Source organism: Paenibacillus chungangensis (assembly GCF_042675905.1).
Lineage (GTDB): Bacteria > Bacillota > Bacilli > Paenibacillales > Paenibacillaceae > Pristimantibacillus > Pristimantibacillus chungangensis.
Genome location: NZ_JBHTJZ010000035.1, coordinates 57,672 through 107,499, shown reverse-complemented (window position 1 = coordinate 107,499; position 49,828 = coordinate 57,672). Strand labels below are relative to the sequence as shown.

General features: G+C 50.2%; 45 protein-coding genes and 1 riboswitch (1 of these 46 running past the window's edge). Of the genes, 6 read left to right on the top strand and 39 right to left on the bottom strand.

Features of this window, described 5'->3' with window-relative positions; translation table 11 throughout:
* Positions 1-3,650 (bottom strand): RCC1 domain-containing protein (locus tag ACFQ2I_RS18945; protein ID WP_377566994.1); only part of this gene is annotated, 3,650 nt, incomplete at its 3' end.
* A gap of 245 nt (positions 3,651-3,895) precedes the next feature.
* Here ACFQ2I_RS18945 and ACFQ2I_RS18940 point away from each other — a divergent pair.
* Together ACFQ2I_RS18940 and ACFQ2I_RS18935 are read left to right on the top strand one after the other, a co-directional pair.
* Entirely contained in the window at positions 3,896-5,290 is a 1,395-nt protein-coding gene (locus ACFQ2I_RS18940) for a sensor histidine kinase (protein WP_377566992.1), read from the top strand.
* Positions 5,291-5,345: 55 nt separating this feature from the next.
* Positions 5,346-6,038, top strand: coding sequence for a response regulator transcription factor (locus ACFQ2I_RS18935; RefSeq protein WP_377566990.1), 693 nt, complete (start codon positions 5,346-5,348; stop codon positions 6,036-6,038).
* Positions 6,039-6,097: 59 nt separating this feature from the next.
* On the opposite strand, the gene ACFQ2I_RS18930 is transcribed toward ACFQ2I_RS18935, so the two are convergent.
* The 8 genes from ACFQ2I_RS18930 to ACFQ2I_RS18895 form a co-directional block, all read right to left on the bottom strand.
* Positions 6,098-7,351 (bottom strand): ABC transporter permease, encoded by a 1,254-nt coding sequence (locus ACFQ2I_RS18930; protein WP_377566988.1) that lies wholly within the window; start codon positions 7,349-7,351, stop codon positions 6,098-6,100.
* On the bottom strand, positions 7,351-8,100 hold the full coding sequence (locus tag ACFQ2I_RS18925) for an ABC transporter ATP-binding protein (RefSeq protein ID WP_377567006.1): 750 nt from the start codon (positions 8,098-8,100) through the stop codon (positions 7,351-7,353). Before ACFQ2I_RS18925 ends, ACFQ2I_RS18930 begins: the two co-directional genes overlap by 1 nt.
* Before the next feature lie 136 nt (positions 8,101-8,236).
* On the bottom strand, positions 8,237-9,499 hold the full coding sequence (locus ACFQ2I_RS18920) for an S-layer homology domain-containing protein (RefSeq protein ID WP_377566986.1): 1,263 nt from the start codon (positions 9,497-9,499) through the stop codon (positions 8,237-8,239).
* Positions 9,500-9,601: 102 nt separating this feature from the next.
* Positions 9,602-10,972, bottom strand: coding sequence for a DEAD/DEAH box helicase (locus ACFQ2I_RS18915; RefSeq protein ID WP_377566984.1), 1,371 nt, complete (start codon positions 10,970-10,972; stop codon positions 9,602-9,604).
* Between the two features lie 30 nt (positions 10,973-11,002).
* Positions 11,003-11,776, bottom strand: coding sequence for an SDR family NAD(P)-dependent oxidoreductase (locus ACFQ2I_RS18910; protein ID WP_377567004.1), 774 nt, complete (start codon positions 11,774-11,776; stop codon positions 11,003-11,005).
* A gap of 136 nt (positions 11,777-11,912) precedes the next feature.
* Complete coding sequence (locus ACFQ2I_RS18905; RefSeq protein WP_377566982.1) at positions 11,913-12,374, bottom strand: chemotaxis protein CheX; 462 nt, start codon at positions 12,372-12,374, stop codon at positions 11,913-11,915.
* Between the two features lie 173 nt (positions 12,375-12,547).
* Positions 12,548-13,540, bottom strand: a complete 993-nt coding sequence (locus tag ACFQ2I_RS18900; RefSeq protein WP_377566980.1) for an HRDC domain-containing protein — start codon at positions 13,538-13,540, stop codon at positions 12,548-12,550.
* A gap of 162 nt (positions 13,541-13,702) precedes the next feature.
* Entirely contained in the window at positions 13,703-14,782 is a 1,080-nt protein-coding gene (locus tag ACFQ2I_RS18895) for an acyltransferase family protein (RefSeq protein ID WP_377566979.1), read from the bottom strand.
* Between the two features lie 179 nt (positions 14,783-14,961).
* Between ACFQ2I_RS18895 and ACFQ2I_RS18890 the strand changes: the two genes are divergently transcribed.
* Entirely contained in the window at positions 14,962-15,258 is a 297-nt protein-coding gene (locus ACFQ2I_RS18890; protein WP_377566977.1) for a DUF3055 domain-containing protein, read from the top strand.
* A 52-nt stretch (positions 15,259-15,310) separates the two neighbouring features.
* Positions 15,311-15,589 (top strand): hypothetical protein, encoded by a 279-nt coding sequence (locus tag ACFQ2I_RS18885; protein WP_377566975.1) that lies wholly within the window; start codon positions 15,311-15,313, stop codon positions 15,587-15,589.
* Positions 15,590-15,683: 94 nt separating this feature from the next.
* Here the strand turns inward: ACFQ2I_RS18885 and ACFQ2I_RS18880 are convergent, their stop codons facing one another.
* The 8 genes from ACFQ2I_RS18880 to ACFQ2I_RS18845 form a co-directional block, all read right to left on the bottom strand.
* Entirely contained in the window at positions 15,684-17,039 is a 1,356-nt protein-coding gene (locus tag ACFQ2I_RS18880; RefSeq protein ID WP_377566973.1) for a dicarboxylate/amino acid:cation symporter, read from the bottom strand.
* Between the two features lie 214 nt (positions 17,040-17,253).
* A complete protein-coding gene (locus tag ACFQ2I_RS18875) occupies positions 17,254-18,045 on the bottom strand; it encodes a metallophosphoesterase (RefSeq protein ID WP_377566971.1) in 792 nt (263 codons plus the stop codon).
* A 44-nt stretch (positions 18,046-18,089) separates the two neighbouring features.
* Positions 18,090-19,898, bottom strand: coding sequence for an ABC transporter ATP-binding protein (locus ACFQ2I_RS18870; protein ID WP_377566969.1), 1,809 nt, complete (start codon positions 19,896-19,898; stop codon positions 18,090-18,092).
* A gap of 5 nt (positions 19,899-19,903) precedes the next feature.
* Complete coding sequence (locus ACFQ2I_RS18865; RefSeq protein WP_377566967.1) at positions 19,904-20,350, bottom strand: lasso peptide biosynthesis B2 protein; 447 nt, start codon at positions 20,348-20,350, stop codon at positions 19,904-19,906.
* A complete protein-coding gene (locus ACFQ2I_RS18860) occupies positions 20,319-20,636 on the bottom strand; it encodes a lasso peptide biosynthesis PqqD family chaperone (protein ID WP_377566965.1) in 318 nt (105 codons plus the stop codon). The genes ACFQ2I_RS18865 and ACFQ2I_RS18860 overlap by 32 nt, the downstream gene beginning before the upstream one ends.
* Positions 20,637-21,569, bottom strand: coding sequence for an aldolase (locus ACFQ2I_RS18855; RefSeq protein WP_377566963.1), 933 nt, complete (start codon positions 21,567-21,569; stop codon positions 20,637-20,639).
* 113 nt (positions 21,570-21,682) lie between these two features.
* Positions 21,683-21,832 carry a paeninodin family lasso peptide gene (locus ACFQ2I_RS18850; RefSeq protein ID WP_262677981.1) on the bottom strand — a complete coding sequence of 50 codons (150 nt, stop codon included), beginning with the start codon at positions 21,830-21,832 and terminating at the stop codon, positions 21,683-21,685.
* 14 nt (positions 21,833-21,846) lie between these two features.
* On the bottom strand, positions 21,847-23,784 hold the full coding sequence (locus ACFQ2I_RS18845; RefSeq protein WP_377566960.1) for an asparagine synthase-related protein: 1,938 nt from the start codon (positions 23,782-23,784) through the stop codon (positions 21,847-21,849).
* 343 nt (positions 23,785-24,127) lie between these two features.
* Here ACFQ2I_RS18845 and ACFQ2I_RS18840 point away from each other — a divergent pair, with 343 nt between their 5' ends.
* Positions 24,128-24,463: a helix-turn-helix domain-containing protein gene (locus ACFQ2I_RS18840; RefSeq protein ID WP_377566958.1), complete on the top strand. Its 336-nt coding sequence runs from the start codon at positions 24,128-24,130 to the stop codon at positions 24,461-24,463.
* 11 nt (positions 24,464-24,474) lie between these two features.
* On the opposite strand, the gene ACFQ2I_RS18835 is transcribed toward ACFQ2I_RS18840, so the two are convergent.
* The 13 genes from ACFQ2I_RS18835 to ACFQ2I_RS18775 form a co-directional block, all read right to left on the bottom strand.
* On the bottom strand, positions 24,475-24,636 hold the full coding sequence (locus tag ACFQ2I_RS18835; RefSeq protein ID WP_377566956.1) for an anti-repressor SinI family protein: 162 nt from the start codon (positions 24,634-24,636) through the stop codon (positions 24,475-24,477).
* A 15-nt stretch (positions 24,637-24,651) separates the two neighbouring features.
* A riboswitch (cyclic di-GMP riboswitch) is annotated at positions 24,652-24,736 on the bottom strand.
* 138 nt (positions 24,737-24,874) lie between these two features.
* A complete protein-coding gene (gene galE / locus ACFQ2I_RS18830) occupies positions 24,875-25,915 on the bottom strand; it encodes a UDP-glucose 4-epimerase GalE (protein WP_377566954.1) in 1,041 nt (346 codons plus the stop codon).
* Between the two features lie 116 nt (positions 25,916-26,031).
* The gene (locus ACFQ2I_RS18825) at positions 26,032-27,087 is read right to left on the bottom strand and encodes a glycosyltransferase family 2 protein (protein ID WP_377566952.1); all 1,056 of its coding nucleotides are present in this window, start codon (positions 27,085-27,087) and stop codon (positions 26,032-26,034) included.
* A gap of 78 nt (positions 27,088-27,165) precedes the next feature.
* Complete coding sequence (locus tag ACFQ2I_RS18820) at positions 27,166-29,484, bottom strand: right-handed parallel beta-helix repeat-containing protein (RefSeq protein WP_377566950.1); 2,319 nt, start codon at positions 29,482-29,484, stop codon at positions 27,166-27,168.
* 83 nt (positions 29,485-29,567) lie between these two features.
* Positions 29,568-31,133, bottom strand: coding sequence for a lipopolysaccharide biosynthesis protein (locus ACFQ2I_RS18815; RefSeq protein WP_377566948.1), 1,566 nt, complete (start codon positions 31,131-31,133; stop codon positions 29,568-29,570).
* A 9-nt stretch (positions 31,134-31,142) separates the two neighbouring features.
* On the bottom strand, positions 31,143-31,700 hold the full coding sequence (locus ACFQ2I_RS18810; protein ID WP_377566946.1) for an acyltransferase: 558 nt from the start codon (positions 31,698-31,700) through the stop codon (positions 31,143-31,145).
* A 32-nt stretch (positions 31,701-31,732) separates the two neighbouring features.
* The gene (locus tag ACFQ2I_RS18805; RefSeq protein WP_377566944.1) at positions 31,733-32,905 is read right to left on the bottom strand and encodes a glycoside hydrolase family 88 protein; all 1,173 of its coding nucleotides are present in this window, start codon (positions 32,903-32,905) and stop codon (positions 31,733-31,735) included.
* 39 nt (positions 32,906-32,944) lie between these two features.
* Positions 32,945-34,129 (bottom strand): glycosyltransferase, encoded by a 1,185-nt coding sequence (locus ACFQ2I_RS18800; protein ID WP_377566942.1) that lies wholly within the window; start codon positions 34,127-34,129, stop codon positions 32,945-32,947.
* A gap of 1 nt (position 34,130) precedes the next feature.
* Positions 34,131-35,339: a glycosyltransferase gene (locus ACFQ2I_RS18795; RefSeq protein ID WP_377566940.1), complete on the bottom strand. Its 1,209-nt coding sequence runs from the start codon at positions 35,337-35,339 to the stop codon at positions 34,131-34,133.
* Positions 35,340-35,350: 11 nt separating this feature from the next.
* Positions 35,351-36,508, bottom strand: coding sequence for a polysaccharide pyruvyl transferase family protein (locus ACFQ2I_RS18790; protein ID WP_377566938.1), 1,158 nt, complete (start codon positions 36,506-36,508; stop codon positions 35,351-35,353).
* Positions 36,505-37,557 carry a glycosyltransferase family 2 protein gene (locus tag ACFQ2I_RS18785; protein ID WP_377566936.1) on the bottom strand — a complete coding sequence of 351 codons (1,053 nt, stop codon included), beginning with the start codon at positions 37,555-37,557 and terminating at the stop codon, positions 36,505-36,507. Before ACFQ2I_RS18785 ends, ACFQ2I_RS18790 begins: the two co-directional genes overlap by 4 nt.
* The gene (locus ACFQ2I_RS18780; protein ID WP_377566934.1) at positions 37,547-38,776 is read right to left on the bottom strand and encodes a glycosyltransferase; all 1,230 of its coding nucleotides are present in this window, start codon (positions 38,774-38,776) and stop codon (positions 37,547-37,549) included. Before ACFQ2I_RS18780 ends, ACFQ2I_RS18785 begins: the two co-directional genes overlap by 11 nt.
* 30 nt (positions 38,777-38,806) lie before the next feature.
* Positions 38,807-39,988, bottom strand: coding sequence for a nucleotidyltransferase domain-containing protein (locus ACFQ2I_RS18775; RefSeq protein WP_377566932.1), 1,182 nt, complete (start codon positions 39,986-39,988; stop codon positions 38,807-38,809).
* A 173-nt stretch (positions 39,989-40,161) separates the two neighbouring features.
* Here ACFQ2I_RS18775 and ACFQ2I_RS18770 point away from each other — a divergent pair, with 173 nt between their 5' ends.
* Positions 40,162-40,818 (top strand): acetyltransferase, encoded by a 657-nt coding sequence (locus ACFQ2I_RS18770; RefSeq protein WP_377566930.1) that lies wholly within the window; start codon positions 40,162-40,164, stop codon positions 40,816-40,818.
* On the opposite strand, the gene ACFQ2I_RS18765 is transcribed toward ACFQ2I_RS18770, so the two are convergent.
* The 9 genes in view from ACFQ2I_RS18765 to ACFQ2I_RS18725 are tightly spaced (at most 21 nt apart) and all read right to left on the bottom strand, a layout consistent with a single transcriptional unit that may run on beyond the window.
* Positions 40,819-42,015, bottom strand: coding sequence for a DegT/DnrJ/EryC1/StrS family aminotransferase (locus ACFQ2I_RS18765; RefSeq protein ID WP_377567002.1), 1,197 nt, complete (start codon positions 42,013-42,015; stop codon positions 40,819-40,821).
* A gap of 16 nt (positions 42,016-42,031) precedes the next feature.
* Positions 42,032-42,637 carry a sugar transferase gene (locus ACFQ2I_RS18760; RefSeq protein WP_377567000.1) on the bottom strand — a complete coding sequence of 202 codons (606 nt, stop codon included), beginning with the start codon at positions 42,635-42,637 and terminating at the stop codon, positions 42,032-42,034.
* Positions 42,638-42,651: 14 nt separating this feature from the next.
* Positions 42,652-43,398 (bottom strand): glycosyltransferase family 32 protein, encoded by a 747-nt coding sequence (locus ACFQ2I_RS18755; protein WP_377566928.1) that lies wholly within the window; start codon positions 43,396-43,398, stop codon positions 42,652-42,654.
* Between the two features lie 19 nt (positions 43,399-43,417).
* Positions 43,418-44,491: an EpsG family protein gene (locus ACFQ2I_RS18750; protein WP_377566926.1), complete on the bottom strand. Its 1,074-nt coding sequence runs from the start codon at positions 44,489-44,491 to the stop codon at positions 43,418-43,420.
* Positions 44,472-45,395 (bottom strand): glycosyltransferase family 2 protein, encoded by a 924-nt coding sequence (locus tag ACFQ2I_RS18745; protein WP_377566924.1) that lies wholly within the window; start codon positions 45,393-45,395, stop codon positions 44,472-44,474. Before ACFQ2I_RS18745 ends, ACFQ2I_RS18750 begins: the two co-directional genes overlap by 20 nt.
* Entirely contained in the window at positions 45,361-46,509 is a 1,149-nt protein-coding gene (locus ACFQ2I_RS18740) for a glycosyltransferase family 1 protein (protein WP_377566922.1), read from the bottom strand. Before ACFQ2I_RS18740 ends, ACFQ2I_RS18745 begins: the two co-directional genes overlap by 35 nt.
* Positions 46,497-47,663, bottom strand: a complete 1,167-nt coding sequence (locus tag ACFQ2I_RS18735; protein ID WP_377566920.1) for a glycosyltransferase family 4 protein — start codon at positions 47,661-47,663, stop codon at positions 46,497-46,499. Before ACFQ2I_RS18735 ends, ACFQ2I_RS18740 begins: the two co-directional genes overlap by 13 nt.
* A 13-nt stretch (positions 47,664-47,676) precedes the next feature.
* Positions 47,677-48,558: a UTP--glucose-1-phosphate uridylyltransferase GalU gene (galU, locus tag ACFQ2I_RS18730; protein ID WP_377566918.1), complete on the bottom strand. Its 882-nt coding sequence runs from the start codon at positions 48,556-48,558 to the stop codon at positions 47,677-47,679.
* 21 nt (positions 48,559-48,579) lie between these two features.
* A protein-coding gene (locus tag ACFQ2I_RS18725; RefSeq protein ID WP_377566916.1) for a polysaccharide biosynthesis protein crosses the window boundary here: on the bottom strand, positions 48,580-49,828 show its 3' portion. The gene runs 572 nt beyond the window's last position; only the last 1,249 of its 1,821 coding nucleotides appear in the window; its start codon lies beyond the right edge, outside the window; the stop codon is at positions 48,580-48,582.

Here is a 49,828-nt window from a genome sequence, read left to right as displayed (position 1 = left end):
CTCTGCGTCCATACATACTGCAGACTGGACGGATCGACGCCGCTCCCATCATCGCTGACAGTTACAGCAGTGGAAGCCGATGTGGCATAGGTTTCATTCCCGTTCATATTAAAGACGACCTCGGGTGCGCTGTTGTCCATACGGAAGCGATGCGACCCGGCCTGTACCTCATTGCCCGCTATGTCCTTCGCTTGCACTTGTAAATACCAGTCGCCGTCCACGCCGTTCAGCGACAGGGTGTCTCCGCTTGCGAAGCCGCTCCATGCCGCACCCCCGTCCGGTGTGCTTGCGCTCTGCGTCCATACATATTGCAGACTGGACGGATCCATGCCACTTCCATTCTCGCTGACGGTTACGACAGTGGAAGCCGATGTGGCATACGTTTCATTCCCGTTCGTGCCCAAATGTACGACCGGTACGGTTGTATCCACCCGGACTACGTAGGATGCCGTCAGCACATTGTCCGCACTGTCTACCGTTTTCACATCCAACGTGTGTTGGCCTTCACTGCTGAACGCAATCGGCGCGGCATAGGGCTGCCAGGACGATCCTCCATCCAGGGAATAGGTTGTGGAGAGTACATCCACTCCATCTGTCGTCTGGTTCGTATACACGCTTGCCGTCACACTTTGATTCACCCAATCGCCATCGTTATATTCGCTGCCGTTGTCCAGCTTCAAGGCGACATCAAGCTCCAATCCGCTGCGAGTGATATTGATCAAGCGGGTCGGTGAGCTTATATTGCCGACCTTATCCATTGCCCTCACCATCAACGTATGTGCACCTTCGGCTGTGAAGGAAAGCGGAGCGCTGTAAGGTTCCCACATGCTGCCGTTATCCAGCGAATACTGCAGACTGTCGAGTCCGCTCAGCCCGTCCGAGGCGCTTATGCTGGCCGTCACATTCTGATTCGTCCAGCTTCCGCTTGTATAAGCAGAACCATCCTGCTTCTGCAGCTCGATCTCTACCGCAGGAGCCATGTTGTCCAGACGGAAGCGGTTCGATCCGGCAGCCACATCATTGCCCGCTTCATCGGCAGCCCGGATGTGCAAGTACCAGTCGCCGTTTGCACCACTATGCGATAAAGTGTCCCCGCTTGAGAAGCCGGTCCATGCTGCACCGCCGTCTGGCGTACTGGAGCTTTGCGTCCAGACAGCCTGCAGGCTGTCCGAATCGACGCCGCTCTCGCCATCGCTAACAGTGACAGTCGTCGAAGCTGATGGCGCATACGTCTCATTCCCGTCCGTGCCATAGCTGACCACAGGAGTATTGTTGTCCAGACGGAAGCGGTTCGATCCGGCATTGACAACATGGCCCACTTCATCAGCAGCCTTGATATGTAAATACCAATCGCCACTCACACCGCTGCGCGATAAAGCATCCCCGTTAGAGAAGCTTGCCCATGCGGCGCCGCCGTCCGGCGTACTGAAGCTTTGTGTCCATATATATTGCAGGCTGTCCGGATCGACGCCGCTCTCGTCATCGCTCACGGTAACGGTGGTCGAAGCAGATGCCGCATAACTCTCACTTCCGTTGGTGCCCAAGCTGACGGAAGGCGCTGTTGCATCCTTCATAACGGTTAGGGTGTATGTCTTTCCGTTCAGGAAGTATGGCTCCACATGCGCTTGAATGACAGTGGAGTCTCCTGTCAATGGAACATGAACTGCCGATCCGCTTGTCTCATAAGTCCCGTTGATCTGAAGTTCGGCATATTGGGGACTCGCCAGCGTCGCCGTTACATTCACGTTCGCGACCGAGGGGTTGACGTATCCCGTATAACTGGTGACATTGGGATGGAAGTTCGGGCTAATCATACCTGCATCGACGTTCATATTATTTAAATTCATATTGCCAGGGATCTGGGCTTGACCATAGCTCCCATCCCCCCATGCCACGATGCTGCCGTCCGCCTTTAATGCCAAGGAATGGTATCCTCCAGCAGCAATCGCTACGACACCACTCTTTGCTGTAGTCGGAACGGTCGTTTGCCCGTAATTGTTACTACCCCAAGCGATGACACTTCCATCCCACTTCAACGCTAAGGAATGCTCGAATCCAGCAGCAATCGCTACGACCCCGCTCTGCGCTGCAGACGGGACGTCCGTTACAGCAAATCTATTGTCGCCCCACGCAACCACACTGCCATCCGATTTTAATACTAAAGAATGGATTGGTCCGGCCGCAATGGATACCACGCCGCTCTGTGCTGCAGTCGGAGCAGTCGCTTGGCCATTAACATTATAACCCCATCCCACCACACTGCCGTCCGACTTTAATGCCAAAGTATGATTGCCTTGAGACGCAATCGCTTTGACGCCGCTTTGCGCTGCGGGCGGGACTGTCGCTTGACCTGCATTGTTGATCCCCCACGCGATGACACTACCATCCGTCTTTAACGCCACAGAATGGTTAGTTCCTGCCACAATCGACGCCACACCGCTCTGCGCTGCGACTGGAATCGTCGTTTTTCCATGCTCTGAATCCCCCCATGCAATGACACTGCCATCCGACTTTAACGCCACAGTATGATTGTAACCAGAACCAATCGATACCACGCCGCTTTGCGCTGCCGGCGGGATGTTCGTTTGGCCCCTATCATTCCTCCCCCATGCGACGACACCTCCGTCCGACTTCAAGGCTACGGAATGGTTATAACCAGCAGCGATTCCTCTTGCTTTTACTGGCTTCGATATTTGTGCCGGGACATTTAGTTGACCATAGCCATTCATTCCCCAGGCCACTACATTGCCGTCTGCCTTTAACGCCATAATATGATTGAATCCACCGGCAACCGCCACGACGCCGCTCTGCGCATCAACAGGGACAGTCGTCCAATCAAAATTATAATATTTTCCCCAGACTACGACAGAGCCGTCCTCCTTTAATACGATGGAGTAACTACTTTCTGCTCCAACTGCGACAACACCGTTTTGCGCATTGGTAGGGACACTCGCTTGACCAAAATTATTATCTCCCCACGCTACAACGGAGCCATCCGTCTTCAACGCCAAGCTATGGTAGAGCCCAGCGACAATCGCCACAACACCATTTTGCGCCGCGGTCGGGACGCCCGTCTGTTCAAATGCATTGTCGCCCCACGCGACAACACTGCCATCTGCCTTTAACGCCAAGGAATGATTGAATCCTGCCGAAATCGCCACAACACCGCTTTGCGCATTGGCAGGGACAGTCGCTTGACCGTAAAGATTATTGCCCCAGGCAACAACACTGCCGTCCGACTTCAAAGCCAGCGCATGTTTGCGTCCGGCCGCAAAGGCCACGACGCCGCTCTGTGCAGCGGCAGGGATATTCAATTGACCGCTATCATTTCTTCCCCAGGCGACGACGGAGCCGTCCGATTTTAACGCCAAGGAATAGTATTCGCCAGCCGCAATGGCCACTACGCCGTTCTCCGCAGCGGCGGGAACATTGGCTTGCCCGTGGTTGTTAGATCCCCACGCTGCAACGGAGCCATCCGCCTTCAACGCCAAGGAATGATGACCTCCGCCCGCAATGGCCACGACGCCTCGTGAACCTGATGCTGATTGTGCCGCTGCTGCGGTAGGCTGCCATCCGGGCAGTTCGATCACGCTTATTACTAGTATAAGGACCAGGATCATAGACACTCTGCTTTGAACTCTTCTTTTCACCTTTCGCGCTCCTCTTCCTCTTCATTTCATAGCTTCTATACGACTCGCAATGTAGAATTGGCTATGATGCTTGCTTATTCTCGCATATTTGCCGCCATGTATTCTTAAAGGATTCTTAAAATTTCTCTTTTCTCATTTGGATAAAGTATTCAATCTTGTAAGGATTGTTGTACTATAGTACAAACACGTTTCTTCAGAGGACATGAATAGGCGGTTATCACTTTTTTGGAGGCTACAGCGAAATTATGAAACTCTCTTTGAAATTATGGCTGTACTTTATTGTCAGCAGCGCCGCAGCTATTGTGTTGGCCGTCACGCTTGCTCTCACCTTAGGACAAATATTGCAGCCCGGCCATACCTATGAAACATTAAAAGCAATGGCAAACGAAATGATCTTAGAGGTCAATCAAAACGGGGGAAAGGAGGCAACGCTCATTGAAGTCACGGAGGTCTATCAATCCCAGCACCCTTCATTTGTTTTTGAGTGGCTCCATACTGACGGTGCGATTGTATATGCCTCGGACGGTCGAACGCAGGCATACAGCCCTTCCGAGCTCATCCATCTGCTAGCTAACGAATCGGACACCTATTGGGACCTGGAACACCCCGTCAGTATGATGTATCCGGCCGACATTTCGGGGCACAACTACTATTTGTATATTGAGATCCCCCCGGAAGCCATGAGGGAATCACAAATGCTTTTATATTTCCGTTCATGGACGTCTCTTCTCTCTCTGTTCATTCCCTTTCTCGTATTTATCATTACGCCGTATTTCTTTACCTATCATTTCTTTCATGCTTTGCGCAAACGGTTAAAAGGGATAAATGAAGCCCTGTCTGGCATGTCGATAGATCGCCGCCGTGAAATCCATGACGACCATAACGATGAAATCGGTCAACTCGCCCATCATTTCAATGCGATGTCGAAGCGGATTCGTGAGCAAGTCGCACAGATTCAAGATCAGGAAACCAAGCGAAAAACGTTGATTTCCAACTTATCTCATGATCTGCGGACGCCTCTCACAAATATTCTTGGTTACGCGCAAGCCATACAGAGAGGCATATATAAAAACGAAGACGAGTTGCAAGCCCATGCCGCTATTATCCTAAGCCGCTCGCAATACATAGAAAAACTGATTAACGCGTTGTTTCAAGTGTCGCAATACGATCTACATGGCGTACAAATTCAGAAAAGCCCTACCCAATTAGCTGGAATGTTAAGAAAAGTTCTGGCAGAATACATCGCGGTGCTGGAGTCAAAGGGCATCGAAATGGATATTTCAATTCCGGAAATAAGCATGACCTTGATGGCTGATGTTAACTTACTGGAACGTGCGATGCGCAACTTGATCGATAACGCGATAAAATACGGAGCAGCTGGAAATTATCTGAGAGTGGAGTACAAGGAGACGGAAGAGGGGGTATCCCTATCTGTCATCGATCGCGGACAAGGCGTTCCCCCAGAACAGCAGCCGTTTCTCTTTGACCGATTCTATCAGGGCAGTCAGAATCGAAGCAGCGAGGGCTTCGGCATTGGATTATCCATTGTTAAGGAAATCGCTCATGCCCATGGTGGAGAGGTGTCCCTGTACAGCGTACCCGGCAAGGAAACGCGCTTCACGGTGACATTGCCCCGGTGATATAATAGTTACATTAAAAAAGTAGGCGTGTCGCTATCACGAGGAGGTAACCCACTTGACTGATTCCCGAATCCTTATCGTAGATGACGACCCGGACATTCGTCATTTAATAGGCATTCACTTGCAAGAAGAAAGCATGCCTTATGCAGAGGCAAGTAGCGGAGAGGAAGCGTTGCAATTGCTGCAGCGGGAATCCTTTGATTTAATTATATTGGATCTGATGATGGATGACACGGATGGCTTGCAAGCTCTGCAGCATATCCGATCTTCCCATAACCACACCCCTGTCATTGTTGTGAGCGCTTTAAGCGAAACGGAGAAAAAAATCAAAACGCTTGGCTTGGGAGCGGACGATTATGTGACCAAACCATTCATCCCCAGCGAGCTCGTTGCCCGGGTGCTGGCCAATATTCGGCGAAGTCGAAGTCCACTGACCACGGTAACTGCCAATCGCCTTCAATTCGGGCCTATTATTCTTCATTTAGACTCGCTATCGATGGAAAAAGAAGGGGAGAAATTCCAGCTCACGCAAACAGAATGCGACTTGCTATCGGTATTTATGCGTAAGCCCGGTCATACGTTCACGAAAGACGAGCTGTATCAAGCCGTCTGGAATCATGATCAATATGACCCTAATAGTCTTAGCGTATATATCAATTTCCTGCGAAAAAAAATCGAAGATAATCCGAAGATGCCCTCATACATTCAGACGATACGCGGAATCGGATATCGATTTACAGAGAGTTGATCAAGGAAGGGGCTGTCCTTCGCGATGAACAGGACCGCCCTTCCCTATATTCGACTTTCTTATGCGTCCTCATCCAGTTCCTTCTCCATTCTGCCCCGAAGCCGCGATGGTCGCCACACGCCAACATACAGCAATGCAGCTGCGAGAGCGGCAACAGCGGGGAGCGCTAAGTCTCGAATGAAGAGCGTTATCCCGCAAGGCAGCCAGAGCAAGATCACTCCCGTCAAGCTCGCCCATCTGTCAACTGACATGACTCCATCCATGTGTTGGCGTTCAGGCAGCGGATAGATCTGCTTCCATACCGTATAGCGATGGCTATGCCTCAGACTGCCGAGCTGCACACAATAGAACAGCGTGAACAACAGATAAGCCAGTACCGCACCCCATCCTTGGCCGTACCCTTCTCCCGCAGCCCAGAATACGACTATTCCACCCAGCAGAAGCAAGCGGACAAGAATTCCGCCTATCTCCGTGCGGAACAGAGTAGCCGCATATAAATATTGGAATGTACGCGACCTGCTGAAGCTTATTGTCGGCAGCAGCCATGCCAGATAGCTCCTGCGCTTGATGCGTGAAGACACTACTGGCACATCGATGAACATACTGAAGAACAGCCCAATCCGTCTTCGCGTATTCGCCTCTTCTTCAATGAATCGCTCCCAGGGCAGCTTCTGCGCATTGGGAAGCCGATACAGAAGCGCCATGATGGCAAGAGCAAGTATGCCTGTCCCAGATGCTATCCACCAGCTATAGCTTAACGCTACCCACAACACAGCGGCAGTCAGCAGCCATCTAAGCAAGCGATACGCCGTACGCTGAGAGCTCCAGTTCAACTGGCGCTCTCTCCAAGCTCCAGCGGCATTAACCAGCTTCAGAGCAATTGCGGTCAGCACCAGGATGGCCGCTTCGCCCTCATGAATGCCTTGACGATAAATCGGCATATACAAGAGAAGCACAACTGCCGCAACGGAGAAGCTCAATCTTGCTGAACGAAGCAGCGAGTCCCGCAAGTATATGCCCATCTCATGCTCTTTCGGCATCAGATAGACCGTATCCGCCGGACGAAGCAAGGTACGCAGCGGGCTCCAGCACAATACCGGTGTCAGAACGGCAACACCTGTCGTTGCAATAGGGAAATTAGAGGGCAGATCGCTAATCAACTTCCCATAGCCGATTGCCGACACGATAAATACCAGCGACAGGAAGCCAGGAAAGCCGCTTTGTCCCATATAGCGAATATAAGGCATGATCTCTCGGCGGAAGGCAGCAGCCCGATCTCGCCTAATGGACTCTGGCTTCCACGCGGCGGCCATTACGGGGCACCTCCGGCGACCAGTCGATAGAACGCCTCCTCCAGCGTCCCCCTCCCCTTCTCCAATCCGGCAGCCAAGAGCACTTGCTCAAGATTACCGTAAGCCACCACTTCTCCGTGATGAAGCACGACGAACTTGTCGCAATAGGCTTCCACCGTGGATAGAATATGAGAGCTCATCAGAATAGCCGCCCCTTGCGACTTCACTGCTTCAAGCTCGTCCAGCAGCGAGCGTATACCCAGCGGATCAAGCCCAAGGAAAGGCTCATCAATAATGTATAGCGGAGGAGCAGCCAACAATGCGCTCATAATCATCACCTTCTGGCGCATCCCCTTCGACAAGTGGGCAGCGAACGCCTTCCGCTTCGGCTCCATCTGATACCGACGCAGCAGTGACTCCACTCTGCGATCATAATCGCTGTCCTTGACAGCGTAAGCCATGCCGCTTAGTCGCAAATGCTCCTCCACTGTCAATTCGTCATACAAGACTGGAGACTCCGGCACATAAGCGAAAGCCTCCCTGTATCGTTCCGAATTTTCCGCCAGCGTCACCTCAGCCACTCGTACACTTCCGCTCTGCGGAGTCAACAGCCCCAATATGTGCTTGATCGTTGTGCTTTTGCCCGCGCCGTTCAATCCGATCAGACCGACCATCTCGCCCGCTTCCACCTGAAAGCTGACGTCATGCAACACGGGCTTACGGGGATTATATCCCCCTGTTAATCCTGCTACCTGCAGTACACTCACTATCCTTCACCCCGGATCTTCCTATAATAACCACTTTACATCAGCATAAAGGATTCCTCCAAGGATAGCAAAATTACGGGGACCCGAAATGTATAAGAAAACAAGCTGCTCCCCATCAACCGAGGAACAGCTTGTCGCATTAAGACAGAATTTCGATACGATCCACTTTGTTGTCGTCACCGGAGACCTTGACGACTTGGTCCGCCTTCAGCTTGGCAACATCGCCTACAATGACTACGTCATCAGCGATATCGTAGATGACATAATTGGTTTCATTATTCGTTGTCACCTTTAAGGTAAGCTTCTGAAGCTTGGCATTAGAATTAAAGGTTAAGGATTGAATAAGGCCCACTTCCGTAATGTCATCCTCTTCCGCATTTTGCGTCACTTCAATGAAGACGACTTTGCCCTGGTATGTACGCAGGAACACCTTGTCGCCCGCTTGCAGAGCGCTGATCGGCGCTTTCACATCATCTCTGAAAATAAAGACGTTGGCGTCGAACGGCAATGTCAACAGGGTGCCGTCGTTCTTCGTAATTGTCAATGCGCCATTGGTCGGAGCAACTTTCACCTCACCGTATATCGCGCTGGCGTCATGGTCCGGCATCTCGCTGTCAGTACGGTCCAGCAGCGCAGCAAGCTCTGCACGGGTTACCGGCTGGTTCGGACGGAACGTTTTGTTGCCGCGCTTATCTTCATATCCGGTAATGATCCCCTTCTGCAGCGCCAGCGCCACATAGCCGACAGAACCGGCCGGAATTTCATGCGCATCCTTGAAGTCCAACTTCGTATTGTTAAGCGCCTTCGCTTCATCCTCCAGCTTCAACGCCTTAATGAGCAGTATCGTAGACCACAATCTTGTCGCGTTTGCTTCCGGCTTTACTTCGGATTCATTTTCGAAGAACAAGTCATTCTCCAGAGCAACCGCTACATAGCCCACTGCCCATGGATATTTCTTCTCGATTTTATCGGCATCCTTGAACTGCAGCTCTGTGCTCATCTCTTCTGCCGATTCCGCTTGCGCGCGCAGCCCCATCAGACGGACGGCGGCAGTCAGCGTTTCAATGCGGGATATTTTTTGCTTCGGCTTGAATGTACCGTCTTCATAGCCGGTGAATACCCCTTTGGACGCCAAGCGCATAATGTACTCCATCGCCCACTCCAGCTCTTCTTCATCTTCGAAGTGCCATCTTACTTTATATTTGTCATCGTCGTCGTCTTCATCGTCATCGTCGTCATCGTCGTCGTCATAATCTCTTTTATCGTCATACCAGCCTTTCCCTTTGCCACGATCATCGTCATGTCCCTTGCCATGGGCTAATGCCGAAGTGCCTCCGCTCGCCAGCAATACAAGGGCCATTGAACCGATCAGTGTTTTTTTCCATTTGTTTTTTCCTGTCAAAAAAGCCACTCTCCTTTAACGATTGCGGACAAGCCGCATTTTATCCTTCGCCCATAATGTTCGGAGAGATCGGATCGTTTCAAGGGGTGGCCTTAAAAAATATTAAGATTTATCTTGCTGACGTTTCTCCTTCAGCCATTTCGGCGCGCCTTTATTCTTGTCGTCGCGCTTCCTGCTGGATTTCTTCCGGCTCGGAGCCGGTGTCGGCTTCGACCGTTCACTGGCAGTAGTCACGGCTGCTTCGTGAGCTGTGACAGGTGGTCGCGGAGCAGAATCCGGCTGCTTCGTCCGGGATGGCGCTGACGTCTTCGGCTTATAGCGGGTCGCTTCGCTTAATTGCTCCTCCGTCAACAGTTGGCCCCGGAACATCGTCCGCTCTTCAAGGGCGATGCCAAGCTCCTTGCGGAACTTGTTCATAATGAATTTCTCCTGATGCGAGATAATCGTGACAACTGTCCCCGAGCGCCCCATTCTTCCTGTACGTCCCGCGCGATGCACATAATGGTCGGCATCTATAGCTGGATCAAGCTGGAGCACAAGCGGCAACGCTTCGATGTCCAGTCCGCGGGCGGCCACATCTGTCGCAAGCAGCAATTGGCAGCGACCGTCGCGGAACTTGGCCAGCGTCGCAGCTCTGCGCTGCTTATCCGCATCCCCGTAGATCACTTCTGCACTGAAGCCCTCGTACTTCAACTTCGACTCCCAATTGGATATGTCATTCGTATCGTTCAGGAAGAGCAGAGCGGACGAAGGGTTCAACAGACGCAGTAGTCGTCTGACGGTATCGAACTTGTCCCGCTTATCGCACTGCACATAATAGTGCTGAATGCTTTCCGCGACTCGCACGTCCGGTTGAATGCCGATATGGCCCGGGTTCGACATCCAACGCCCCTCGTATCGTGCCATATCCGGCGGGAAGGTCGCTGAGAAGAATGCCATCTGCCGATTCTTCCCCATACTGAACAGCACGGACTCCAGATCTCTGGATGATCCTAGCTGGAATGTCTGATCCGCCTCGTCGATAATAACATGGCGGACGCCTTGCAACTTCAGCTTCTTCACCTTGAGCAGCTCATGTACCCGCCCCGGCGTTCCGATGACCAGCTGCGGTCGGAGCTTCAGCTTCTCAATCTGTCGCTTCATCGCCGCCCCGCCGATTAACTGCTGTACCCGGATACCCAGCGGTTCCGCATACTTTTCCGCTACCCGTACAATCTGCATCGCCAGCTCCTGCGTAGGCGACAGAATTACCGCTCCGATAACATCCGACTTCGGGTCCAGCTGCTGCAGGACGGGAAGCAAGAACGCTAGCGTCTTGCCGCTGCCCGTCTGGGATCGTACAGACAGATCACCGCCTTCTAACAGCGCCGGGATAGCGGCTTGCTGCACTTCTGTCGGTTGACCGATGCCCTCCTCCCGAAGCAGCTGACATAATTTCTCATGAATACCCAGCTCTAACCATGTTTTTCCCATGTATCAATACCCTCTCTTACCCCTATGGAGTTACTTCCGATTCAATATACCGCCGAACAGTCTGTCGGCTAACCGTGGGAATAAGCCGTACAGCTTCATGCCTACGCCCGCCGCCTTGGGCAGGTCCAGCTCGGCTCGCTTCCGCTCCATGACGCGCACGATGCATAACGCTACATAGTCCGGCTTCATCATGAACCACTTTATATTGTTCACATAATGGCCTTCCGGATCAGCCAGCGAAAAAAAATCGGTATCGATCGGCCCCGGATTAACTGCCGATACATGAATGCCCTGCGGCCTCAATTCCATGCGCATCGCATTGGTCAAGCCGAGCACCGCATGCTTGGTGGCGGAGTAGGCGGAAGACTTCGCCGAAGCGAACTTGCCCGCCATGGAAGCGATATTGACAATGTGCCCGCCTCCCTGCCGCTGCATATAGGGCAAGGCCGCCTTCGCGCAGCGCACAATGCCCATATAATTGGTCTCCATCATCGCTTGAAAGCGCTCGACAGGCATATCCTCGAAATTCAAAAACTCACCATAACCGGCGTTGTTCAACAATATATCGATTCTGCCATATCGTTCAATTATCGCTTCGGCTGTCGCCTGAACTTGCCGATCATCTGTGACATCCATCACATAATAACTGCATCGTTCTCCGATCCGGGCTGTATGCTCCCTTAGCTTCTGTTCATTGCGCCCGGTCAATATCGGAATCGCTCCTCGCTGGGCCAACAGCGCAGCCGTCTTCGCGCCGATCCCGCTGGATGCGCCAGTGATCCATACGATTGTTCCGTTCAACATCTCCATCACCCAATCCAAGTGTACTTCATATCTGCCATCATAGCAAAAAAAATCCCCTTGCAGCAGAAACGGAAAAACACGATGAAATCGTGTTCCGTTAAACGCGCCGCAAGGGTTATTGTCACCGCCATTCCAGCTAAGAAGCAACCAGTACTTGAATATCCAATTGACCAATTCCATCCATAATGAGCGGAACCGTCAGCGCCTTCGTTACCGAAAAATTCATAGCGCCGGCAGACTGGATCACTTGAGGAGGGGTAATATCGACCGTGACGCCTTGGTTATACAGGAGCATGCTGGCGTTCCCGCTAATCATATTGCCCAGCTCAGAGATAGCGCTACGTCCCATCTCGTCAATCTCCGAGATCGCATAGCCGCCCATCATCGCCGATACCATCTTCAACGCTACCCCTTCACTTAGCCCGAATACGATGTTTCCGTTCATTTGGCCATTCATACCGATCTGAATCCATATGTGGTTCTCGATGTAAGTGATGTCTTTCATACCTAATTGTCCCGTTGCAGGCCGTATTTGTACGACTTGCTCGATGACAACGATGGCCGACTCCAAAAACGGATTAATATACTCTGCCTTCATTAAGAGGAATCGCTCCTTTTTCGACAAAATTCGCCATTCATTTTATAGCTACCATTATACTTGATACAATAGGACAAGTATACTATTGATATCATTATTCGGCCTTAAGACCTATAAAAAAGTGAATGGCGAAAGTATCAAAAGAAACGTTATTGTCGTAATAAACGCTGTCTTTAAATTGCGGCCCCTTCATGCCGCTGTCGCCGATAGTTCATTCGAATCAAACGCAGACGCTCATATAGCTTGTCCGCCTGCACCTCTCCATTCCCCTCTCCGTATACTTGCTGCATGACAGGCTTCAGATAGCGGTCTCCCAGCAAGGAAAGCGATTCTCGCACGCGCTGCTTCTCTTCCTCCGGAACGGTCAGCAGCTCCCTCTTCAGGAACGGTTCAATGTCATACCCTTCCTGATCCAATTGTTCAATACGCATTATAAGCTCCCTGCGAGGTAGAGATAATTCCTTCTCCAGTTGATCCAGCGTACCGTCGCGATGAAGCATGGAGAGAATTGTCTTGTTCTCTCGATGACGCTCCATCAACGATTGATACTTTTGTTCTTTCTGCTTGAACAGCCATTCGGTGTAGCTGCTGGTATCCAGTTCGTCTGCGACCCAATCCAGAGGGAAGGTTGTGTTCCGCTCAGTTCCGGAAGTAATCGCTAATACAGCTTCTCCGTAAAGCTCGTTTTTGGCTGCCCCCCAACCGGGAATCTGCATCAATTCTTCCTTCGTCTGCGGCACGAAGGCGCTGATCATCCATAGTATGCGGTTGGTCGCAATGATATAGGCGGATTTCCTCTCTGTTGTCGCAGCGGATCGACGCCATTCCCGAAGCTGCTGGAACAATTCATCCTTATAATGTAATTCTCCGTAGCACTGCAGCATCGAACGGAATCCTCCGTTGATGGTTCTGCCATCATCCAGCATGCCGTCTATGATGGGCGTATATCCTTTTCCCATCACTTTGGCCACGCCATGCCGGAATGTCATTAACATCTCCTCCCATGATGTCCCCTCGAACCAAGTAACCGGCTCCTCCTCCTGATCCTTCACTTCCATCCACAGCACCGACCACACGCCTTGCCGTTCGCAGATCGACAGCTGAGCCGTTGTCACGTCATGATCGACTCCTGCCTTCTCGAATGTGTTCAAAAATACGATTTCCATAGCGTAACACACCTTTCTATTCTTAATGTGGCGAATCATGTCAGCAGACGTCAAAAAAGCACCCCTCCCGCAGTGATCTGCAGAAGGGGTGCTTCCCCGACAATCTCTTCCTATGTTCGTTTGTATACATGCTACCACAAAGTGAAAATTATGGCAAGTGGATCATGCATTTATCGCAACGGAAGCCGGAACAGCTTGGCGCTGCTTGCTATCGATCCATTTAAACACGGGGTTGGTGATAGATTTAATGACCAGCGAGGCTGCCACACATAATAAAATTAACCACAGGAAGATCAGCACCGGATGCTTCGGGAAGAAGGTAAGGTCGGGGAATATTGTTTGGTAAAAAAACATATGGGTCAGCCAAATATTTGTCGAGTGCGAGCTGATATAAGCCATCCCCTTCCGCACCGCCGGTCCTTTCTTCAATAATAAATAGAGGCAAATGATAGCGACTGCATTGAGCGGCGCGATGACGGAGGATTCAATCGCCATATGGAACAGAAACAGGAGAACGAATCCAAGCAGACAGACGATTTGGAGATGGGGCAGTTTATGAAGTCTGTTATAGATACGTGAATAGACTTTATATTTGGCGAACAGCGCCCCGACGACAAACGAAAAAACGGAGGTGCCGAACAATACGCCGACATTATTGACATATAAGAGTACGTTATTCTGCCCGATATCGATGATAGCCCAGTACCGCTGCATATGAGAGAACAAATATAGAGCTCCCGCAATGAGAAGCAGCGGAGTATAATGTACCCGCTTTACAATTGCAAGCAGAAGAGGCGAGAACAAAACCATCAGAATATAAATCTGTACAAACCACCAGGCGCCGTTCATATGATTGGATAATCCAAGAAAGTCCATCGCGAGCATGTATGTTTTCACCTGCTCCCATTGCTCCGGACGCACGATGAAAAAAAGCGGTACGAACAGCAGAAATACGATCCAGTAGTTGACGTATAGCTTAAGGATGCGAAACAGATTTTTCCTTACACTTTCACGGAGAGGACGATTGCTCATGACATAGAAAGCATAACCTGTTACAAACAAATAAATGGGGCGGCACGCGTCGCCAAGCAAAGCAAGGTAGTAGACAAGCGGTACACCGTTCCATGCCGGATCCGTAATGTAGAGGTCCCCTACTTCCTTTCTCGCAAACAAATGAAGCAACACCATAAGCAAAATGGCTATCCCTTTCAAGTCCCGGGTATCTTGCTTCGATAATTCCATTTCCTGAATGCCCCCCTGTATTTCATTCGTTATAAAGAACAATAACTCATAAACATATTACTTCTTATTCTTCCTTTCTTCAAGTACAATCTCTTCTATCCCTTTAGCGAACGCCCTTAATTATGTTATAGTGTGAGAAAATCTCTATTGTTCCATGATGAAGAGGAGGGCTGCCAGTCATGCAATTGCAGGATTATGACTTTATGTCGGACACGACAGAGGAGACGACGACACGATTTGTAACGTTCATCACACCCAGTGTAAGCCGATTTGATCTGGCCATTACGACAACTGCACGTTTCTATGGCAAGAAGCTTGTTACAGACCTGCAGACCGGAGTTACGGCTATTATCGGACCTGACGATCTGGCGAAGGAAGGTTATCTGGCCTCGGCTTTCAAGCTGAATGAAGAAGAAGCGCAAGATCTTGCCGGATTTTTGTATCTTGTTGTCGGAGAAGTGAATTTTACAGAATAAACTGGGGAATGTATATATTGAAGCCACTACAGATTCAGGAGGGCGTGAGCCAATGAATTCCTACGTCAATGAGAATCGTCAGAAGGAGACCGATGTTGCTTCGGTCGAGTCACAGCGCAACGATCTGATTCCAGAGGAATTCCCGGAAGGACCTTATGGAGCGGACCTACTTAGCGAATCGCTTGGCAAGAGCTCCCCATGGCGGATAGATCAACGACGCACAGGCCGCTTCGGCTACGAAAATGCAGCTCTGCATGAAGGATTGGATCGTGATTATCCCGGTGAAGACAACTACGGTACGGCCGTACCTGAAGTACAGGACGAACCGTAATATGAGAATTAAGTGGAATAAGCCCCTGCCAGGACTTGAGTGTCCTGGCAGGGGCTTCGTTCGTACTTCACATTCATCCATATCCGGGAATCACTTATACCGGATTGAGCTCCAATTCATCTTCTTCATCACGATTGAAGGACTCGCGGTCGAATTCGCCCTCGGAATCCGCCACCAAGAGTGCCGTCACTGTCGTACCCGTAGCATTCACTGCGGTACGTCCCATATCGATGATGGCTTCCACCGCGACAACTAACGCTATGCCCTCCAGCGGCAAACCGATCGCGGTCAATACGACTGTCGTCGATATGGATGCCGGTCCCGGCACGCCCGCCACACCAATAGAAGAGATGACGCTGACCAGGACGATGAGTATATAATCCGTGAAGCTAAGGGATATGCCGAACACTTCCGCGACGAAGACGGAGACGACTGCCGGCCATACGCCGCCGCAGCCATTGAAGTTCATGGATGCGCCGAGCGGAGCCACGAAGCTGGCGATCTTCGGGGAGACACGAAGCCGCTTGGTGATTACCTCCAGATTAATCGGCAAGGTAGCGAAGCTGCTGCGCGTCGTGAAGGCGACAGCCACGGTAGGATACGCTTTCCTGAAAAACTTGATCGGGTTCACTTTTGCAACGAACGATACTAATCCGCCGAACACGAGAACGAAATGAAGTGCCAACGCGACATAGCTGACAAGAATGAGCATGGCCAGAGGCTCCAGCGTTTCCCAGCCATACTTCGCCGCCATAACTGCAATTAGCGCATACACGCCGTATGGCGTAAAGCGGAGCACGAATTTGACGACCTGATGCATAATTTCCGTCGCGGACGAGACGAACGCCTTGACCGGCTGTACTGCTTCTTGCTTTTTCGCGCCAACCTTCACGATCGCTACGGCGATAAACAGAGCGAATATAAGTACGGGAACCACTCTGCCTTCTGCGGCATCATTGAATAGATTGGACGGCACCTGGTCCAAAATGACCTGGAAGAAGCTCGGCACTTCCCTGGCTACGAAATCCGACGATGGCGCTGCGTCCAATCCGGCGCCAGGATTCATCGATACAGCCACAATCAAGCCGATAACAGCAGCTATACCCGTCGTGCCGAGGAACCAGCCGATCGTCTTCACACTAAGCTTGCGAAGATAGCTCAGATTCGTAATAGATATGATACTGTTGATGACGAGAACGAAAACGAGCGGTATGACAAGCATGCGAATGAAGTTCACATAAATTTTGCCGATCGTGCTTACGCCTTCCGTGTCCAGTTGAAATCCGTTGAAAAGAAGTCCCGCGCCCAACCCGAGCCCCAGTGCAATTAATACCCTCGTACCGAATCCGACCCGCTTCTTCGCGAGGACGTACAGCACCCCCAATATGACTGCGGAGACAAGCAAGGATATCCAGTTCGCTTCCAGTGCGTTGATCAAATTATTATCCATAATACCTTCACCCTTTCTTCCTCTCTAATTAGCATGGCATATCTCTCTTCTATATCTATTGCGCATTCGGGTAGAGTAGAATATATCGCAACATCCCACCTCAACACCTTAATACCCTATAGACTTACTTGGATATAAAACATAATAACAGCACAGCCGACAGAACGTCAATCTTTTTTTCTGCTTAGCTGTGCCTGTATTCCGACATTCATTGTTACAGATCGTGAATCGTTACTTCACTTCTTACGAGAAACCGGGCGTTCACTCCCGCCTGACCGATGCCTTTCGATATATAGAACTTTCCAAGCGCATGCTGATGCACTCCCTTATATATACCGCGATCCGGCAACGGTCCCTTTGACTTCAATTTGAAGAAAAAAGGTATGTTCAGCTGCTTGCCGTGGAAGTGCCCCGCCATCATGTAATGGAACTGCTCGCTCATCGTCAAAATGACATTGGGGTCGTGTGTCATGACGATGACCGGCTTGCCATTCTTCCGCACCACATGCTTGAAGGCTCTAGTCGGGCGACTGTGGCCTGTGCTGCTATTGTCGATGCCCACCAGTTGGAAGCGAGGCAGCTGGATACTTTCGTTGCGCAGTACGGGAATGCCGTTCGCGCGGAACAAGCCGATGATTCGCTTCACCCGAGGAAATTCATAATCATGATTGCCCAGCACCGCATAAGCCGGTATGCCGCATGACGCAATCATCCGCACGTACTGTTCCAATCTAGGGAGATACGCTTCCCGATAGGTATAATCACCGGTCAGCAGTATATAATCCGGCTTCGCATCATGAATGATGCGCTTGAGGGCGGATGGAGATACCCGGAGCATATCCACGTGCAAGTCGCTTATTTGCAGAATACGCAACCCCACGCCTATGTTCGCGCGCACACTCTCAACCTTCACCCATTGGGTCGGCAGGATCAATAACAGATAGATCGCAGCCGCCAGCAGAATAACGCCAATAAAAAAAGCATGAGAGCCCCTCCTTCCCTCCATGTTCAGAGCCCTCATATCAGTATAATGAAATTTTGTTCAATGTGCTATGCGCTCGCTTCGGCTCTCAGCTCCGCTTGCTTCTGCAGCAGTTGGCCGAAGAGGCTGGCGTGATTAGCCGCAAGTTTTGCGAATTCGCCCTCTTCCGCAATTCTCCCTTCCTCCATGACGATAACTTTGTCGGCATTGCGAATCGTGGACAAGCGATGGGCGACGACAATAATGGTCATGTTGCCCTTTAGCCTGTCAATCGCCTCTTGAATGCGAAGTTCGTTCTCAACATCCAGTGCGCTGGTCGCTTCGTCCAGCACCAGAATGGACGGCTTGCGTATAATCGCTCTTGCCAGCACAAGGCGCTGCCGCTCACCACCGGACAACCTTATGCCACGGTCGCCGATGACTGTATCCAGCCCATCAGGCAGCTTTCGCACAAATTCGGCGCATGAAGCGAACTCCAGCGCTTCCCAGATCATCTCGTCCGTCGCTTCCAGATTCAACATCGCAAGATTTTCGCGAATGGATGCGTTGAACAGAAACGGTTCTTGCGGCACATAGCTGATCGCTTGACGGTAGGCGAGCAGATTATGTCTGGCGATGGCCGTTCCATCCACCTCGATATAGCCTTCATCCGGCTGCATGAGACCCATAATAATGTCGATCAGCGTGCTCTTGCCCGCTCCGGAAGCGCCTACGACCGCTGTCATGCCCTTAGCGGGGATATGAAGGCGAATGTCGCGAAGTGTGCAGTTCCCTCTCCCCTTATCGTATCGGAAGGTGATATCCCGGCACACAATGTTCCGCTCCAGCAACATTGGAGCTGCGTCTGCGGATTCGCCACGCAGCCGCTCTGCTGCGTGCAAGCTCTCCTTCTGCATGTTGTACAGCGATTGACATGCGGGAATTTTCGCCGCCAGCTGTTCCAGATTGGATTGAATATCCGTGAATCTGGGCCAGAGTCTGGCGAAGATAATCGTAATAATAAGGAGCGCTATGCCTTGAGTCTGGAAGAATGCGAATCCGGCAAGAATGAAGACGGCGATAAGTCCGGCGGAGGACAGCTTGTACAGCAGCTGCGAATTCATCCGATTCCGAATGTAGGACATCTGCTCCTTGACCATCCCGTCCGTCAGATCGCTTAGCCAAGCCAGACGGGACTGCTCCAGTGTGTTACTCTTAATATCTTTCATCCCGTTAATCTGATCGGATATGCCCGCAAGATATGCCTGGGCGTGCATCGACGTCTGATTGCCCAGTTGTTTGGCCCGCTTAATGAATCGGCCGGAGAATACGCCGAGCAGAAGCCCGCAGCCCAATACGAACAACGTGAGCAGTGGCGATATCCATACTGCGATACAGATCTGAATGACAGTGAAGATAGTGGAGGATACAAGCTGCAGAGACAATTGAACGGCTCCGAGCACCCTGGCCAGCTCAATCGTCATCGTATTCACCAGATCCGTATTTCGCTTGCGCATGAAGAACAACCACTCCGCCTCCAGCAATGACTTGTACGCTTCCAGCCGCAGCTTCTTCGAGAAGGTCTGCTGCAGTCGGATGTTATGAATCATCATCTTTCGATAGACAAGATTCTGAGCAAGCGTAGCCAGCAAATAGATGCCAATGACAATAAACAAAGCATGCAGGGTGGAATAGCCGTCCAGCATGCCGGACAGCTTCTCCAACATGCCTTCCGCAGCACCCGCAGAGACGATTCCGATCAATCCGAGCAGCGGCACCAGCAATAACAAAGACGCGCTTTCCAGCAAGCTGCTGAGCGCCATGCCGAATACATTCACGTACAATGCCGCTCCGGAGGAAGCATGCAGCTTCCTCAAGTAATGCATAATGTACTTCATTCGCTTCACTCTCCAGACGCGCTTGCAAATGACTCAACAACTGTAAAATCCTTCATGACATCCGCACCGCTTATGTACAGCGGACCGCTCCGCAGCCAGGCATGCGCAATGAGATTGCCGTCGTCGTCCTTCGCCGTTCCAAGATAGAGTGTCCCGGGAATCCGTCGCCTCTTCAGCATTCTCATGCCGGCAATTGCCCGGACCAGACATTGGCTGTCCCATGGGGTATATCGGCTCATGATCGCAATTGCCGATGTTATGTGCTTAATCGTACGTATGTGTTCCAAGGGAATCTCCTTATGCGTCTCCTGTCGTTTATATCCCAATGTTCCCGCCACCTTCGCGAATGGACGATATAACTGCAGCTTGGCAGCGGCGAGCATCAGATACGCTTCGGTGAACAGCAGCAAGGTACGAACATCAAGCCTGATTAGTGCTTGCAGCTTCCCCATTAACAAGAACGAGCCCCTCTTTCCTCAGATGGTTCAGGAAATCCAGCACTTGCTGCTCACACTCCGTGCGATTGACCTCGTATTCTCCCAGCAGACGATCCACCAGCTCCGCTATCCCGGTGGATTCGCCAATCATTTCCCATATGGTCCCACCGATACTGCCAAGATTGTAATAATTGCCGTTCTGGATGCTGAGCATAACCTTCTCGCCGCCCATGTCGCTCACAATGTTCTGATCGCATGCCATTATTCGATCGGATAAGGAAAGCTTCTCTGTGCTAATCATTTACACTACCTCCTTGTGAATTGTCTCCAATAATAAGGTTGAAAGCTGCTGCGGGCTTGCTCCCTCCAAGGGGCGATGCAGCCGGTATACGTCAATATGCCCTGTGAAGGAAGATAGCAAGCGGAAATGCCAATCCATCAAGCCCATCCGCTTCAATAGAAACCCGCGAAATGTATGTTGAAGCAGCGTATGGAATCGTTCCAGTCCTTCGACCGGTGAAATCGCTGCGTCATGTTCTGTTTTAACAAGTTCAATAACCCCGGCAAGCGGCAATGGCTGCGAACAGAATCCGTCCGACAACGGCACCGCGAATTTGCGTTCCCGTTCGAATAGCGGCTTCAATCCCTCCGCGCTTCTGCCCAGCATATCGATCGTCTCTTGCCATAGCTTTTGCTGCGGGTAAGCCGGCATAGCCTGCGGCATGCCTTCCGCATTGGTGGTGACGGCGATCAGATCATCGCTAAGCAAAGGGTTCCCTTGCTGGATAAGCACCGAAGATAGTGTCGTCTTGCCTGCTCCGGAATGCCCCACAATAGCGTACGCTCTGCCGTTAATCGCAACGGCGCTTCCATGAAGCGGCAATATGCGCTTCTGCAATAGCGTGATGCCCATGCATGTCCCCAACAGATAGAGCCGAATTTTGTCCATGTCTGCGCCATGGAATGGCGATACGAGAATACACTCTCCTGCTTTCATGCCGAAGATTGCCGTATCCGGCACACGTATAAGGACCGTATCTTCATAGATGGCAACGTATTGACTGCTCCGATTAGCAAGCTGCCAGAGGGGAAGCAGTTGATCGAATACAATAGATACTGATCCGTGCATATGCATGATGCCCTCTTCCAGTAGTGGAAGCTCCGGCATCGGTATTTCACTGTCGATCCTTAATCCGAAGGAATAATACGGCCTTAATCCGTTGGACACAGTCATGGCTTCCACTCCAATGCTTATTGCTGATTTGGATAGGGGGAGCGCCCTTATAGACTGCTATAAGGGCGCCCGACTTCTAAGTATCGGTGAGAAGAAAGAAATGCGCGGCGATACTAGCTGTAGTTGACGACATCGTCTTCATGAGCGTCCGGATCCGGTTGGAACTCGTCAGGCGTTCTAATACCGGGACCAGCCATTGTCATATGAACGTCCAGTACTTCCAACTGAGGTTGCTTCCACGCTTTCTTTGCTTGTGTATGCATAAGATCACCTCCTTTCATGCGTGATTGGCCAGAAATCTGTGAAAAATGTAGCTTCGCATCAGCAGCCGGAATTCCGTGCCGAATATATGATCCGGACGGGGATCGTGCCTGATCGCTTCTAACGAACGAGTAAGCTCGCTTGTGTTCACATAAGGCGACATTCTATCGTCTTGAACCGCCTGCTCCAGCTTTTCCATGACCTCCCGCCAGATTGGCAATATGCGGTGCAGCCCGTCAGCTCCCTGAATTCCTCTGAACTTCTGATTAAGCCGGACATGATCAGGCAAGTAGTCAAGCGTGGATCTCCTGATCAGCGATCGACCATAGCCGTTCTGCACGAATTGATCCTGCGGGACGGACAAGCAGAAGCGGATAACCCGCAGATCGTTCGTCGCGTCGCGATCCCATAAGGAATGACGCAGTGATTGCTTGCAGCCAACCGATCCCGTCGTCGTCCAATAATACAGCTTCTCGAACTGCTTCCGGCGTACATCATAGACATTTTGCCCGGATTGTCCCCAGAAATCGTAGCCGTGCTGCTGAAGCCGTTCGTATACGTTCGTTCGCCGGGCGAATTCGGGATTGATCAGCTTCGGCATAGCTTGGTCCTGCTTGCGGGACAACCACTTGTCGACCAATGGGAATGCCTTCTTCCCGATGGAGTGATAAAGCCTCGCCCTGTTCGCATTCATGTTCGCGCTATATTGTCTGATCTCATGGGCCAGCCGCATCCATCGGAATTGGCGCAGCAATCGTGCCTGATAATCCAGCGCAGGCCCCCAGGAGATCGTCCAGTTGCCTCTGCTTCCGGACAGCAGCGTTCCGACGTTACTCGCTGCAGCTTGCTCATAGATGCCTTTCACCCAATAGGAATTCTCGTAGAACTTGTAGGGCGTCTCTATCATCTCCAGCATATCGTCCACTTCCGACAACGGATTCTTCTCGGCGAAGCTGAAGTATTGATCGTGAATATTACCGACATGCTGCACAGTTGCTTGAATATACTCTCTTTCGTTCGCTACCCGGCTCCGCGGCGTCCAGTCCTGAAATTCGTCAAGCGGCACATAGCTGAACGTATGAAGCCGCTTCTCCTGATTCCTCAGCTCCTTCGCCGCGAAGCTGACGACGGAACCGGAATCCAGACCGCCGCTTAACTTGGCCCCGACTTCCTTATAAGTGCGCAGCTTGGAAGCAATCGCTGTGCTGAATACGTCACGGAACGCTTCTTCGTATTCTTCGTTGCTGCCCAGACGCAGCCTCTCATCGGACACGATCGTGCAGTATCGGTTGAAGCGCAGCTCTCCTTCTCTAATTGTGAAGCTGTGAGCTGGCGGAATCTGTCCGATTCGCTCGTACACTGTCGCATGGACGTCCACGGCCTCCGTCGAGATGGGAATCGCCAGAAATTCCGATATCCATTGCTCATTCAATCTGCGGTCCACTTCAGGAAGCGCCAGCAAAGGCTTGATCGCCGTGCAGAATGCGTAATAAGACGAAGTCCTGGTGACATACAGCGTGCGGTTACCGGAGAAGTCTCTTGCGCCGAACAGCGATGCCGCGCGGCTGTCCCAGATCATGAAGGCGAAGTCGCCGATCAAGTGCTCAGGCGACTTCTCGCCCCACTTCTCGTAAGCCAGCATAATGAGCTTGCTGTCGCTCATCCCTTGTCGGTCCATAGCGGGGACGGCGAGCTTACCGAACAATTCCTCGCGGTTATCAATAATGGCATCTGCCGTTATGGCAAGCCCTCTCTCGCGATCGTAAGCGGGCAGCACTTCACTTAGCGACTCCGGCGTAATCCATTGTCCGTGACAGCCAAGGAAGATGTCGTCTCCCTGCCAAGTATGACGATAATCGGCCCGGTATCGCTTCAGCTCTTCCATGATCGTGTAACCATGAGCAAGCTCATGAGATGCCTGGTTCAAGCTCAAAACAGCTGTAATGGCGCTCATGTAATCCTCCTGAGTGTTCGCGTTAATGAACATTTCTCGGCCGATGCGCTTCATGGTGTAAACCCTTTGTAAATCGGGGCTCTTCCCGTTTAAGCAGCTGCTCGGCCGTTCGTTTTATTCTATCATTTCGTTCGATGTTGTTCTTAATAAAGAACTACGTCTTAATTTACCACCTCTCTACTCCGTTGTCAACCTATTACGGACTACTTTTCTGAATGAATTTTAACCTGCTGCAAATAGGCGGATGAATGGCGATAATGCTTCTTTTTCACTTTCGCATTGTAATAATATTCGTTATAATGAAGAAAACACATGCATCCATGCATAAACGGAGGAGTCAGCCATGATCGGACAACATATACAAGACTTGCGAAAACGAAGGGGACTGTCGTTGACAGAATTGTCATTGCGGGCAGGCGTTGCGAAGTCTTACCTGAGTTCTATTGAAAGGGGAATTCAAAAAAACCCTTCCATTCAATTTCTGGAGAAGATTGGGGAAGTGTTAAACGTATCCGTAGAAGATATTATTAATTTCGGAAACATTGACCAATCAGCCGCTCTGCTTGACAAAGAGTGGGAAGAACTGGTCAAGGAAGCCATGAATTCCGGTGTAAGCAAAGAGCAATTCAAAGACTTCCTGGAATATAACAAATGGAAGCTTCATCAAGAACAAGAGTAGCGCTGTATAGTTTATACAGCGCTTTCCTCCAATCGATTGCGCTTTTCTTCCGTCAGAATGGACAGCGCATTTCGTATCTGGTCCTTGGTCAGCCCTTTTGATCGCGCTAAGAGTATTAACTCCACCCATTCCATATCCAACTGCTGCTGGTTGTCCGAATATATGGCAGTCATTCCCTCTCGTCCCCCGTTCCATTGGGGCGGTTGCACCACTGACTCCATGCGTTGTAAGGTGCCCAGATACTAAACGCACTTCCACGTCTCCCATTCATTTTTTTCAACACCACTTCCCCTATGATAGACCATCCTGAGTAAATATGTTGTCGCTTTATGTCCACAAAACGGCAGAAATTAATTCTAATTTTGTCGAAAATGATTCTTTATTCTTATGCGCGTTCACATCTAGATAGCACTATAGCCTCTCCGCCAATGCAATAGCTCGGTTCCGATAGCCGTCCGGATTCGCAGATTGCCAACGCCAGGAATCTCTGCACATGTCATGAATATCCCGCTCCGCCTTCCAATTTAGTTCACGCTCAGCCTTGCCTGCATCCGAATAGCATTCGCCGCAATCGCCTTCCCTTCTGCCTGTGATGACATAAGGAATAGGTCTGCCCGAAGCTTGCCTGTAAGCTGCGATCATCTCCAGCACGCTATACCCCTGTCCTGTTCCTAAGTTATAACAATGAAGTCCTTGCAGCTCTGTCAGCTTGTGCAGCGCCTTCAAGTGACCTGCGGCAAGATCGACGACATGAATATAATCTCTTACACCTGTCCCATCCTTCGTATCGTAATCGTCTCCGTATACAGATACTTCCTTCAGCTTTCCTACCGCAACTTGTGCGATATAAGGAATAAGATTATTCGGTAGCCCTTCCGGATCTTCACCAATGCGTCCGCTCTTATGCGCGCCTACCGGATTGAAGTATCGCAGAACGGCTATTCGCCAAGCCGAATTCGCCGCAACCATATCTCCCAGCATCTGCTCGATCATCAGCTTCGTACGTCCATAAGGATTAATAGCGCTCAGCGGAGCATGCTCCGTTATCGGCACCTCATCCGGCATGCCATATACAGTGGCCGATGAACTGAATATAAGCCGGTACACTCGGTATTCATCCATCACTTCACAGAGGGTAATCGTGCTGATCATATTCTGATGATAATATTTGAGCGGCACCTGGACCGACTCCCCTACCGCTTTCACTCCTGCGAAATGAATAACCGCTTCAATGGAATGCTCCTCGAATATGCTTCTCAAGCGTTGTTTATCTGTCAAATCCATAATATGGATTGGAAAAGTCCGGCCAGTAATTTCTGCCACACGCACAAGCGCCTCGTAATGACTGTTGGACAAATTGTCCACAACAACAATATCGTGGCCGGCTTCCAGCAATTCGACACAAGTATGGCTTCCAATATAACCCGCTCCACCAGTAACTAATATTGCCATTTCTCTACCTCATTCCTTTGTCGTTCTTTATATAGAACATTGTAACACAGAATTTAACTGTTGTCTTTTATAACGAACATTTTAACAAGTTAAAAATGCCTTCTAGCCACATCACTCTAAACAAGTAGTAAAGACGCGGCCTTCTGCATGAGCTTGCGCGCCATGCTTCTGTGATAAAGCTTACGGCCGAGCTTATGCAAATACCGAACATCACAAGCGTGAACGGCAGCCAGATAGTCCGCCTCGAAGTGACGAATCACCCCTTCATTGCACAACGCCTCCCGTATGCTTTCATGCTGGCAGTGGCGAACAATCTCTTCTTCCATTGCTTTAACACTATATGCGCTTCTCATCACATTCAGCAGGCAGGTCTGCAACGTATTCAGCAGCATGATGCTGACGCCGTCCATCATCAGTTGGCGATTGTCGCAGTAATATTCTTCAATCACTTGCTTCTGAATGCGATAACCGCTTACGATATCATGGAACAGATATGGCATATATCGTTCCGTGAATCCTCCTGTGCGATAATAATATAGCGCTTCGGGAATAACGAGCACAGACTTCGCCTTCAGGAACATCTCCAGATTGTAATAGAGATCATCGCCAAAAAAGTGAATATCGCGCAAGTAGTTTCCGCTGGAGAACAGCATCTCGCGCTTGTACAACTTGCCGAACAGATTGGGCGGGAACGGATGGCCTTGAAGGAAGGCTGGCACCAGACTGGATCTGATTTCATCTTCCAAATAGAGCTTTCGTGTTTGGAAGTACTCGCTCCTGTTCAATCTGTGCGGTCCCCTATAATGAAATGCACGGAAGTTATTGCTGACTGTAATATCACTTTTCGCGCAGACAGCATTGGCATACAGCATCTGAATCATATAAGGGGATATCCAGTCGTCCGCATCCACAAACATGACATAAGGCGATTGAGCGGCCTTCACCCCTTTATCTCTTGCCTTGATGCTGCCCTCTCTATTCGTATGCAGCAGCGTAATGCGAGCATCTTTTTTTTTGAAATACTCGCATATGGTCGAGCTATCATCAGTCGAACCGTCATTTATAAGAATGACCTCGATATCCGCATAGCTGCTATTCACAATCGACTTTAAGCAGCAATTCAACTTTTCGCCAGGATTATAAATCGGTACAATCACACTTACCTGACTCATTTTGCCACCTCAAACTTTTCATTTGTCATCTTCTATGTATTCACCCTTGATATGACATATACCAAGGGTGATCTAAGCTTAATTTTCCAATTCGACGTTATTCAGAAGCTTGAGATAAGGATCTGAACCGGAAACCGTCGTAGCTTTAAGCACCAAGGAAGCTAAAGTGAGGGAATTCTCTTTATTGAGCCAGTATGCGTTTACTTTGGAGCGTTCTAAAAAACTATTCAGCACTACCGCTTTATTATCCGTATTCCCTTTTCCAATAGCTGCATCAAGGAAGGCGCTTCCGATAATTAAAGAATTGCCGTTTAGCTGGACACCTACATTCACGAATTTGCTGTTACGAATATCAATCTGTCGAGTGAAATTCGCACTGTCCAGACCGAGTTCCACGTCTTTGCCCCCGAATACCCCGGTTTTCATTCTCATAAATTCGCTGGAGCTGACACTGCTGGCTTCGAATCTTACAGCCCCTTCTATCAAGGTCAGTCCTTCAATGACATTCGGCCTACCTGCGTACTTGGCGGGAACCATGATCTGCATATCGTAGTTTTTTACTGTGATGTTCTTCATGACAATTCCCGAGGTCAATATATTGAAATTAGGCTGAAGGCTGCTGTCCTCTCTCCAATCCCGCTCCAATAAAATATGGTTCAAGTAACATCTACCGTAATTGTATCTGCTGACATTGAAGTTTCCTTCACCTGCATCCTCAGGCATTACTGGTGGACCGCCAGGCGACTCCGACACTTGGAAGCTGTTCGAAGTGATATTGACGGTATAGTATAACTTATCCACACTTATTCCGCCGGGAAGTCGGCCCACCCACTCCTCGAACACCAGCTTGGCGCCGTTGCCCATTCCGTGAGCGGAAGGCAAAGTGAATACGCCAGTTCCAACATTGACGGCAGGCGTTCCGAAGTAGCCATATATGGCCGAGCCTGAGAACGAAGCGTCTTTCATCTTCACATTTTGTACGACAGCACCTTTCGTATTAGCCAGCTTCAATGTGCCTCCTTGGAACAAAGCCCCGTCTACTACGCTGTCTCCTTCGACGACAAGCAGACTTCCAATGAACGTGTTATCGATGAACTTGACGGATTGCTGCGTAGAATGCGATATAATACCGCCGACATTCCAGCCCTTGAACGTGTTCCCTTGCAGCATAATATAATTGCCATCTGCATTGACGAAGTGTCCTCTTACATTGTTGTAAATATAATTGTCCTGAATGGCGATGCGATAATTCAACTCCAAGCCGTCCGGTTGATCCGGCGTCTGGTATGGGATATTGGATTCGCCAACCATGGATTCGATATCAATTCCGAACATAGGCGGCGTACCATTCCGGAAGTCTGTCGTTACGCCGTCATCTTCATAACCGATGTCGTGTATCTTGTTTCGCAGAATGTGAACATCGTTAGTTGAGCAGATCGAGATGCCTTGTCTACGACAATGGTGAATCAGACAATCGTTAATCTGTAAGTTTCCACCCATCTGCTCCTGCGTGTATAAAGAAGGATCACTGTAATACTGCTCCCAATTCGTAAAGATTCCATCGCCAGTACAGTTAGAAATGTCAACATTTTCAATCTGAATGCGATTGCCTCCGTATATCCCTACGCCATGTCCTCCCTCATGCGTGTAATACATGTTGTCGACCTTCGCTTTAATAGATGCTATCTCTGCGTTCGTCAACGGACTGGACAATTGAATAGCGAATACCATTTTATTGTTCAAGTTGATATCATCAAGGAACCATCCTCTGCCCGTAGGGGCTCCGGGAGCGAATAATCCGTTCGTTCGATAGCCGGCTAGAGTGAAGCGTGAAACCCTGTCGCGATATTGATAGAACTGGTAGCCGGCAGCGTCCACACCATCAATCTCCCATAACCGGAAATGCGATAACAGACCCGGATTGGCGTAACGATCAATGACTTCGCTACGAATCCAGTTTGGATTGTTATTCAATGAGCCGTCGGGGTTAACGCCTCCTCTCATGAAAGCTACTCGCATTTCATATTGATGCGCTTTCTTATCGCCGATAATTTTCCCTCCGGAAAGCTTAACATTGTGAACACCCTTCATATAGATCATATTGTAATTGGGTGATGTGTTGCCTTGAAGGTGTATTTCGGCGTCGGGAGACAATTGAAAGTGGATTCCGCTTTGCATGACAATTCCGGCAGATCTGCTAATATCGCTTGTATCCAGATCAATTAAATACGTGCCTCCCGGCAGCACAATATGATTATATCCTTGCGCTTTTGCCCACAGCAGGGCGTTGTTGATTCCCAATCTTGTCGCTTGCGGCGCAGTACCGTCATTCTTAATTCCGAATTTATTGAGATCTATTATATAAGTGGCATGCTGATCGAAATTTGGAAGCTGCATATCATTCACCTCCGTTTTTCTATCAGTTTATGTAGCTTGTCTTTCGGAGGTTACTTATTTCCGCTGAATACCCCTTCCCGCATTTAAGACTGGTCGGAGACCACGTTTTTTTTTGAAGCGGATTTGAGAGAAACCAGCTTACCTAACATCGTTTTGGCAATATTAAACAAATACTTGAACTCTTCAGATCGATAAAACATACAAATAAATATTAAATTAATAGAAACCGCTGCTACTACCGCTTTGACGATGAGCCAAAGAAAACTGTCATCAGGCAAAGCTAACAAATGCAATACCATATTCACTAAAAATGCAGTCATGAGCGCTATTCCCGTATAATAGCCGTATTTTGCAAAATAAATCAGCAATGATCTTTGAAAAACATTCTTGTACACGAGATAGGGGATGAACCAGAATGGTACGAGTAAAGAACTGATAAGCGTTCCTAGGAAAATCCCCACAATGCCCATTGTATAAACAAATAGGATGGAAATTGATAAATTGATAGCAGCTTGAATAACAGGAGCGAATCGGTCTTCGTGAAAAATTCCCGAAGTAGTTTTAATTGTCGTAATTGTGTTCCGCATGCCTCTTTCGTAAAAAGTGATCACAAGCAGTAATAATACCCACTTGTCCATCACAAATTGATTACCAATCCACACCTTAATTAGCGGCTCTACAAATAGATACAGCATTATCGCAAGGAAAGCATAAAGCAAAAAATTTACCAACATCGATACTTGAAAAATACTATACACTTTTTCCCTTGATTCTTGGGCAACCAAATTCCCAATACTATGATACAGATTTGAGAAAATCTGATTGGAAAAATTTCTGCATAGTTCGATGAGTAATTTATAATTTGAATATAATCCTACTGCGACAACACTAATGAACGATGATATAAGCACACTGTCAACGCCAAAAATGAAATAATTTCCAATGTTTTGGAGCAAGATTGCTTTCATGTTTTTTATAAATTGCGCTTTCGTTGCATCATCTAGTTTGTAATTCGTCCCTTCATTTAAAAAGGGATATTTGCGATCAACCAATCGAGCAAGAATATATGACGTAGCTAAAGAAATAGCGGCTTCTGCAATCAAGTATAATATGTAGTTTTCCGTATAATGCAATATTGCAAGTCTGATTCCGGTCGACAATACAGCGGAAATCGTAAAGCCAAGAGTAATCACATAGTTCTTTTGGTTAACGTTCAGAAAAGAATGCTTATAGACAAACAGATAAGGAAGTGCAGTATGCATTAGAAAAATCAAATAAATCATGTGCAAATGATCCACACTGGTGTCTTTTACAAACAGATGAAGAAAAGGCATTAGCGCCAAGCCTATGAGAAGAATCACGGCGGCAATAATCCAATAAGCTTTCCTATACAAATTCATCAATGCGATGATCCGCGGCCTGTCATCTTTTGCAACGGGCTTATACAAGCTGTAAATAATGCTGGAGCCAATTCCGGATTCGGCTATCGCTAGCATAGCTAGAATACTTGTAAACAAAGCATTAATCCCAAGATATTCAATACCGAGTATATGGATAAACACAGTTCGTGTCAGGAAGCTAAGTCCGGCTATAATAATCTGGTTTCCCAAGCCTGCAGTAATATTGAGCAACGAACTCTTTACTCTCATGGTTAACTCCTATCTAACAAAACCTGATTTGCCTAACAGCTCCCTCATCATCGTTTCACGCTTTTGAGCTGATATTCGCCCCGACAACGTATAAGATTCGTCATAACATTTACTGCTATCCATTAATTGTTGAAGTTTACTCTTCTGTTCAGTTACGCTTCTGATTGGAATGGCTGGTATTCCGCTCACCACCATTTCTGACTCCACCGTTTTGGTAACCACACTCCCTGCGGCGACGATGGCTCCCTTGCCGATTGTTACTCCAGGCATAATGATTGCTCGAGCGCCTATAAAGACATCATCTTCGATAATGACGGTACCTATTCTTGTGTAGCCGATCAAACTCTTGCTGCTTGTATCGTGCGTAAGAATATAAGCTTCCGGCGCAATTGTAACGCGATTACCTATTTCAATTAACCAGCAATGGGAATAATCGAATATAACTCCTGGCTGAATGGAGCAGTCTCTACCGATCTTCATCCCTAGCTTAACGTAATCCTCCAGCCAAATTTCTTCCAGCAACACTTTTCTTGCACGGGCGCGAATAAAATGAAAAATACGTTTCATTCCTACACCGCCTTTTTCGAATGCTTAATTACTTACATCTTATCTTCCATGCACAAGCGAATAGCAAAGCCCTGCGTAAACGGAAGAATGGAGAAGTGCGTGGAATAAACGCCGATATCCTTCGTATCTCCCTGCGAGAAATCGATCACTCCGTTGCGCCTGGTTACTCCCATCAGATAGACGGAAGCGCGCTCTGCTCCCTCTACACAGACTTCAGCAATGTCCCCGATACGACCCGCTTGCGTCAAGAACCAGCCCAATATCGCCGTCGCGGAAGAATCCGGCCGCGACTCCGCTCTGTTCACCGACCAATTCCAGCAGCCGGAAGGCTGCTGGAAGCGCAATACTGCCTGGGCGAACCGTGTCATCATCCCCTCCAGCTGCTTCTTCTCTTCCATATGGTCGGGAAGTTCATTCCATGCGTCGGCAAGGCCGATTGCGAACCACCCTAGCCCGCGCCCCCATCCGTACAGTCCTGCCGGCATGCCATCCTCCAGATGATAAGCATGGCTCGGTATGTACTGTTTATCTAGCATGCCGAACCTCTCATAGTGCTCCAACTGCTTTAACGCCAGCTGTATACATTCCGAATGCTTGAACTGAACGCCATAAGCTACAAGAAATGGGCAAATAAATCCGATCGTATCCACATAGCGATAGTCTTTCATCGCTTTACGATATTGTACAGTGCCATCCGAACCTATGTGATCGCGGATGAGATGCCATATCTCATCGAGTGCCGGCTTGCAGCGATAAGCGTAGCTTTTGCCCAGCTTCAATATGGCGTATGCCAGAATACCAGCGTCTACCTGCTTAGGAGACTCCCTCCATTGCCCTTCTTCCGTGAACTTGTCGCTTATATATTGCTCGATCACTGCTTTATGCCCTCTGTCGTACTCGCTGCTAGCTGAGCTTGCAAGCCCGAGCAGCAGTGCGGCTTCCTGCCAATGCTGAATCGTTCGGCTCGCATACTGTCCGCGCAACATATCTATGACGATTAGTCTAGTATGATCCGTCTTCCGGATTGTCGGTGTCCGCTTAAGCCACTTCGCTCCCACCTCCGTAATCATATTCTGCCACTGCTCGCGAGTACGGTAACGGCCAATCCGAATCCGTCCCAGCCAATCCTTCGCCAATGGAATCCAATCGATTATGACAACAACTGCCGCGAGTAGGACGATGATATAAAGAATAAAATGCAGCATGCGCTTCTTCCCCTTCTTCCTATCTAATCCTTTCTTTCTCTAAGAGATCAGCTCATATAGTTTTTCCACTTCAGATTCCGTCCCCAGATCTTCCTGCTGCAGTTCTTTCGTGAACGATTGCTGCAACGTCTCGTTCAGCAGCAATTTTTTGATTCCGCCAGCAAGAGCTTCTTCACTCATTTCTACGATGAGTCCATTCTTCATCGAAGCAATACTATCAGAGGCAGTCGAGAAGTTGGTCACGACTATTGGCTTGCCAAGTATTTTGGCTTCATCGACTGCGACAGGCTTGCCCTCGAATCGTGACGGCTGTACATAGATGTCCGCCATGCGGATAAGCGGGTACGGGTTCTCCTGAAGCCCTAACAATACGAATCTCTCCTGCAAGCCATACTGCGATATCATGGCTTCAAGTCGCTCTCGTTCTTGCCCTTCTCCGATAATGTACCAGTGAACGTCGCAACCGCTATCAACAAGCTGTCTGCAAGCTGCAATAGCGAGATCGAATCCTTTCTGGGGATGCAATCTGCCTGTCGAGACAATTTTCCAGCCCTGCACATTCGGAAGGGCAGGTGTCGGCTGCATGGACATCTTCCTGACCGTAGATGGCGATATAATATTGTGCATCACTTTGATCTTATCGACATATTGAGGAAATAAGCGCTCCAGCACCTCGCCGCATGCTGCGGAAACTGTAATCAGATAATCCAGCTTTCCGAAGTGTGATTGATCCAGAGCGGGATCCATACCAAGCTTTTCATAGTCATTATGAATAAAGCCGATCTTCTTCGAGGCTGATACTTTCTCAATGCCGAAATAGACCGGATTTTTCTCCAAATAACCGATGACGGCGTCATAATGCTTCTGAAGCTTCGGCAATGTGCGCGAAATATACTTCCACACTCTCTGCTCACGTCTGGCGGCATTCCGTTCTTGCTTGAACACGAATCCGGCTTGCAATCGGGAAATAGCTGTGCCGAATTTAAACTTAGCTAAACAATCCATTAAAGCCGCTCTTAAGGACATATCAAAGTACTCAAACCCCTCCAAACCTCTCAATGTATTAACCTCTTCAGGTAGTTGCTGCAAAAATATCCCTTCGTGCTTGAATAACAGCAAATCAACCTCGTATCTGGAGTAATCTATCGTTTGCAGTAACGAGACCAATGCCTTCTCTGCACCGCCGCAATGAAGGTTGTTCATTACAAATAAGAGCTTGATCATTTCACTTTCTTTCCCCCCGACCAATCAAAGAATACAACTTGTTTATTTCATCTTCCGTCCCTAGAGAAAGTCGACTTAAATTAGCTGAAAATTTTCCTCTTAGAGTTTCACTGGATATTATTTCCTCAATTGCATTCGCTACCGCAGTGGGTGTCATCTCTGCAATTATTCCTTCTAAACCATCTGCCAATTGGTCATGTGCAGTACTGAAGTTTGTAATGACAATCGGTTTTTTCAATATTTTCGCTTCATCTATAGCTACTGATTTGCCTTCGTATCTAGATGTCTGGACGTACAGATCTGCTTGTGCGATATACGGATACGGATTGGTTTTCAAGCCTAATAAATGAAAATTTGAAGTCAAATTATTCTCATTTATTAGCTGAACTAATTGATCACGCTCATCTCCTTCCCCAATGACATACCACTGCACACTACACCCTCTATCCTTCAATTCCTTACAAGCAAGGATAGCCAGTTTAAAATTTTTTTGTTCATGTAACCTGCCAATAGACAACACTACCGTTTCGTTATCCTTTCTCTGGTACATACTTTCGTCAGTCAATGCCACCATGTTGTTTATCATTGTTGGAGAAATGATATTATAAAGAACACTTACCTTATGCTGGTATTGAGGAAATCTTCTTTTCAATACACATGCACATTCTTCAGAAACCGTTACGATATGATCTAGTCCACCGAAATAACGATTATCAAATGATGGATTCATTCCAAGCTTATCGTAATCATTATGTATCCATCCGATCTTCTTCTTCGCCTTCACCTTATCGACACAGAAGTATATGGAACTCTTCTCCAAATAACCGATTGCGGCATCGTATTCATGCTGCAGATTGCGCAAAGAAGGAGATACATACTTCCAGCCCGCTTGCTCCTTGACGCTGACATTCCCTCTCGCTCTGTTGTTCAGGCTGAACAGCATCCGGTTCAACGCCAACGACAGCTCGCCTTGCTTCAGATGGTCCGCGACAGACCGGCCAATTGGCTGCGAGAACCGCAGATACCCTTCCGACAGCGGCAGCAAATTCACTTCTCCCGGCAGCAGCTCCAAGAAAATGCCTTCATGGTTCATTAAATGGAGGTCCACCTCATACTGCTCGTAATCGATGTAGCTCAGCAGATTGATAAGGCTGCGCTCTCCGCCTCCCGCAGCCAGACTGGGTATGATAAATAGCAGCTTCTTCTTCATGAGCCCCACCTCTATACGATCTCTTTCAAGTATTGAACAGCCATATGCGACCTGCCCTGAATCGTTGGAAGGGCCAGCTTAAGCCGCGCTGAAATCATCTCCTCTTCCTCCACCATCTCGTGGAAACCGTTGATCAGCTTGCGCTTGTCGGCAATATCGTGAACACCCAACACCAGCTTCTCCTCGCCGAATAGATCTCTTGCAATGCCTTTGGACTTGACGCTGTAGCCCAGCACCATTGTCGGTACTTGGTTGGAGTAAGCCGCAATCGTGGCATGTGTTCGCGCGCCGATGAAAAATCGCATGCGAGCTATATAACCTTTGTATTCCGTCGCCGTCAGATGGTCCGGCAGCAGGATGACCCTGCCGGTGCTTCTAAAGGATTTGTAGTAATGCTTCAAGATGTCATAATCATTGTTGCCTTCCACCATGACATGAGGCGTTAAGGCAATGGTCATGTCGGTCGTATCCAATATATGCTGGATCAACACCGCGATGGCGGTCCTGGACCCTTCATTGCGCTTCCATACAAGCGGACTGAAGTTAAGGCCAATCGTATTGCCTTCCTGCCACCCGTCAGGCAGCGGCAGTTCCTCCTTCTCCATGGTGAAGGCGGGGTCGGCTACGAGTTTCACTTGATTCAGACCTTTGTCGCGCAGCATATCGTAGCTGATTGTCTCGCGTGTCAGGATGAGATCGAACAGCTTCAAGTCACGGAGCTTTTGCTCGGACATATCCTCCTCTCCGATGGAGCACCCCCACAGCACCAACTTCTTTCCCTGCTGCTTGACTCTGCGGTCGATTTCGTACCAGCCTGGCTGTTCCCCGTAACAGTAATTGTCTCCTCCGATCGACAAGCATACGTCCATGTTTCTGATGTTGTTAATAATATTTGAATGAATTTTTCCAAGCGCATAGGATTCATCGTTGAACAGCTTCAACCGAAGAGAGGACTGCAGCCAATCATAAGAGAATCTTCCGATCGGTTTTGTTGAACCGTCGTAGATTCCGTCAAGCTTTGGAATGATTTTGTCCGTCTCCGGCATTCCCGATGCCAAGTATATTTTCGCTTCCTTCCAATGCTCCTTCAGCAGATGCGCCGAAGAACGAACGATTGCCTCGCAACCTCTATTCTGACTTCCGTCATGCGCGAACATCATAATATTCATGCGATTCTCCTCCGAACTTTGCGATTTCGATAACGGCTATAGCTTGTGGCGGCATACAAGCCCCACAGCGAACGCTTCTTCACACATGTCAACAGCAGCCTTTGATATCGGTCTGCCTTCTCGCCGATATCCTCTTCGCATAGCGACAAGCATTGTATGACCGTCTCATGATGAATCATCCCTCTCACATAGCTTAGCCGCTGGCTCCATGTCAGTGGGCAGGATGGGTCCATGTATATATGTACATTCGCCATTACGCTGTTGATCAGCTTGACGGCTCTCAACCGATTTATGCTTGATTGATCCAGAATTTCCTCATAGATGGGCGGCAGCTCGCACCGGAACACCTCCAACGCTCGAAGGAAGTAGTCCTTCCGCCCCGCCTGCCGCGTGGCGCTTCCCGGAATCTCCCGGTAATTATAGCCGTAATAATCGATGTATATCATAGAGGAGGCGGCACTGAAGGCGTTCATATTGAACGCGCCGTCTTCTCCAAGAGCGACCCCTTGCGGGAAGCGTACTTCATGCCGATGAATGAATTCCCTTCTGTACAATTTATTGCAGGCGGAATTGAGCTCATCCGACTTCAGGAACAAGGGCAGCACCCGTGCCCGGATGTAGTCCGCCTGCAATAAAATGTGCTTAGGGAACGGAAAAGAAGTGATAGAGAAGGTGCCTTCCAGCTCAATCTTCATATTGGCTACCACGATATCGCAATCCGCCGTCACTGCCGATTCATATAACCGGGCGAAGTAATCCGGCTCCACGTAGTCGTCGGCATCCACAAAGCCGATATATGCTCCGCGAGCCTTGGACATTCCTGAATTGCGCGCCGCACTGACACCGCCGTTGGTCCGATTAATCAGCCTGATCCGGCTATCCTTCTCCATATAGCCTCTTATGATTGCTTCGCTGCCGTCGCTGGAGCCGTCATTGACAAAGATAAACTCGCTGTCTGTCAACGTCTGATCAAGCAGTGAACATATGCATGGGTCCAGATTTGGCTCCATATTATACACTGGAATGACAACACTTACTTTAATGGACAAGAGTCATCGCCGCCTTTCCTTCAAGCATATGATAGAGCTTCTCCAGCTCCACCTCATTATCGTAATTGAGCCCCTGGCAGTTCTTCGACAAATGGTCGCGCAGCTCCTCATGGCGGTATAGCTTCTGAATGCCGTCAGCTATCCCCTCGATTGTGTTATCCGTAACCCAACCATCGAAGCCGGACATCACTTGACTTTGCGCAGTGGGATAATCCGTAATCAGTACAGGCTTGCACAGAATCTGGGCTTCAATCACCGTCACCGCCTTGCCTTCGTAGCGGGAGGGCTGGACGTACAGATCGCAGGCCCGCATATACGGATAAGGATTGGATTGCTTGCCCAGCAGGATGAAGCTGTCCTCCAGTCCGTGCTCCTGGATCAACTCACGTATCATCCCTTCGTCTCCACCGTAACCGACCACGTACCAAGCAATCTCGTCATAACCTCGCTTCTTCAGCAGGCTTAGCGCTCTTACCGCATTATCGATGCCTTTCGCATGGGACAAGCGGCCTACAGTGAGGAGCTTGAAGCGATTGTCTTGCAGCATCGGGTTGTCGGTCTCGCCCTTCTGCTCATCGGCCAGCAGTCTGATCGTGTCGGGAGCAATCAGATTCTCCATCACCATCACCCGATCCTCCAATTCGCTGTATTGCTGCAAAAACGAGCTTCGGCAAGCTTCCGATACGGCTATGATATAATCGAATTTGCGCCACATGCGAAGATCGAGCTTGCGAAGCGCCGCGATTGTCGAATAATCCGTGTGAATCCAGGCAATCTTGATATCGGCCTCCACCTTCTCCGCCACAAAGTAATGAGGCCACAAGTAGCTGATTGCCGCCTTGTATCTCCCACTGTGCCGCGGCAGGAACGGGAGCGCGTAAGACCACATTAACTGCTGCTGAATGTAACCGGGCTCGGCAATCCGTCCAAGTCGTCCTGCCAATTCCGCATGCGCCTTGGACAATAATCGAGTCAATCCAATGCGCGAATGCCCTGAACGGAAGGTCTCTCCTATTGAGGTGCGGAAGGTTGCGTATTCCGGAACTTCGCCAAGCAGTCTTGCCCTGTCGGACAACAAGCTCATAAAATCGCCGCTATGCCGGTACAGCATAAGATCCACATCATATCTGTCATAATCAAGATGGTCCAGCAGGCCGGCCAGGCTTCGTTCGACGCCGCCCACTTCCATATCGTAAGAAGCAATCAATAATTGACCCATATCCTTACTCCTCGCTTTACGAAATTTCCGCTATGCGGCTTGCCGCTTCGCCTTTCGCCATGCCCACAGAATGGGTCGCAGCGGAAAGTACAGAAAGTGCAGCTTCTTCGGCAGCGGCAGCGTCTCGGCGTCCTCCGGGAACGGGAACAAGAAGCTGGTCATAAACTGTATTTTCTGTCTGGGGGTCATCAATGAGAACAAATATTTTTTATGATATTTCTGCACATCCTGCGGTACGGGAGGACTGTGCAGATTAACCATTCTCTCCATATAGAACATGGTATCTTCCGCCAGCCAGCCCGCTTTCCTCGTCAATAGCGGACGCATCTCCTCGCGAAGCGGCGAAGCGAGCAGCTTCGCTGTCAGGAACAGCGCCTGGCCGCCGATATCGCTGTATTGATGCTTGCGTAGCAGAGCAATCAGTCTCGGCCAGTTCAGCTTCTGATTCGCGAGCTTCTTAATATCGAGCAGCCAGCGTATTCTGGACCAGCCGTGTCTCGCTCCATGCGATATCAGGAACATGAACAGGTCTTCCCGGCCCAGATAATAGATCGGGCGGCTAATCAGCGAGCTCTGGCGCTTGCGCTCCCACTGCTCCTGGAAGCTGGGCTCCTTGGAAGGCGAAGGATTCCATCTCCAGTGTACTTCCACTTTGATCTTCTTGTCGGGATGATGGAATGTGATGTGATGGTGCCTCCACTTCCAGTCATTCAGAATGGTCGTAATATAGTCGTCCTTCCGGTACCCCATTCCCTCCAATAGCGCCTCCGCCTCGGCCAGCTTCTGTATCGGTATCAACAGATCCAGATCACAAGAGGTACGCAGCGAGACATCCCCGTACAGATCCGCGGCGATGACCGGCCCTTTCAGGAACAGCAGTTCGATATCGTGCTCGGAGAACACCCCGGCAAGCTGCTCCATCTCCCCGCTTAATGCCAGCATTTGCAGCGTATTTCTGTAGTAATCGCGCTGGAACAGACTGGTGACGAAGGACGGAATCGGCGCGCCGTCCATCTCGCTGAGCATACGGCTGATGCTGGGGAATACGCGGTGATGGCGGGCCAGCTGGATGAAGTGAGGCCAGTCCACGTCCTGCAGCAGTTCCCAATATTCGAACGTATAGTCATTGGGGTGATTCACTTCCAGAAGCGCCAGCAGAAGGCGCATTTCCTGCGAGAACTCTTTCGTATGGAAGCCAACGTCATTAATCATGAGTATCTCCTTCTTGCAGTGCGAATTAGCAATAAAGAACAATTCGTACATTTTTGTTCTATTTAAAGAACACTCTTCTAGAGTATCATCCTCTATCTGTTCTGTCAATTGCCTTTCCTATGATAGAATAAAGTTTGTTGGTTCGTACTTCCAGTAATGAAAGGAGCTTTATGATGAGCGATATCGTCATCTTCGGAGCAGGCGGCCATGCGAAAGCGGTCATCGATACGATTGAACAACAAGGCCGTTACCGCATTATCGGACTGCTCGATGCTAATCAGCCGACAGGCAAGCGCGTATACGGCTACGAGATTCTGGGGGACGACTCATGGTTGTTCGTCCATGAGCATTCCGTTCATGGCGCCGTCATTGCCATCGGCGACAATTGGACCAGAGCTGCCATCGCTACTCGTCTGGAAGCCGATGTGCCGCAGCTGGCCTTCCCTACAATCGTTCATCCAGCAGCCCATGTCGCCAGAGGGGCTTCGGTGGGTGCGGGATCGGTCGTGATGGCGGGAGCTGTCATCGGCAGCGATGCGTCGTTAGGCCAACATTGTATTATGTATCCCGGCTCGATCATCGAGCATGATGGCATTATGGAGGACTACGCCAGCTTCGCTCCCCGTGCCGCAGCGGGAGGCAACGTGAAGATCGGCTCTCATTCCGCCATTGGCATTGGCGCTACCGTTATTCATGGCATCGCAATCGGCGGACACTGCGTCATAGGCGCGGGAGCGACCGTGGTGAAGCCGGTATCGGACCAGACCGTCGCATACGGTACGCCGGCTCGAATCGTGCGCACGAGAGAGAGAGGCGAACGCTACTTGTAATCACAGCGCCGACTTGTGCCGACCAAGCATAGACCGGCGCTTCGCATCGTCAATTGCATAGTGGATCGTGGCGATGACACGATTCTGTTCATTATCCGTCATGGCGGAGCCCGATGGCAGGCATAACCCTGTTCGGAACAGTTCCTCGCACACAGATATACTGTCCGGCGTATGGGAATAGAAGGATGCATCCTGGAACAAAGGCTGCCTATGCAGCGGCTTCCATAGTGGACGTGCTTCAATATTCTCACTCGCCAGCGCTTGCACCAGATCGGCGGCAGTGACTCCGGCGACAGCTTCGTCTACCGTGATCGCCGTCAGCCAGCGGTTGGAGAATGTGCCGGGAAGCTCCGGCATGAACGTAATGCTTTCATGGCAGGACAGCGCTTCCCGATAACGCTCGAATATGCGGCGGCGAGCGGCTACTCGCTCATCCAGCGCTTGCAGCTGCCCTCTGCCAATGCCGGCCAGTACGTTGCTCATCCGGTAGTTATAGCCTAGCCGGCTGTGCTGGTAATGAATCGCGACGTCACGAGCTTGTGTGGACAGGAATCTGGCCCGCTCAAGCGCGGATGTATCATTGGAGACAAGCATCCCTCCGCCGGATGTCGTAATGATCTTATTGCCGTTGAAGGAATAGATGCCGAATTCTCCCATTGTGCCGCTCTGCCGCCCACGATAAGTGGAGCCTAGCGATTCCGCGGCATCTTCAATCACAGGCACGTTATACTTGCCGCATAATGCCATCACTTCCGACATTCTTGTCAATCCCCCGTACAAGTGAACGACGAGTAGAGCCCGCGGCAGCTTTCCTCTATGCGCGGCATCCTCAAGAGCGCGCTCCAGCGCGGCAGGCGACATATTCCAGCTGTCGGGCTCAGAATCGATGAATACCGGCTCCGCTCCCAGATAGCGAATCGGATTCGCGCTTGCCACGAAGGTGAAGCTGGAGCAGAATACCGTATCTCCCGCTGACACGCCTGCAAGCTGAAGAGCGAGATGAATGGCCGCCGTTCCGGAGCTGACAGCTGCTGCTCCGGCGATACCAACCTTGTCAGCCATCTCCTGCTCGAATGCGTCCAGATTAGGACCGAGCGGCGCTATCCAGTTCGTCATGAACGCTTCTTCAATATACCGTTTCTCCTTGCCGCTCATATGCGGGGGAGACAAATAAATGCGCGGTTGTTCCTTCGTCATCAGCTTCACTTCGACTTCATCCTTCCTGATTATGAGTTGTACCTTCAAACATAGGCATCGTGGCGTGATTCCCATTATTGATGCCGTCTGACTTGATGACCTTCTTAATGGTCAGCAGTATAATCTTCATATCCAGCCAGATGCTCTGATTATCCACATACCATAGATCTCGGGAGAACCGTTCATCCCAAGTGACGTCATTGCGACCGTTCACCTGCGCCCAGCCTGTTATGCCGGGTCTGACATGATGGCGCCGCGCCTGCTCCTCCGTGTATAGCGACATATAATCCATAAGCAGCGGTCGGGGGCCGACAAGGCTCAATTCTCCCCGTATTACGTTCAATAGCTGGGGCAGCTCATCCAGACTGTACTTGCGCAGCCAACAGCCGAACGGCGTAAGCCTCAGATGGTCCGGCAGCAGATTCCCATAGGAATCCTTCCCCTCATTCATCGTACGGAATTTGTAGAGGTGGAACGGACGTCCATGAAGTCCCGGCCTGCGCTGCTTGAACAGAACGGGCGAGCCTAGCTTCACCCGCACGAGCAGCGCCACCATTAGCATGACGGCCGATAAGACTATTAATGATAACGAAGCAACAACAATATCGATCAATCGTTTTATCATATCTGGTTCTCCTATCGTCCATTCGAAGACAGCATTTGTCTCATCTTCGCAATCATATCAGGACCGATCACTTTACTCGCGGCCCGCTTCATACCGCTTCTCAGCCGCACATGGGCGGGTAACCATGATTGGGCGAAGTGATGAATCGTGACGCTGTCTTCGCTAAGGTAGTTGGCCCCGTTAATATAGTCATAAGGACTGAAGTAGGTTCGCGGATAGAACACGACGCCATTGCGAAGCGCCTGATACTTCCCGTCCAGCACAAGTCCGTCTCGCTTCGACAATTCCGAGATAACGGCTGTGTTCGTGGTCATATCATATGTCCCGTCGGCTTGCAGGAACGAACGCGCAGCATAATTGTCCTTCAGCGCAGCAATCCAGGGGTGGCCGACAACAGCCCCCATCGTGCCCGACTGCAGGTACCGCTCATCCTCGAACCCGGAGAAGGCTTCATGATGCAGGAAGTCATCCAGCGATCCCAATACCTCTACATCCGTATCCAGGTAGATGCCTCCATGCTCCATTAAGGCATGGAGCCGGACATAATCGCTCACGAAAGCGAATTTCCGAGCCTCATACGCCTCCTTCACATAGCGTACCGATCCGATGTCGAAGTTGTCCTCATTCCACTCTATGAATCGGTACCCGCTCAAGTGCTTCTTCCAGCTCCTCATGCATTTTTGAATCAGCTTCGGCTTCTCCCCGCGCCCGAACCAGCAGTAATGGACGATACGCGGAATATTCGCTTCTGTCTTCATAACACTCTCCCTCGCCTTCTTAGAAAGGCCATATCATATAATCGCTTCGATAATTAATTCCCAGTACCATCACATTCTCGTAGAAGAAGTATATAAAGTACAAGCAGATGATGAGGAAATAGACCAGCCGCTGATCCTTGTCGCGGAACAGCTTGACAATCCACCCCATAAGCACTAACTGATAGAGCGTAAAGTAGATGACCAATCTGGCGAATATCCAGTTCTGCGTCGCGACAATCATGAGCACGACCCCGATGATCGACATATTGACGAACACATCGCCTCCCGGGAACAGTCTTCTCAGCTTTTCCCTGCCCATATAAGCGATAAATAAAGGAACCGTATTGACGATAACCCGGATGAAGTTGGCGCCGCCCTCCTGAAAGCTCGCGTAATGGCCGTACTGCGTATCCTGAATCGCCTTGAACAGCATTTCAGAGAAGTAGTTATAGCCGAGAACGATGGCAATTGCCCCTGCCAGCAACAGAGTCGTCAGCTTCGTCCATGCCTTCAGACGGACGATAAAATACAGCGGCGCCAATATTAATGCGCTCTGATGAAATATAGAGGCTAACAGCACAAGCAGCATGTAGGGCTTCCAACGCCCTTCAAGCAGGAATTTTGTACCGGCAAACAGAATCGCGGCAGCCAAATATTGGCGCAAACCGTTCATGGATACGATGAAAGCACCCGATGTGATATAGAGATACAAACTGAGCTCCAATAACCGGGAATATTGATACATGACAGCCACAATAAGAATATTGGTGATGAGCGCTGTCGTCATGATAAGCAATTGCGGATCATCCGTTATTTGTTGCAACAGCAATTGCAAAATATTGAAGCCCTTATCCTTCTCTCTCCATATAAATGCCCAGTCGTAATCGGTAATCTTATAAGCATGCATATAAAAAAAGGTGTCGCCGATGTTGTTGCGCAAGCCGGATACTAGGACGAGGCTAACGGCAGCCGCTGCGGCAAGTATCTTGTTCGGGCGAATGGAGATAGGCGATATCGTGGAGGGAACGGCGAAGTATCGTGAGAAAAAAGCGAAATAAAAGACGACAGGCAAACTAGCCCACAGAATAATCATTACTCATTCCCCTTGCCGCCGAAGCGCCTTTCGTTTTGAAGCGAATATACATATGCAGCAGCAAGCCAGGCAATAGGGCCAGCATAGTGATCCGCTTATTCGGAGATTCCCGAAGCCACTGCCTGTTGTTCATCATGAGGCTGCTTGAGATATAATGTACGGCATGCCTGAATTTGAAGGCGAACCCGCCTAACGGATGCTTCATCATCGCTTTGCGGTAGAACGCAAATCCCTTCGGATTGCGGACATACTGCATGAACATATTTCTAGAGGAACCATCCGGTAAATAATCGACATAGCACAGCACATCGTTCATCAGCAGCAGCTCGTATTGTTCATCAAGCTTGCCGTATTTGTAGTCAAGCCCGACATATCTCTCCCCCGGAAAGAGGGGATACGGATGTTCTTTCGTGAGCGCCGTCCTGTACACCAGCTTCTTGTCGCCCTTCATCCCATGTTGTTGATAGAGATGGAATAATGTGCTGCTCTTAAGCTGTTCCGGGAATGGAGTGCCGATTACTTCTCCGTTAGGATGTGCATCCAGCGCGGCGATGCCGCTGTACTTGTCGCTGCCATGACGACTCCAGAAATCCAGAATTTTCTCAATCGCATTATCCGGCATATAATCGTCAGAGTCGATACATACATTCAGCTCGGTATGAATATGCGAGTAGGCGGTATTATGAGCGCCGTGCATCCCCTGATTCTCTTGCCATATGTATCGGATCTGCACCACTCCCTCTTCTATCCAGCCGTTCACCAGCTCGCCCGTATGATCCGTGGAGCCGTCATCGACGATCAGCCATTGAAATTGATCGCAGCTTTGACGCTTCAGACTCTCGTATAGATGGTGAAGACAGTATGCTCTGTTATAAGTGGGCGTAAACACGGTTATCCGATTCATGATTCACCTCACACTGCTTTCTGTAATATTGCTGCAGCCATGCTGCAGTCTCGCGAATATCATAGCCGCATCTATACAGCTCGGCTTGCGTATCCATCCTGCGTTCACGTCCGGATACAGACTGGATCGCTTCTTCGTATTCCCGCAAGCTCCCGTTGGCATGGAACGTCACAAGCCCCATTCCCAGATCAACCTCTCGCGTAATGGTATCGGATACGATACAGGGCAGCCCGGCCGCTTGCGCTTCGATGAGCGTCACGGGCAAGCCCTCATGCCGGGAAGGAAAGACGAAGGCATCGAATGCTTGCATAAGACGTTCAATATCCGATCGCACTCCGAGAAATTTCACATTCTCCGACATGTCAAGCGATCTCGCCTTTTCCTCCATAGCCAGGCGCAACGGTCCTTCTCCCGCCAACAGCAGGCAGCTGTTCACATTGCGACGCAGCCAGCTTCGAAAAATGTCCAACAACAACGCATGATTCTTCTGTTCATTGAACCGCCCTACATGGCCAAGTACAATAGTTCCTTCGGCAATGCCAAGCTCCTTCCGCACTTCATGTCTGACAAGTGGGCGATAAGCGAACATATCGCTCATTATGCCGTTCTTCAACAGCTGAACCTCTCTCCGCTTCCAGGGGAACAGCCACTTCCCCGCTTCCTCCGAGCAGGCGAACCGGTGCGTGGCGGCGAAGCCGATATACAGACTGGCATATCGCTTGTAGAGCTTCGCCGCCAGACTTCCCTCGCTTCTTGTATTGTGACTATGTGCGATACGGACGGGCACGCCCGCCTGCTTGGCGGCATAGAGCACAAGACCGCTCATTCGGTCCATATGCGAATGGACGACCTGATATTGATAGCCGTACTCTGTGAAAAATTGCTTCAGCGCTGCCCTGTATGCATACGGCCCGATTTTGTCAATATAAGGAATGCGATGGATCACTCCGCCGAGCGATCTGATTTCATCGTCGTAGCACCCTTCACGGCAAGTGAGGAAATGGAACTGCACCTTGCTTCTGTCGATATGCCGATACAGATTCATTAGCAGTGTCTCCGCTCCGCCGCGATTCATGTTCACCGCCGCCTGCAATACCGTTATCACGCTTCCCACTGCAGTCCCTTCACCTCTTCTCCGGATGCCTCAATGATTTCATCGTATTTCAATCGCAATTCTTCTTGTACGCAGTGGGAAGAGTAGCTCTCCACTCGCTGCTTGCTATTCTCTCCCATCTCCAATCGGATGGATGGGAAAGCGTGCAGCATGCCAAGCCGCTGCGCCATCGCACTTGCATCTGTTGGACTAACGAGGAAGCCGTTCCCCCCTTCCTCCACGAGTTCTTCATGTCCGCGATTGCGCGTCGCTACGATAGGCAGGCCGCATGCCATCGCCTCCATAATATTGACCGGCAAGCCTTCTCTCAAGCTGGAGGAGACGGCCGCATCGCACATCGGCAGCAGCTGATCCAGATCATCCCGATAGCCCAGGAAGCTGACCATGTGCGAGACGCCCAGTTCCTGCGCGAGCAAGCGGCAGCGGCTCAGCAGCGGTCCCCGGCCGGCCAGCAGCAGCCGGGTCATGGGAGCCTTCTCCTTCAGCCGTGCGAGCGAATGAAGCAGCAGCTCATGATTTTTGTTGCGATTGAATTCCGCTGCATAGACCAGCAGGAAGTGCTCGGGACGATAATGGAATCTGGCTCTTCTCCGACGCTTCTCTTCGTCGTTAATGGGACTGAATCGTCCCGTATGAACGCCCACGCCATGCACATGTGCGATTTGTCCTGCCCGGAAGCCGCGGTCTACCGCCAAGCGGTAATCCTCGCTGTTGATCGTAATCAGGCAGTCCGTCAGCTTCGCCAGCTGCTTCTCAATGGGATAGTAGATGAGCCAGTTGGGTAGCGGCGCTCCCTTGAAGAAGTGGAAGCCGTGCGCCGTATAGACGACCTTGGTTCCTCTCATCCGCGCATGCCTCGCAGCCAGCCTTGCCAGCACCCCGCCCATCGGCGTATGACAGTGAATCAGCTGATAATTCTCGCTGTCGATCCATGCCTTGAGCATCCGGTAAGCGCGAATGTTGTTCAGCTGGAACGGAGAGCGCTGAATGGGGAAATCCCGCTTCTGATGAACGAAGGGAAGCTCAAGCTCGCCATGCGCCGCCACATGCACTTCCCAGCCCCGCTTGCTGAACCATTCCATCGTCGGCAGGTGGAACAGCTTGAAATGATAATCGACGGTAGCGCAGAACAGCACTTTGTTCTTGTTCTCCATAGGCTCTTCGCCCCTATCTGGGCGCTCCCTCCCTCTCCAGCACTTGCTGCATGTAGTCCAGCAGCTCATAGCGAAGTTCATCCCGCTGCAGTGCGAATTGGATCGTCGTCTGGATAAAGCCCATTACCTCGCCGACATCATATCGCACACCGTCGAATTCGTATGCGAACACGGCTCTTGACCGATTCAGTGCGGCAATGGCGTCCGTCAGCTGAATTTCACCGCCGGAACCGGGAGCCTGCTCGCCCAGTATGTCGAATATCTCCGGCGTCAATATGTAGCGGCCCATTATGGCCATATTGGAAGGCGCGTCCTCTTGCCTCGGCTTTTCTACCAGATCGTTGACGCGATGGAATGAAGGCTCCATCATCTTTCCGTCGACGATGCCATAACGGGATACATCCTGCTCCGCCACCCGCTGTACACCAATAACGGATGACCCGTACTGCTCATATTTCTCGATCATTTGCTGCAGGCAAGGTTTCTCTGCGGCAATAATGTCGTCACCGAGCAAGACGGCGAACGGCTCGTCGCCAATGAATTTCCTGGCGCACCATATCGCATGACCGAGTCCTTTCGGCTCCTTCTGCCGAATATAGTGAATATCCACCATATCCGAAGATTTACGAACCTCTTCCAACAGGTCGAATTTCCCCTTTGCTGACAGAATCTGCTCCAGCTCCTGCGAATTGTCGAAGTGATCCTCAATCGCTCTCTTGCCTTTGCCCGTCACGATAATAATGTCTTCAATGCCCGATTGGATGGCCTCTTCCACAATGTATTGAATGGTCGGCTTGTCGACGATCGGCAGCATCTCCTTCGGCATCGCCTTCGTCGCCGGAAGGAACCGGGTACCTAATCCCGCCGCCGGAATAATCGCTTTTCTGACCTTCATCTCTCATCTGCTCCTTTGTCTTTAACCCGATATCGTCGCCAGCTTTGGCTTGGCTGTGACATGATTGGCTATTTTCAGCAGCGATATACGCAGCTCCGTCTGTTCCATGCGGCCGTACTCTCGCATAATGCCCTCAATGTCTTCCATATGGATTTCTGATGCTTTGCCAATATAGATCTTGGGGTACACTTGCTTCTCCATCATTTCGTTGTCCTTCAGCATCTCCTCGTACAGCTTCTCGCCGGGCCGTATGCCGGTATACTCGATGCCGATATCTTCAACGGCGAAGCCGGACATGCGAATCATATTCTGCGCCAGCTCCGTAATGTTGACGGGCTCGCCCATGTCCAACACGAATATCTCGCCGCCTCTTGCGAGCGCTCCGGCCTGAATGACCAGTCTGGAAGCTTCGGGAATCGTCATGAAGTAACGCACCATATCCGGGTGCGTCACCGTAACCGGCCCCCCTCTGGCAATCTGCTTTTGGAACAGCGGAATGACGCTGCCGCGGCTGCCCAGCACATTGCCGAAGCGTACAGCAACGAATTTCGTTTGGCTCACGCCGTCCATATGCTGAATGATCATTTCCGCCAGCCGTTTCGTTGCGCCCATGACACTCGTCGGATTGACTGCCTTGTCGGTGGAGATCATGACGAAGGTGGATACACCGCTGGCGCTTGCCGCTCTCGCCGCATTATAAGTGCCAATGAGATTGTTTTTGACCGCTTCCTCCGGATTCCGCTCCATCAGCGGCACATGCTTGTGGGCCGCGGCATGGTAGACGACATGAGGCTTATGCTTGCGCATGACGGCGTTCATTTTGTCCGCATCCTGCAAGTCGGCGATTTCAGTATAGAACTTGACGCCGGAGTCCTTGTACATCTCCTTCAATTCCATCTCTATCGCATAGATGCTGTTCTCCCCGTGCCCCAATACCACCAGCTTCTCAGGAAGGAACCGTGCTATCTGCCTGCATACCTCCGATCCGATCGAACCGCCTGCCCCGGTAACCAGCACTACCTTGCGCGTCACATACTCGGAGATACTCTCGATGTCGAGCTCCACCGGCTCCCGGCCGAGCAGGTCCTCCACCTGCACATCACGGAACTGGGTAACGGCTATCCGTCCGGTCGCCAGATCCTCCAGCTTCGGAATAATCTGCGTCTTCGCGTTCGTCTTGGCGCATTCCGTATAAATGTTGTACAGTTGCTTCTTACTCAGAGACGGAATGGCAATGACGATGTTATCCACCTTGTACTGCGATGCCTTG

Coding starts and splice junctions, on each gene's coding strand:
- ACFQ2I_RS18940 (WP_377566992.1), top strand. CDS start 3,896: ATGAAACTCTCTTTGAAATTATGGCTGTACTTTATTGTCAGCAGCGCC.
- ACFQ2I_RS18930 (WP_377566988.1), bottom strand. CDS start 7,351: ATGGCCGCCGCGTGGAAGCCAGAGTCCATTAGGCGAGATCGGGCTGCT.
- ACFQ2I_RS18915 (WP_377566984.1), bottom strand. CDS start 10,972: ATGGGAAAAACATGGTTAGAGCTGGGTATTCATGAGAAATTATGTCAG.
- ACFQ2I_RS18910 (WP_377567004.1), bottom strand. CDS start 11,776: ATGTTGAACGGAACAATCGTATGGATCACTGGCGCATCCAGCGGGATC.
- ACFQ2I_RS18905 (WP_377566982.1), bottom strand. CDS start 12,374: ATGAAGGCAGAGTATATTAATCCGTTTTTGGAGTCGGCCATCGTTGTC.
- ACFQ2I_RS18900 (WP_377566980.1), bottom strand. CDS start 13,540: ATGGAAATCGTATTTTTGAACACATTCGAGAAGGCAGGAGTCGATCAT.
- ACFQ2I_RS18895 (WP_377566979.1), bottom strand. CDS start 14,782: ATGGAATTATCGAAGCAAGATACCCGGGACTTGAAAGGGATAGCCATT.
- ACFQ2I_RS18890 (WP_377566977.1), top strand. CDS start 14,962: ATGCAATTGCAGGATTATGACTTTATGTCGGACACGACAGAGGAGACG.
- ACFQ2I_RS18885 (WP_377566975.1), top strand. CDS start 15,311: ATGAATTCCTACGTCAATGAGAATCGTCAGAAGGAGACCGATGTTGCT.
- ACFQ2I_RS18880 (WP_377566973.1), bottom strand. CDS start 17,039: ATGGATAATAATTTGATCAACGCACTGGAAGCGAACTGGATATCCTTG.
- ACFQ2I_RS18875 (WP_377566971.1), bottom strand. CDS start 18,045: ATGGAGGGAAGGAGGGGCTCTCATGCTTTTTTTATTGGCGTTATTCTG.
- ACFQ2I_RS18870 (WP_377566969.1), bottom strand. CDS start 19,898: ATGAAGTACATTATGCATTACTTGAGGAAGCTGCATGCTTCCTCCGGA.
- ACFQ2I_RS18865 (WP_377566967.1), bottom strand. CDS start 20,350: ATGGGGAAGCTGCAAGCACTAATCAGGCTTGATGTTCGTACCTTGCTG.
- ACFQ2I_RS18860 (WP_377566965.1), bottom strand. CDS start 20,636: ATGATTAGCACAGAGAAGCTTTCCTTATCCGATCGAATAATGGCATGC.
- ACFQ2I_RS18855 (WP_377566963.1), bottom strand. CDS start 21,569: ATGACTGTGTCCAACGGATTAAGGCCGTATTATTCCTTCGGATTAAGG.
- ACFQ2I_RS18850 (WP_262677981.1), bottom strand. CDS start 21,832: ATGCATACACAAGCAAAGAAAGCGTGGAAGCAACCTCAGTTGGAAGTA.
- ACFQ2I_RS18845 (WP_377566960.1), bottom strand. CDS start 23,784: ATGAGCGCCATTACAGCTGTTTTGAGCTTGAACCAGGCATCTCATGAG.
- ACFQ2I_RS18840 (WP_377566958.1), top strand. CDS start 24,128: ATGATCGGACAACATATACAAGACTTGCGAAAACGAAGGGGACTGTCG.
- ACFQ2I_RS18835 (WP_377566956.1), bottom strand. CDS start 24,636: ATGACTGCCATATATTCGGACAACCAGCAGCAGTTGGATATGGAATGG.
- galE (WP_377566954.1), bottom strand. CDS start 25,915: ATGGCAATATTAGTTACTGGTGGAGCGGGTTATATTGGAAGCCATACT.
- ACFQ2I_RS18825 (WP_377566952.1), bottom strand. CDS start 27,087: ATGAGTCAGGTAAGTGTGATTGTACCGATTTATAATCCTGGCGAAAAG.
- ACFQ2I_RS18820 (WP_377566950.1), bottom strand. CDS start 29,484: ATGCAGCTTCCAAATTTCGATCAGCATGCCACTTATATAATAGATCTC.
- ACFQ2I_RS18815 (WP_377566948.1), bottom strand. CDS start 31,133: ATGAGAGTAAAGAGTTCGTTGCTCAATATTACTGCAGGCTTGGGAAAC.
- ACFQ2I_RS18810 (WP_377566946.1), bottom strand. CDS start 31,700: ATGAAACGTATTTTTCATTTTATTCGCGCCCGTGCAAGAAAAGTGTTG.
- ACFQ2I_RS18805 (WP_377566944.1), bottom strand. CDS start 32,905: ATGCTGCATTTTATTCTTTATATCATCGTCCTACTCGCGGCAGTTGTT.
- ACFQ2I_RS18800 (WP_377566942.1), bottom strand. CDS start 34,129: ATGATCAAGCTCTTATTTGTAATGAACAACCTTCATTGCGGCGGTGCA.
- ACFQ2I_RS18795 (WP_377566940.1), bottom strand. CDS start 35,339: ATGAAGAAGAAGCTGCTATTTATCATACCCAGTCTGGCTGCGGGAGGC.
- ACFQ2I_RS18790 (WP_377566938.1), bottom strand. CDS start 36,508: ATGAATATTATGATGTTCGCGCATGACGGAAGTCAGAATAGAGGTTGC.
- ACFQ2I_RS18780 (WP_377566934.1), bottom strand. CDS start 38,776: ATGGGTCAATTATTGATTGCTTCTTACGATATGGAAGTGGGCGGCGTC.
- ACFQ2I_RS18775 (WP_377566932.1), bottom strand. CDS start 39,988: ATGATTAATGACGTTGGCTTCCATACGAAAGAGTTCTCGCAGGAAATG.
- ACFQ2I_RS18770 (WP_377566930.1), top strand. CDS start 40,162: ATGAGCGATATCGTCATCTTCGGAGCAGGCGGCCATGCGAAAGCGGTC.
- ACFQ2I_RS18765 (WP_377567002.1), bottom strand. CDS start 42,015: ATGACGAAGGAACAACCGCGCATTTATTTGTCTCCCCCGCATATGAGC.
- ACFQ2I_RS18755 (WP_377566928.1), bottom strand. CDS start 43,398: ATGAAGACAGAAGCGAATATTCCGCGTATCGTCCATTACTGCTGGTTC.
- ACFQ2I_RS18750 (WP_377566926.1), bottom strand. CDS start 44,491: ATGATTATTCTGTGGGCTAGTTTGCCTGTCGTCTTTTATTTCGCTTTT.
- ACFQ2I_RS18745 (WP_377566924.1), bottom strand. CDS start 45,395: ATGAATCGGATAACCGTGTTTACGCCCACTTATAACAGAGCATACTGT.
- ACFQ2I_RS18735 (WP_377566920.1), bottom strand. CDS start 47,663: ATGGAGAACAAGAACAAAGTGCTGTTCTGCGCTACCGTCGATTATCAT.
- galU (WP_377566918.1), bottom strand. CDS start 48,558: ATGAAGGTCAGAAAAGCGATTATTCCGGCGGCGGGATTAGGTACCCGG.